Source organism: Microbacterium sp. Cr-K32, from assembly GCF_000708345.1.
GTDB lineage: Bacteria > Actinomycetota > Actinomycetes > Actinomycetales > Microbacteriaceae > Microbacterium > Microbacterium maritypicum_A.
This window is the reverse complement of record NZ_JARD01000021.1, coordinates 1-46,290: the sequence shown is the minus strand read 5'-3', so window position 1 is coordinate 46,290 and position 46,290 is coordinate 1. Positions and strand designations below refer to the sequence as shown.

Below are 46,290 nucleotides of genomic sequence, written 5' to 3'. Positions count from 1 at the left end.
CCCGACGGGCGCCGGTACCCGCGCGTCCAGCATCAGGGATCCGGCGACCTTGTCGTGCCATCCCTGGAACCGTCCGGAACCGTCGAAGAGCGGGGTGAAGTACCCCACGACGACGGAGGCGGCGAGGCCGAAGATGACGTTGCGCAGCAGCGTGCGTCCGAAGCCGAGCGGACTCCCGTCCGCGGCCGAGGCGAGCTTCAGACTCTGAGCGCGCATGCCGATCGAGCCGGCCCCCGCCTGCATCACCGTGTAGACGAAGAACCAGCCGAGCAGCACCAGGCTCACCACGGGGCCGCCGATCAGCAGGACTCCGAGGCCGGCCTCGACGCTGCCGGCGAGCGACACGGCGACGAGGAGTCCGCCGCCGAGCACGATCGCGAGGCCCCCGGCGATCAAGGCGTCGATGAGATAGGCGACGGCGCGACGGGAGACCGGCGCGATCTGGTCGGGCGCGGGCTGCGTCATGAGGTCTCGCTCTCGGGGGACGGGGGCGTCGTGCTGTTCTTGATGGTGCCAGGTTCGCGGCGGACGCGCACGGCCGCCGCGTCCTTCAGGTTCTGGAATCCGTTCGAGATGGCGGTGCCGCCGATCAGGGAGCGGACGCTCAGTCGCGCCTGGAGGCGCTTCCAGAAGCCGGCCTCCTTGCCCAGTCCGCCGACGATGTCGTCGACCTCGTGCCAGAACGACTCGACATCCTCCGGGCTCGGCTCGGCGGGGCCGAACACGTCGGCGTCGGCCCGCTCGGCGAGGGCGGTGACCTGCGGGACCGTGAGCGACGACGCCACGACCGCCGCCTCTTCGATCCGCGTGCCTCCGGGAGGGATGCGGGCGCCGTAGTCGACGGCACGGTCGGTGAGCTCGTCCCAGCCGCCGCTGATGCGGTCGGCGGTGCGCGCGGCCGCGCGGCGGGAACGACGCTTCGCCGCCTTCCACGCGCCGATCACGATGAAGGGCGATGCCAGCAGTGCGATCACTCCGAGGGAGATGCCGCCGATCACGAGGATCGCCCCGATGATGCCCGCGAGGTTCAGACTCTCGTCCTCGGCCTCGCGGTCGTCGGGCAGGGTGGGTGGCAGGTCGACGGGTTCCTGCGGCGGAGGGGGCGGCTGCAGCACCTGCGGCTTCGGGTCGACGCGCGGCTTGGTGTTCTGGTCGTTCGGCACCTGGTCTTCGGGCGGGGTGGGGTTGAACGCCATCCACCCGAGTCCCTCGAAGTTGACCTCGACCCAGGCGTGCACGTTGTCGCCGGTGGCGGCGAACGTGGCTTCGCCTGCCTTGTCCTCGTCGGGGTAATAGCCCATGACCACCCGGGCGGGGATGTCGACCTGCCCGGCGAGCAGCGCCATGGCGACGGCGTACTGCTCGTCGTCACCGATCATCTGCTCCCCGCCGACGAGCGTCGAGATGCGCTCGGCGGTGTGGCCGGCGCGGGAGATGACCTCGCCCTCGAGCCCGTGGCTGAAGAAGCCCTCCTTGGAGAGGAAGTTCTCGAGGGCCCGCACCCGTTCGATCGGCGTCTCGGCACCGGCGATGGTCTCGGCGGCGAGGGCCGTGAGCTCTTCCGGCACGTTGCTCGGCTTCGGCATCGACACCTTGCCGAACGGCACCTCGGCGAGCTGCTCGTCGTCGGGTACGTTCGGCATCACGGCATCCACCGTGTACTCGTCGCCCTTCGTCAGCTTCGTGGTGGAGACGGCGGTGCCCGTCTCGGTGTTCACGTAGGTGCCGCGGCGCAACTGCTCGGCATCGTCGCCGGAGAACCTGATCTCGGACAGCTCGCCCGCGGTGGGCATCCATACTCCGCGATACGCACCGATCTCGACGTTGAGCGTCACCGAGACACCCTCGGCATCCGGCGACATGTTCGATCGCAGGGGGCTGAAGGCGCTCGACGAGGTCGGCCCGCCGTCGGTGACGTTGTAGACCATCCCGTCGAACTGGTCCATGACCGCGGTGCGCACGCGCGCGCCCTTGGGCAGGCCCTGCACCGTGAACAGCGTCTGGTCCGCCTCGTCGCGCACGTTCTTCCGGAACGCCTGCAGGGGGCTCGGGTAATCCCGGATGTCGAACGGCGGGATGATCACGTCGCGGAACACGTGTCGTGGCTGCGCCGGGTTCGCGACGGCGCTCGTTGCCACCCCCGCGCCGCCGGCGATCGCCAACACGGCCACCCCGGCGAGCAGACGCCGGGTGCGCATGTGCGCGGCGCGGGAGGGATCGACCTCGCTGACGGAGATCGCCGTGTTCTGCGGTGCCCACAACTGGCGAAGGGCGAGCCACGACATGCTCACGACCGCGAACACGAGTCCCTGCACGAGCGGGAACGCGGGTTCGGGCGTGCCGAGCGCGATCACCAGCATGAGCAGCACGCCGGCGGGGATCAGGGCCCACGCCACCTGCGACAGCCGGAGCGCGAGGGAGGCGGTCACGGTGGTGACGACCAGCGCCAGCAGGAACGGGACGACGAGGTGTCCGTCGGCCGCCGCGACGGGGGCGACCGTGGTGAGCATCTGCTTCCACGCGGTGACCGTCCCGAGCGCGAGCTTCTGCAGCGTCTCGATGGTCGGGATGAAGCCGAGGATCGACGTCTGCGGCAGAGCGAAAGCTCCGCCGAACACGAAGTACGCGGCGATCGTGAGACCCGCGATGATCAGGATGCCCCAATGACGCCAGGTCGTGATGACCGCGATCGCCAGGCCGATCAGGATTCCACCGATGGCGGCTGGCAGGAACGACGGACCGGCGAACGTCGGCCAGAAGCCCACGAGGGCCGTGAGGACCAGGAGCGCCGTCGCTCCCAGGTCGAGGATCCAACGGCGGAGGGGGAGGTCGCCGAACGCGGCGGAGGACCCGGTCATGCGAGCACCTTCTGCAGAGCGAGCGGGACCTGTTCGAGCGCACCCACCGTGACGACGTCGGCATCGCCGATGCGGCGCAGCGCCGGGGCGGAGGCCGTGGTGTCGGCGACCACGACGAGGACACGGGCACCGAACGGCAGACGCGCGCACGCGAGGCGGAGATCGTCGGACTTCACCCGAGCGCCGCAGACCAGGACCACCACGCTCGCCAACGGCATGGTGGCGGACACGACGCCCGCGAGCTCGGCGATGCCGCCCTCCTTCGGCTTGCTGTTCTCCACGGCCGAGAGCGAGTCGAGCAGCTGCTTGCCGGTGCCCGCGGGAAGCTCCCGGCCCTGCACGCGCATGTCGACGCGCTGAGAGTCGCGCAGAGCGCGCAGGCCGATCGACCCCGCAGCCGAGACCCCGAGCTCGAAGTCGTCTTCGGTGGCGTAGTCGGCGAGCGAGCGCGAGAGCCCGATCACGAAGTGCGAGCGTCGGGTCTCCTCGTACTGCCGGACCATCATGGTGCCGGTGCGGGCCGTCGACCGCCAGTGCACGTGACGCAGGTCGTCGCCCGGCTGGTACTCCAGGAGGGCGTGGAACGAGACATCGTCGCGAGACAGATCCGCTGCGGGAAGCCCTTCGAGGTCGCGCAGGTAGCCGAGCGACTGACCGTCGAACAGCACGGTGCGCGGGTGCACGAAGAGGTCGACAGGGTCGTCACGACGGTGAGCCCGCTCGAACAGGCCGAGCGGGTCGCCGCGGACGACACTCACCGGCCCCACTTTGACCACGCCGCGCTTCTGGGTGGGGATCGCGAAGAGTTCCTCCGCCTCCTCCCCCGGCGCGAGTCGCTGGATGCCGAACTCGCCGCGTCCGGAACCGACGGGGAGCACCACACGAGACGGGAGGATGGCCCTGGTGCCGCGGTTGGCGAGGGTCAGGGCACCGACCGCGCGCTCTCCCACGACCACACGGGTGCGGGCGAGGTCGAGCGCGACGTCGTAGGCGGTGCGGCCGATGAGGAACAGCGCGCACAGGACCACGGCGATCGCGATGACGACGGCGGCGATGGTGAACTCCGCCCATCCGGCGGTCTGGCCGAGCACCCAGAAGCCGACGGCGAGGGCCATCAGCACCCAGGCGAGCGGGCGGATGGCGGAGGTGATCTTGCGGAGGCGCGTCAGGGCGCGCGCACCGAGGACGGCCGCGATGTCACGCCAACCGGCGTCGCGCTCCATCTGCGGCGTCGACGCCGGAAGGGCCTCCGCGGTCATCAGGCCGCCACTCGGGCCTGAGGCGCTGCCACCGCGTCGAGAACACGGGCGATCACGGTGTCGCTGCTGGTGCCGGCGAACTCGGCCTCGGCGTCGAGAAGCAGGCGGTGCTGCCAGACCGGGCGGGCGAGGGCCTTGATGTCGTCGGGAAGCACGAAGTGGCGCCCCTGGGCCGCTGCCCACACCTTGGCCATGCGCACCATCGCGATCGCCCCGCGCACCGAGACGCCGAGGCGGATGGCGCCGTCCTCGCGCGTGGCCTCGGCGAGCTCGGCCACGTAGCGGAGCACGGCGGGCTCGACGTGCACGGTCGCGGCGAGGTCGGCCATATCGGCCACCGCGCTCGTGGTGATGACCGCGGACAGGCCGGCCGAGGGGTTGCGGTCAGAGGCACCGGCGAGGATGCTCTCGGTCACGGCGAGGTCGGGGTAGCCGATCGACGTCTTGATCAGGAAGCGGTCGAGCTGCGCCTCGGGCAGCTTGTAGGTGCCCGCCTGCTCGATGGGGTTCTGCGTCGCGATCACGAGGAACGGGCGACCGGCCTCGTGCGTGACGCCGTCGACTGTGACGCGCGACTCCTCCATGACCTCGAGCAGCGCCGACTGGGTCTTGGGCGATGCGCGGTTGATCTCGTCGGCGAGCACGATCGACGCGAAGATCGGGCCCTTGTGGAACTCGAAGCGGTGCGACTGCTGGTCGTAGATCGTCACGCCGGTGACATCGGACGGCAGCAGGTCGGGCGTGAACTGGATGCGCGCGCTGGTGCCCTGCACGGTCGCGGCCAGCGCCTTGGCGAGGCTGGTCTTGCCCGTTCCCGGTGCATCCTCGAGGAGCACGTGGCCCTCGGCGAGCATCGAGGCCAGCACGAGGCCGACGATCTCCTGCTTGCCCTGCACGGCCTTGTCGATGTTCTCGACGAGGCGCTGGAAGGTGCCCTGGAACCAGGCGGCCTGCTCGGGGGTCATTGTCATGAGGGTGTCGTTCCTTGTTCTCGTGGAGAGGTGTCGCGCGGCATCACTGCCAGACCTTGTGTTCGTATTCCTTGCCGTCCATCACGACCCAGGCCTCGATCGTCCCGCGGCGCATGCCGAGGTAGCAGCCGAGCTGCTGATCGATGTTGCCGTTGCCGTCGGTCGTGACGGTCCGTCCGCCGAATGTGCCGCCGTAGGGAGGCGGCGCGTTGCTGGCGCACTGCACCCACATGCTGGAGTTCGCCGGGAAGCCGCGGCCGGTGAGGTAGAAGTATGCGCACGTGCCGTCGTTGCAGTTGGGCTGTCCGTTCGCGTTTCCGGTCGAGGTGACCCAGGCGCGCGGGTCGGGCTTCGGTCCGGACGTCTGCTCCGCGGATCGGGTGATCTGCTGGCCTGCCTGGTCGGTGACCTCGACGTCGATCGTGTGTCGCTGGCTGTACCCGTCGCCGACCGTACGGCTGCCGCTGGCGCCGACGTTCTGCCAGCCGCCGCCGTCGATGCGGATGCGGACGGTCTTGATGGAGCGGCCGTTCGCGGCGGGCCCCGCGTCCCAGTTGAAGGTGACGCTGGTGGGGTTCTGCGAAGCGCTGACCGCCGGCTGCTTCAGCGGACCGTACGGGTTGCCGACGATCTGTCCGGAGGGATCGCTCGCGTACGTCGACCCGTCGACCGTCGCGACCGCGCGCACCCGCACGTTGTAGTTGGTTCCGTTGGCGAGTCCGGTGACCACGTTGTTGCCCGGCATCGCCGCCCAGCTGCTACCGCCGTTGATCGAGTACTGGTACTGCACCTCGGTCGTCTTCGCGCCGTTGAGGGCGCTCCGCGACCAGGTGAGAGTGAGCGAGCGATCGCCCGGCGTGACGGCCGAGAGAACAGGAGCGTCGGGCTTGTTCACACCGCGGCGCGGTGCCGACATGGGGCTCCAGTCGCCCCAGCCCGCCTTGTTCTGGGCACGGATGCGGTAGGTGTACGGCACCTCTGATGTCGGGACCGAGACCGCTTGCGACCGTATGGACGCCCCCGGGGTGAGTGTGTTGCGGAGCGTTCCGCCCTCCCATACCTGCAGTTCGAAGGAGTCGATCGGATCACCGTTGGGATTCCCCGGCACCCAGCTCACCTGCATCTGCGCCTGGCTGCCCACGGCCTGCAGCTGCGCGACGGTGGGGGCGGCCGCGGGCATCGGAGGACCTGCCGGTACCTCCGACGCCGACCAGCCGCTCCAGCTCGACGGCTCGGGCGCGCGGTTGTGAGCCTGCACGCGCACCTGGTAGATGCCGCCGTTCTCGAGCCCCTCCCAGGTCATCGAGTTCCCGGTGGCCTGCTTCTGCGAGACCCCGGACGGCGGAGCCGGGGAGATCTCCAGCGTGTAGCTCTCGACAGGAGATCCGGGAGTTGTCGGGGTGGCCCAGGAGACCTTGAGGGACTTGTCGCCGAAGGCGAGGGTCGGCGGGTTCGGGGTGTCGGGCCGAGCGTCCGGACGGGCGACCGCCGACGAGCCTGACGGCTTCGACTCGCCGACGCGGTTCGTCGCGGTCACCTGGAAGGTGTATTCGACGTTGTTGGTCAAGCCGTCCAGCGTGCAGGTGGTGGAGCGGCACTCCTTCGAGTACGGGTTGCCGCTGACGGACTTCACCGTGTACTTCGTGATCTCGGCGCCGTTGTTCGCCGGCGCCCCATAGGAGACGACGACGGTACGGTCCTGCACGCTCGAGACGAGAGGGGTTCCCGGCGCGTCCGGAACACCCTGCACCGTGACGATGATCTGCCCGTTGGCTTCGCGCTCGGCATCCTTCGTCGCGTCCTGGATGCGATAGCGCACGACCATGGTCCCGACGAAGCTGGGGTCGGGCGTGACGACCACCTGATCGCCCTTGACGGCCGCGCCGCCGGAGCCCGACTCCGTGGCGGCCGTCATCAGCTTGAGCGGCGTCTCCGGGAACGGGTTGTAGTCGTTCGCGAGCACGGGCACCGTGATGCTCTTGCCCTGATCCGCTTCCGAGATCGTGTCGGTGTTGGCCGCGGGCAGTGGGCGGGTCGACGCGCCGACGCGCACGGTCACGGTGCCTTCGACCGCCTCGGTCGTTCCGTCGGTGATCTCGAGCTTGAGCGAGGCGACCGTGCCCTTCTCGACATCCGACGACGCTTCCACGAGCAGCTTCGAGCCATCGATCTTGGCGGTGATGCCCTTGCCGGCGCCGCTGACGTACTTGTACCTGTGCGTGCCCTCGTCCTCCGGATCAGGGTCGGTCGTGAGCGCAGCGAGGTCGAGCGTCGACGCCTTCTCCCCCGGGGCGACGATGACCTCTGCCCCCGTGAACACCGGCTGCTGGTTCTCCGGCGGCAGCACGTTGATCGGGATGCTCAGCGTCGCCGTGCGGCCCTCGGGGTCGTCGGGGCCCGTGCCGTCGGTGACCTCGAAGGTGAGCGAGTCCTGTCCGAAGTACCCGTCGGCCGAGGTGTAGACCAGCGTCGTCTCGTCCTTCACGAGGTCGTCACCGTTCGCATACACGGCGGTGACCTTGGCGTGTTCGGTGATCCGAGCCGTACCGCCGCCGGCGACGGTGACGAATTTCGAGAGCGGGATCTCCTTGGTCTCGCCGCTCATGACCTCGAGCGGCTTCGTCGAGTCGAGGATCGGCCGGAGGTCCGCTTCGGCGGGAACGAAGATGAAGGCCGATGCGGCCAGTTCGTCCTGGTCGGTGATCGTGTAGCGGATGAGCTGCAGGTTCTCCGTCACGGTGACCCGCACCTTGCCGTTCTCGAGCTGCGTGGCGCCTTCACCGAGCGCGAGCTTGAGGCGGTCGGTCGTGCCGTCCGGGTCCTCGTCGTTCTTGAGGATGTCGAGGTCGGCACTCATCGTGCCGTCGGTGAGGTCGGTCGGGCGCACGCGGTCGTCTCGCGCGACGGGCGCCTGCAACGGCACGTCCTCGTCGACCGTGATCTGCAGGGCCGCGGTGGCTTCCGCGCCCCGCGCATCGCGGATCGTGTACTGCAGCGACGTCTCGAGCTCGCGGTTCGGCGCCTGCACCAGCACGCGGTCACCCGAGACGCGGGCCGTGATCCCCGTGTCGGTCGGAACCTCGAGACCGTCCTTGACGAGACTGATCTTGTCGCCCTCGGGGTCGGAGTCGTTGAGCATCACCGGTACCGAGATCTCACGGCCGGGTCGCACGACCACGGCATCCTTCACCGCGAAGGGCCTCTGGTTGACCTGCTCGCCCGGAGCGATGCCCACGCGGATCGTGGCGATGCCCTCCTTGCCGAGGCGGTCGCGCACTCGATAGCGGAACACATCGACACCGGAGGAGTCGTCGAACGCCTCGTAGGTGAAGTAGTTCTGCGCGGTCTCGGTGATGCGGCCCTTCGTGGGGCTGGAGGCGATGTCGATCAGCTCGACCGAGTCGCCGTCGGCGTCGATGCCGTCCAGAGGCACGGCGATGTTCGCGGTGGATCCGGCGAGCACGCGCGCAACGAGATCCTGAGGGCGTGGAGCGGCGTTGGTGTCCGCGTCGACGGGGAGGATCTGAATCGTGACGTAGCCGGCGTCCTTCTGCTGGCGGGAGTCGACGGCCTCATACGTCAGATAGACCGTCTTCGCGACGGGTCCGGCTTTGAAGCGGATCGTGTCCTGCGAGACGAACGCCTCGCCGTCTTCCGGGTCGACGAGGGGCTCGACCAGCTCGGGCACGACGTGCATGACGTCGTCGTTCGGATGCGTGTCGTTGTCGAGCACCGGGATGGTGACGACGTCGCCGGCACGCACGATCGCGGTGTCGTCGTTCACGACCGGCTGGAGGAGCTGGTCGGGCGCGGGGATCGGGATCACCACGACCTCGCCCTCGGCCGACTTGGAACCGTTCGAGATCCGGTACTTGATGCGGGCCTGATCGGTGAGCGATCCCTGGTCGGTGATACGGAGGGTCTCATGGTTGATGACCGACACCGAGACGCCGGAGTCGTCCTCGATCGAGACCGACTGCACGACGAGGATGCCGCCGGCGGGGTCGACATCGTTCGCGAGCACACCGATGAGCACGTCACCACCGGTCGGCAGCAGCGCCACGTCGCGCACGGCGACAGGGGGCAGATCCGTCTCGCTCGCCTCCAGCACGTCGACGCGCACGATCCCCTCGCCGTTCTCGGGACCGGCGGTCGCGAGATACAGCACGTAGTAGGTGCCGGGGGCATCGGCGGTGAATGTGAACGTCTTGTTGGGGCCGTCGGTCACGATGGTCGCGCCGGGGACCTCGTTCACGCGCCCGAGACGCAGCAGCTCTCGGCCCGAGCTGGTGTCGTTGGCGAGCGGCGCCACCGTGACCTGCTCGCCGACGCGGGTGACGACGTGGTCGGCGTTGGTCTTCGGCTTCGTCGAGCCCTCCGGCCGCACGTCGAGGATCACCGTGGCGGTGGCCGTCTCGCCGTATCCGTCGGCGACCGTGACCTGCACCTCCTTGTGCCCCTGCTGGCTCGCCGTGGCCTTGTAGGTGATCTGACCGTCGGTGTTGAAGTCGACCTCGTCTCCGGGAGCGGCGACCACGTCCTTGAGGTAGACGTCGTCGCCCTCCGGGTCGATCCAGTCCGGGAGGATGTTGTACGAGATCGTGCCGCCGGTCTCGACCGTCAAGGTCGTCCTGCGCTTGGGGACAGGGGCGGTGTTGACGCTCTTGTCGAAGACGGTCAGCGTGACGGCCGCCGTGTCCTTGCCACCGCGGCCGTCATCGGCCTCGTAGGTGAACGTCGTCGAGCCGGACGCGCCCTCCTCGACCGCGATCTGCAGTGATCCGCCGTTCTGCACCTGCTGGATCGTGCCGATCGCGGGCTGGGCCTCGGCGAGCGTGGCGACCAGGACGTCGCCGTCGGGGTCGTTGTCGTTGTCGAGCACCGGGAGCATGGTCGTGACACCGGGGCGCACGCCGAAGGTGTCGTCCTCGGCGATCGGAGGAGTGTTCTCCTCCTTGCGCTCCGGGAGAGTCGTCTCGACGGTCTCCTCGGTCGAGTCGTCCTCGTTCTCGGTCTCGCCTTCCGGCGGGGTGAGGTCGTTCCAGTTGTCGACGCGCTGCAGACTCTCGTTGGCCAGCCAGGCCGCGCCGCCCACGGCGTCGTTGAGGATGATGACGTCGCGGTTGACACGGAACACGAGGCTCTTCGCGTCTTCGGCGCCCTCGACCTGGGCGTTGACGTCGTTGGTCGTGCCCGGGCACTCGCGGATGAAGGTCGCCGTGCCGGCCCACGCGCCGTAGGTGCATCCGCGCAGCCAGACGGGAGCGGCCGCGGTGCCGTCGCCCCCCGCGTCGACCTCGGTCGGCTCGCTGCCGTCGAGGGGGACGCTGACGAGGGCGTTCGCAGTCGAGATCGCCACCGCGTCGGTGTTCTCGGACGACTGCTGCAGGACCGCCTTGTCGGCACCGCGGATCTCGGTGCGCATGCCACCGGGCGAGGTCACGACCCCGGCGGCGCGATCGAGCACGACCGGTGTGCGTCCAACGGCTGTGATGGTCGGCTTCGCGGCCGCATCGAGCTCGCCGACCGAGGCTGCGGAGGCGTCGAGCGCCTCCCCCTCGTTGTCCACAGGGACGGTGACGACCTCGCCGCGCTCCGGCGCGAGTCCGAAGACGGTGCCGTCCTTGGCCACCGCCACGTCGGCACCGGCTCCCAGCTCCGCCACCGGCTCGTTGACCTCGGCCTCGAAGGAGGAGACACCCTGCGCCGGAACGACCCAGAGCTCGCCGGTCTTCTGGTCGAGGATCGCGGCCGTGCGGTTGCCCAGCGCGACCTTCGAGGAGGAGGGGACCTTCGCGGAGTCGTTGAGCGAGACGCGTGCCGGATCGACGGCGGTCAGGGTCGAGGCGTTCTCATCGACGACGAGGATGTTGCTCGTGTCCTGCAGGATGTCGTAGTTCTCACCCGTGGTGCGCAGGCCACCGTCGAGGACGGTCGACTCGTTGTTGAAGTGCCCGACGAGCAGGCTCGAGGTCTTGGTGATCCAGACGCCGCCGTCGTTCAGATCGACCTTGGTGGTCGGGAATCCCTCATAGGTGAAAGCCATCGTGGTGATGGCGATGACGCCGACGGTGACGCCGGCGGCCGACGCCAGCGTCTTCGGTCGTGCGCGCATCCATGACAACGCCTTCATTCCCGGTTCCCCCCCAGGGTGACACTCTTCGATTGCTCCTGTGCAGTCCCGACGGGCCCACCGAGCACCCGTTCATCCTAACTGCGTCCTGGAATACTGCTCGATGGGGATATTTGCCCATCGCCGAGGTCAGGCTCGCCAGCACCCCGAGATGTGGTCGTCGACCATCCCGCCCGACTGCATCAGCGCGTACATCGTGGTCGGCCCGACGAAGCGGAATCCGCGACGGCGCAGCTCTGTGCTCAGCGCGGTCGATTCCGGCGTGACCGCCGGGACGTCGGCGAAGGATGCCGGGCGATCGCCCGCGGCCGTCGGAGCGAACGACCACATGAGCGCGTCGAACTCGCCCTCGGCCATGCCCCGGACGATGCGGGCGTTGCCGATGGTCGCCTCGATCTTCGCGCGGTTGCGGACGATGCCGGCATCGCCCATCAGACGCTCGACGTCGGACTCGTCGAACTCCGCGACGACCCCGGGCTCGAATCCTGCGAACACCTCGCGGAACCGCGGTCGCTTGCGCAGGATCGTGATCCACGAGAGCCCCGCCTGGAAGCCCTCGAGCGCCATCTTCTCGAACAGCGCACGATCGCCGTGCAGGGGCGTGCCCCACTCCTCGTCGTGATAGCGGCGGTACTCGTCGTCGTCGCCCACCCAGGCGCAGCGGTCGCGGGCGTCGGGGCCCGTGAGAAGAGAGGTCATTCGCTCAGGCTAGCCGCGGTGACCGACACCGCCTTCAACCGAACGTGGCCGCGTCGATCACGAACCGGTACCGCACGTCCGACGCCAGCACGCGCTCATAGGCCGCGTTGATGTCGGAGGCGGGGATGGTCTCGATCTCGGCGGCGATGCCGTGCTCTGCACAGAAGTCGAGCATCTCCTGAGTCTCGCGGATGCCGCCGATGTTGCTGCCGGCGAGCGAGCGGCGTCCGCCGATCAGCGACATCACACCGACCTCGAGGGGCTCGCCGGGAGCACCGACGCACACCATGGCTCCGCCGACGTCGAGCAGGCTCAGGTACGAGCGCAGATCGATCACGGCGCTCACCGTGTTGAGGATCACGTCGAACGACGACCGCAGCTCGCGGAAGGTCTCGCGGTCGCTCGTGGCCCGGTAGTGGTCGGCGCCGAGACGCAGGCCGTCGTCCTTCTTGCTCAGCGTCTGCGAGAGCACGGTCACTTCGGCGCCGAGCGCGTGCGCGATCTGCACGCCCATGTGCCCGAGGCCGCCGAGACCGACGACCGCGACACGAGTGCCGGGTCCGACGTTCCAGTGCCGCAGCGGCGAGTAGGTCGTGATGCCGGCGCACAACAGGGGCGCGGCGACATCCAGCGCCAGAGCGTCGGGGATGCGCAGGACGAAGGCCTCGGTCACGACGACCTGCTCCGAGTAGCCGCCCTGGGTGACGGTGCCGTCGCGGTCGGTGCTGCCATAGGTGAGCACGGCCCCCTGTGTGCAGAACTGCTCCTCGTCGCGCAGGCAGTTGCGGCACTCGCCGCACGAGTTCACCAGGCATCCGACGCCGACGCGGTCGCCCACCGCGTGCCGGGTGACGTCCGCGCCGACTGCCGCCACCGTGCCGGTGATCTCATGCCCGGGAGCGAGCGGATACTGCTGCGGACCCCAGTCGCCGCGCACGGTGTGGATATCGGAGTGGCAGATCCCGGCGAAGGCGACGTCGATCAGCACGTCGAGTGGGCCGAGCTCGCGCCGTTCGATCACGGTCTTCTCGAGCGGGGCCGCTTCACGGGGTGCGGCATAGGCGTTCACGGCAGACATCTCGGACTCCTCGGATCGGGTACCTGCCGAGACTACCCAGCCCCGAATGGGAATCGGCCATCCGCGCGGATCGGCGATTGTCAAGGCCGGGGGCGCTCCGCTCGGCCGCGTCTAGGCTCGCGCCATGACCACCACCGACGACACTATCTCCGAGTACCTCACCCGCTACGCGGACAGCCTCACCGCGTTCGATGCCGAGACCGCGGCGGGGCTGTGGTCGACGCCGGGGACGATCGTGAACGACCGCTCCTCTGGTGTGCTGGAATCCCGCGACGCCATGATCGACGGTCTGCGGCAGTCCTATCCGATCTACCGGCGACTGGGGCTGGCCTCCGTCGGATTCGAGCTGCGCGAGCGCCGCGATCTCTCCGACCGTCTCGTGCTCGTCCGGGTGCGGTGGCTGTTCTTCGATGCCGGCGGCGCGCAGCTGACCGACACCGACAGCTACTACCTCCTGCGCGACGAAGACGCGGTGGGGCTGCAGGCATGCGTGTGCGTCGAGACCGATGCCGCCGAGAAGCTCCAGGCGCTGGCCGCCGCGCGCGGCGTGGACCTCACCGCGGCGCCCTGAGAACGACACCCGACACAGGAATCCCGCCTCGATCGTGAAGACGGGGCGGGATTCCTGGACCATGAACCGCGGGCGGGGTCAGCGCTGCTTCTTCTTCAGCGCCTTCTCCTGGATCGGCGCCCGACCGGTCGCCGCGAGGTCGGCGTAGTACGCACGGGCCTCATCCTGACGCTGCTTCTCCAGACCGCTCGCGATGGGGGCACGCACGTGCTCGGGCTCGTAGCCGAACGCGTTCACGAGGTCGAGCGCATACGGGCGCAGGCGGGTGCACAGGCGATCGATGTAGCTCGACACGGCCGCGGCGCGCTGCGTCGACAGGCGTCCGTTGATGAGGTGCCAGGCGAGATGCTTCTCGATGAGCTGCAGACCGAACAGGTCACGCAGCCAGGTGAGCACCTTCTTCGTGTCCTCGTCGTCGATCTGGTGCACGGCGTCGGTGAACGCCTCCCACTGCAGCAGTTCGCCGTGCGCGCGGGCCGCCTCGATGAGCTCTGCCTGGTTCTCGTTGAACAGGCGGGCACCGAGTGCCTTGTCCTTCGCGCCGGGGCGCAGACGCGAGGCGATGTCGGCCACCATCTGCTGCACACGGCCCGCGAGCAGGTCGTGCTGCTGCTCCTCGCGCAGGCCCCGTTCGACCGAGCGGCTCACCTGTCCGAAGTCGGAGACGGCCTGACCGAGCTGACGCAGGCCGGCGCCGTGGAACAGTTTGCCCGCCGTCATCCCGACAGCGAACTTCGCGAGCGCCGCCGCATCCTTGCCCTGGAACTGCTTGGCGTAGTCGGTGAGCAGACGCTTGCCGACGAGCTGCAGCAGCACGTTGTTGTCGCCCTCGAACGTCACGTAGATATCGAGGTCGGCGCGCAGACCCACCAGACGGTTCTCGAACATGAACCCGGCGCCGCCGGTGGCCTCACGAGCCTCCTGCAGCGTGTCGAGCGCATGCCACGTCGACAGCGGCTTGAGAGCCGCAGCCAGCGTCTCGAGGTCTTCGCGGTCGGCCGGGGTGTCGGTGCGACCGGAGAAGACGCCATCGAACTTCTGCAGGAACTCGTCGTGCGCGAAGATCTGCGCGTACGTCGTCGCCAGGCGCGGGAGCAGACGGCGCTGGTGCTTGCCGTAGTCCATCAGCACGACCTCCTGCCCGTCCGCGCCATCGAACTGGCGGCGCTGGGTGGCATAGGTGATCGCGATGTGCAGGCCGAGAGCCGAGGCCCAGGACGCCGCGCCGTCGAGCGACACGCGCCCCTGCACGAGGGTGCCGAGCATGGTGAAGAAGCGGCGGCCGGGGCTGTCGATCGCGCTGGAGTACGTGCCGTCGGCCGCGACATCGCCGTAGCGGTTGAGGAGGTTGGTGCGCGGGATGCGCACGTGGTCGAACGAGAGGCGCCCGTTGTCGATGCCGTTGAGTCCGCCCTTGAGGCCGTCGTCCTCGCGGCCGATGCCGGGAAGATCGACGCCGTCGTCGCCGCGCAGGGGCACGTAGAAACAGTGCACGCCGTGGTTCACGCCGTTCGTGATCAGCTGCGCGAACACGGTCGCCGCGACCCCGTGCAGGGCCGCGTTCCCGAGGTACTCCTTCGTCGCCCCGCGGAACGGGGTGTTGATGACGAACTCCTCCGTCTCGGGGTCGTAGGTCGCGGTCGTTCCGACCGCCGCGACGTCGGAACCGTGACCGATCTCGGTCATCGCGAAGGCGCCGGGGATGGAGAGGTCCATCACCCCGGGGAGCCACTTCGCGTGGTGCGACTCGGTGCCGAGCTGCAGGATCGCCGAGCCGAAGAGCCCCCACTGCACGCCCGACTTGATCTGCAGGCTGGGGTCGGCCACCACGAGCTCCTCGAAGCCGGCGATGTTGGCGCCGTTGTTCTCCTCGCCGCCGAGCGACTTGGGGAACGCGCGGTGCACGGCCTTGTTCTCGACCAGCAGGTGCAGCTGGCTGAGCACGCGCTCGCGGTGCTCGTCCTTGCCGAGCTCGTCCTTGCGCCAGAACGCCGAGTCCTTGATCATCTCGCGGGCCTGGCGGCGCACGTCACCCCACGTGCCCATCAGGGCGTCGTTGACGCGGGCGACATCCAGGCGCAGGTGCGCATCCGCGGTGTCGGTGGAGGGGCGAGTCGTCTTCGGACGGACGGCGGCGTCGACCATGAGCGTTCCTCTCAGAGGGAAGTGGGAATACTGCCATGGTAGGTCTGCCACAACCACGGGCGAAGTGCTCTGTCCACTTCCTCCAACACCCGGCGGGCACATCTCCCCGCCGCGTTGTCGTCAGACCACAGTCCGCGCCGGCGCCTCCGCGTCGGGGCTCACCGTTCGCGGCGTCGTCGGCTGCCGCTCGACCCCGGCCTCCCGCCAGCGCCGTCTCGTCCCCGCACTCAACCGCCCCCAGGTCCGGTCACGGATGAAGATCGCATCGATCGCGATCATCGTGAGCGAGAACCACGGCAGTCCCATGAGCACCGCGATGCCGATGTGGAAGGAGAGGATGCCGAGCAAGCCGATCAGCCGCGTCGGACGAGTCAACAGCATGAGGGGGAAGGCGACCTGCAGGATGATCGACCCCCAGCTCGCGATCGTGACCATCGGCCCCCAGGCGGTGACGAGGTCGCTGAGCACCGGCCAGGTACCGAACCGTGCCGTCTGCAGCGGGTTGTAGATCGCGTACCCCTCTTCCCACGGGGCACCCCCGGCCTTGTACAGCGCCCCCGAGGCGTACACGAAGCACACCTGCGCGGTGAGGGCGACGAGGGCGAGGTTGTGGAACATGGTTCCCAGCAGCGCCGGCTGGCTGTTCGGGGCGAACCACTCCCCCGACTTCGCCCGACGCCTCGCGTCCAGCGACCACCGGGCCGCGGGGTCGGCGAAGAACAGCAGCAGCAGGGCGATGCGGAACATGTTGTCGCCCTGATCGCCGACCATGTCGTTGGCCTCGATGAAGCCCACCCAGAGGCAGAAGAAGATCGGGAGCACGATCCGGAACCGCCAGCCCAGGACGAACAGCACCGCGAGCACCCCGAGGAGGAGGTAGAGCGCCGTGTACAGCGCGTCGTTGCCCATCGCGGCATGGAAGGCGCTGAACACCCAGATCTTCGGGAACTCGCTCACCGGCTCGGCGAGCTCGCCGTTCCAGGCCGATCCGGATCCGAACGTGTAGAGGCGGGTGCTGAAGTTCGAGGCCAGCAGGCCGATGGCGGTGACGCCGAAGAGGATGCGTGTGACCGCGAGCCCGTAGAGTCCCTTCTTGCCGTTGAAGAGCCAGTCGCCGACGAAAGCAGAGATGCGGTCGATCGCCGAGAGCACCATCGCCCAGAGCCCGCCGATCATCGACGAGGCGAACGTCAGCAGCCGAGTGAGGAACGACCGCGGGGGCACAGTGCTCGCAGGAGCGGGCGCGGGTTCACGAGGAGGGACGGGAGGCGTGGACACCGGCGCCGGCGCGGTCGTCGTGCTCCGGGGCAGGGCTTCCTTCTTCGTCACGTCCTGCTTCGCGCCGGGCTTCCGCGGCGCGGTCCTCGTCGGCGCGCTCACGGCTGGATCCTCTCGAACTGGGCGCGGAAGGTGTCCGCGAAGTTCTCACGGCTCTGCCCTTCCTCTTCTATGGGAAGTCTCCATCCGGTGGTCGAGAACGTCGGATCGGGCCGCTGTGCGCTCGGATCGTTGCGATCCTCGTACGGGACCACGTTCTGACGACTCACGCGGTACTGCACTTTGACCACGGCATCCGCACCCCAGATCGCATAGGCCACCTGGGTCGCGTACGCGGTGGAGAGGTGCTCTTCGACCATGTACGCCTCCGTCGACGGGTTGTCGCCCTCGAGCTTCTCGAACGAGCGCACCATCCACTCCTCCCCGTCGTCCTTCGCGAAGTCAAGACCGACCACGGCCTGCTGATCGGCGTTCAGCTTGTTGTAGGCGTTCATCTGTCCACTCGCCACCTCGCTGGACTGGATACCGGCGCGGGGCGGGAAGAGGTTGTAGCGGATCATCGACAGCTCGACGTCGGTGGCGCTGACCCAGCCGGTCTCGACCTGCTCGCCGTCCTTCTCGATGACGGCACGGACGTTGAAGTGGTAGTCGCCGTTGATCGGCTCCGGCGCGAAGACGCTCCAGGACTGTCCGAACATCGGCAGCATGTACCCGGCCAGCACCTCCTGCGTGGGGATCTCCCGCAGGGCGGAGTACGGCGCGATCCACAGGAAGGACGCCCCGATATGCCACAACGTCAGGAGGCAGGCGGCGAAGGCGATGAGCTTCACCCACCAGGTCGGACGCGGACGCACCACGGCCGTGTCACCCGACGCGGACACGTCGGTCTCCGGTGAGGACTCGAGTTTCGTGCTCATTCACTTCCCTCCGTACCGCCGAGGGTCGGGACCGCCGTGGGGAAACGGTCCCGACCACTCAGCGTTCCTGCATCGCGATCACTCCGTCTGCACCTGGGGCCGTCGGGATCTCGCGAGTCTCATCGCCCCCAGGCCGAGCATGAGGAGCAGTGCGGCCAGAGCGATCCATCCGCCCTGGACCTGTCCGCCTGTCGTGGCCAGACCCGACGCCACCACCTGGAACGAGGCCGATACGCTGCCGGACGTCGCTCCGGTCAGCGTCACGGTGTGGGTTCCGAGATCGGTGTCGGTGGGAACGGTCCAGGTGAAGGTGACCGTGCCCTGCGCGTTCGCGACCTGGGTTCCCAGCGCCACGGGGGCGGAGGTCATGACACCCGTCACCGTCTCGCCGGGCCTGAAGCCCGTGCCGACCGCGGTCTGTTGCTTGCCACGCTCCAGCACCGGGGACTTGAGCGCGATGGCGATGTTCCCGGTCGGGTCGGCCGCCGCGTCCGCCGAGGCGCTGGCGGTGGCATCGGCGGATGCCGCAGCCGTGGCTTCGGCCGAGGCGTCAGCTGCAGCCGATGCCGATGCCGTGGCCGACGACGAGGCGTTCGCCGCCGCTGCCGCCGAGGCGTTCGGATCCGCATCGGCCGAAGCCGAGGCATCCGCCGCACTGGTGGAGGTCGCGTCGTTCTGCGCTGCCGCCTGAGCCGCTGCCGCCGCAGAGGCATTCGCCGCTGTGGTGGCCGTGGTCGAGGCATCCGTGGAGGCATCGGTGGTCGCCGCCGCCTGGGCCGCGGCGTTGGCCGACACGTCCGCCGCAGCGGATGCCTGGCTGGTCGCGTCTGCGAGTGCCGCAGCCACTGCCGCTGCTTCCGCCGAGGCGTTGCTGTCGTCGTCGGCCTGCGCAGAGGCCGACGCCGACGCGGAGGCGTTGGTGTTGATCTCCGCCGATGCGTCCGCCGAGGCGACCGCATCCGAAGACGCATCGGTCGATGCGTTCGCGATGGCTGCCGCGCTCGCGTTCGACGCCGCGCTCGTACTCGCATCCGACGTGGCCGATGTGTCGGCCGCGGTGTTCGTCGTGGCGTCGGCCAGCGCTGCCGCCTGGGCGGCGATCGCCGCGCCGGCGTTCGCCTCCGAGGTGGCATCCGCCGTCGCCGCCGTGGACGAGGTCGCGGTCGCCGCTGCCTCCGATGCCGCTTCCGCCGCCGGGTCGGCCGCAGCCGATCCCTCCGCCGTGGCGTCGGCGAAGGCCGCGGCCTGCGCGGACGCTTCGGCGACCGCGGCGGTGGTGGCGTCGGCGTTCGCCGAAGCGGATGCCGAGGCTGTCGCGTTCGTGTTCGCCGAAGCCTCAGACGATGCGTCCGTGGACGAATCCGTGGTCGCTGCCGATTCCGACGAGGCCGAGGAGTTCGACTCCGCCGCCGTCGATGCCGCGGCGTTCGCGTCGTCCGACGCGTCCGCTTGCGCGGCCGCCTGCGCCGCGACGGCCGCCGAGGCGTTGGCCGCGGAGGTCACATCCGTGGTCGCGGTGGTCGAGGCATCGGTCGTCGCCGCGGCCTGAGCCGCCGACGTGGCATCAGCCGTCGCTGCCGCCGAGGCGGCCGAGGTGGCATCCGCGAGGGCAGCGGCTTCCGCAGCTGCCTGAGCCGACGGGTCGCCGTCTGCCGTCGCGTCAGCCGAGGCGGACGCCGAGGCTGCCGCGTTCGTGTTGACGTCGCCCGGATCGCCCGCAGTCACCTCGGTGGTGTCCGATCCGGTGACAGCACCCGCGGTCGCCGTGAGCGTGTAGCCCGTTCCCGGCGTGGTGCCGGCCGGAACCGGATAACTCGCCGTGAAGGCACCGGAGGCATCCGTGGTCGCGGTCACCGGACCGCCGACGTCGGCGCCGCCGCCCGGAGCCGTCAGCTGCAACGACACCGAGGAGCTCACCGGCCACCCGGAACCGGTGACGGCCAGGTTCGTGCCCGCGGGGACCTGCGCCGCCGCATCCACCACGACCGGAGCCGCTGTGACCTCTGTCGTGTCGGTCGCCGTCTGCGCGCCCACCGAAGCCGTGACCGTGTAGCCGGTCCCTGCGGGTGTGCCGGCCGGAACCGGGTAGTCGAGTGCGAAGCCGCCGAGAGCACCGGTCGTGGCGGTTCGAGGCGTGCCAATGGCCGCACCGCCGGGAGCGGTCAGCTGCACCGACACCTCGGTGTCGGCCGGCCAGTTCGTCCCGGTGACAGGCAGATCGCTGCCGGCCTGCACGGTCGCCGCCGCGTCGATCGCGGCCGCCGCCGTCACCTCGGTGGTGTCGGTCGCGGTCTGGGTGCCGACGGTCGCCGTCACGGTATAGCCCGCGCCGGGAGTCGCAGAGGCCGGCACCGGGTAGTCGAGCGTGAAGCCGCCCGTGCCGTCGGTGGTCACCGTCTCCGGACCGCCGACGTTCGCACCACCGCCGGGAGCGGTCAGCTGCACCGACACCTGCGTGTTCGCCGGCCAATTCGTCCCCGTGACCGGAAGCGACGTTCCTGCCTGAACCGTCGCCGCTGCGTCGACGGCCGCCGCGGCCGTGACCTCGGTCGTGTCGGTCGCGGTCTGGGTGCCGACGGTCGCCGTCACGGTGTAGCCCGCTCCGGGAGTCGCAGAGGCCGGCACCGGATAGTCCAGCGTGAAGCCGCCGGACACATCCGTCGTCACCGTCTCCGGACCGCCGACGTTCCCGCCGCCGGGAGCCGTCAACTGCACCGACACCTGCGTGTTCGCCGGCCAGTTCGCTCCGGTGACCGGAAGCGACGTCCCTGCCTGCACGGTCGCCGCCGCATCGACGGTCGCCGCCGCCGTCACCTCGGTGGTGTCGATCGCGGTGACCGCTCCTGCCGTCCCGGTCACGGTGTACGCCGCGCCCGGCGCCGCAGACGCGGGAACCGGGTAGTCGAGCGTGATCTCGCCGGATGCGTTGGAGGTCGCCGTGACCGGCCCGCCGACGTTCGCGCCCCCGCCGGGAGCCGTCAGCTGCACCGACACCTGCGTGTTCGCGGGCCAGTTCGTGCCGGTGATGGGAAGGCTCGTGCCCGCCTGGACGGTCGCGGCTGCGTCGATCGACGCGACCGGCGCAGCCGTCACCTCGGTGGTGTCGGTCGCCGTCTGGGTGCCGACCGATGCCGTGACCTCGTATCCGGTCGCCGCCGGCGTTCCCGCCGGGACGGGATAGGCCAGCGTGAACGTGCCGGAGCCGTCGGTGGTCACGAGTTCGGGACCACCGATGTTCGCACCGCCGCCGGGAGCCCGCAGCTGCACCGACACCTGGGTGTTCGCGGGCCAGTTGGTTCCCGAGACACCGAGATTCGTGCCCGCCTGCACCGCGGGTGCCGCGTCGATGGCTGCCGCAGCAGTGACCTCGGTGGTGTCCGTCGCCGTGCTGGTGCCGTCGGTCGCCGTCACGATGTAGCCGGTGCCCGGCGGCGTCGCCACCGGAATCCCGTACGCGAAGGTGAAGGCGCCGTTGGCATCGGTCGTGACCGGCAACGGGTCGTTGACGATGCCGCCGCCGGCGGTGGTCACCTGGATGGTGACCTGCGTGTTCGCAGGCCATCCCGAGCCCGTCACAGGGAGGTCGGTTCCCGCCTGGACCGTGGCGGCCGCGTCGATCGCGGGGACGGCCGCCGCCGCGGCCTTCACCGTCGACGATCCGAGGTCGAGCGAGACTCCACCACCGACGGCGGGGAGGAGATTCACGCCGAGCGCGCGCACGGTGAAGCTCCCTCCGGGGATGTCTCCTGTCGCCGGCTGCTCGTTGATGGTGATGGTCGCGACCTGCGACAGCACGCCCTGCAGAACGGGATCGAGCGTCGAGAGCACCGGTCCGGTGATCGCGGCGAGCGCGGGCTGCACGAGCGGGATCACGCTGTTCAGCGCGGTGTTCACGAGCGGACCCGTCGTGGTGGCGACCGCATTCGTGACGGCAGCGACCACCGGGTTCAAGAGGACGCCGATGTTGAGACCGGCGAGGCTGATGTCGGTCGCGACCACGGGAACCGGCGTCGCGGTGCCGGCGAACTGCGCCAGCGAGCCCTTGACCGTCACATCCCCCGACACCAGTGGCGTTCCGGTGAGCGGCACCGTGAGATCGACCCCGACGGTCAGCGTCACCTGGAGCGCGTCCAACGTCGACTTCAGGATGGTGGAGACCTTGCCGTTCAAGCTGTTCGGGTGGGTACCGGTGAGGGCGGAGGTGATGCCCTGCTGGATCGCGGAGATCGTCGTGGCCGACAGCAACGGGGTGTTCGCCGGCAGGGAGTTGAGGTCGGCCCCCGCCCCGGTCTCGACGAGGATCTTGGCGAGATCGACGGACACCGTCCCGGTGTTCAGATCGACCCGCACCGAGCCCGTCGTGTTCTCCACCGGTGTCTGCAGCACCTGCGTGGTCACGGTCTGTCCGACGGTGTCGAGTCCGGCGATCGCGACCGTTCCTCCGGTCGCGGTGAACGCCGCGACGAGCGGCACGTCGGGAATCGCATTGATCGTGTTGACGATGGTCGTGGTGAGTGCGGTCAGCGCTCCGCCGGGGCCGGCGAGATCGCTCACGGGGGTGACGGTGCCCTGGATCGCGGAGGCGAGTGTGCCCGAGAGCCCGGCGACCAGGTTGCTGTGCAGATCGAGGTTCAGGTCGGCGATGCGGTACTGGGAGGTGACCGTTCCGGCGTTGGATTCGGCACGCGATGCGAGTGCGCCGATGCCGACCGACGCCTGGTCGAGCACCGCGTCGGTGAGTCCGGCGACGGCGAGTTGGTCGAACAGATCGGTGAGTTCGAGGGTGCCGGGGTTCACGCTGCCGTCGATGGCACCGGTGTCGATGGCGCCACCCGAGGTGATGGTCCCGGATGAGGCGATCGACTGCGTCTGGGTCGGCGACGAGCTGAAGCTCTGCGCTGCGCCCAGATCGCCGAGTCGCAGCAGACCGGGCGTCCCGGGGGTGCCGTCGGTCAGGAGCGGCACGTTCAGCGTGCCCACGTCGATGTTCAGCGCCTCCAGCAGCCCGACGTCCAGCCCGCCGAGCTCAGAGCCGGGGGCCGCCGGGTTGCTCGTCAGCGTGTGTCCGAGCGCCGCGATGTCGAGGCCGCCGAGCAGGGCGGCGGGCAGCTGGATGATCTGCCCCTGCGCGACAGACGGATCATTCGGATTCGCCGCGTCCAGCGCATTCGCCGCCGTCGGCACCAGTGCACTCGCGAGGATCACCGCGCCGACGGTGACGCCGGCGATGCCTCCTCCTACCGCTCTGCGTCGCCGCAGAGTCCTCTCCTGCAATTCCATTCGCTACTCCCGTGTGATGCGATCTTCCGCGTCACATGGCCCCCCCACGGGTCGACTTCTGTCGGCCGAGCGATGTTGCGCTCATTCTTACGGGATCCCGAATGAGAAGTCCAGCATTCGTCCAGAAATCGTCCGGTGAACGTCTTCGCGCGAGACATTCCGAAACGCGGGGACCGTGCAGCGACGGGATGCTCCCGGCGAGAGGATGCCGGGACGCCGAACCGCCCCGCATGCCGAAGCTTGCGGGGCGGTCTTCCGGACGGTGCGACCGGACTAGAGCGAGAGCCCGTGACCGAACCGGAACAGCGGATAGGCGGTGTCGAACGGCACATCGGGACGGGAGGCTTCGACAGCGTCCATCGACCGCGGCAGGTCGAACGGCAGCCTGCCCTGGGCGGGGAACGCGGCGCTGAGCACGTCGAGGAGCGCGGCGCTCGAGGCCCCCCAGTTCACGGTCACCGCGGCCGCGGCCTCGACGATCGGGGTGAGGATCGGCGGACGATCCGCGAGCACGTCGACGACGGTCGGCACGACGGCGGCGACCGCGCGGACGTGCGCGACCACATCGTCCGAGAACGCGAGAGAGCCCGCGTGGAAGAAGTTCTCGAACATCGTCTCGCGCTCTTCGAACGGAGCCTGCAGGCGGATGACGGCCAGGTCGGCTTCCTCCGGCGTCGTGACGATCTCCCCGAACGATGCAGCGACCGTCGCGTCGACGCCCTCGACGTAGAGCTTGCGGCCGGGGGCCAACGGCAGGGCACCGTCGTTCATGAGCACCGTGATCGAGGCGCGCTGGGCGGCCTCCCCCGCGGCTCGGAAATCGGCTCGCCCGACGATCTCGTCGGCCGCGTCCTCGTCGACGTACGGGTTCTCGAACAGCCCGAGCTCGAACTTCTCGCGCAGGATGCGGCGAGCCGAGACGTCGAGTCGCTCCTCGGTCACCTCACCGTCGGCGATGAGCTCGAGCAGCAGCTCCGGGTTCGCTTCGCCGCCGAACTGGTCGGCTCCGGCCTCCAGCACCTTCTTCATGCGCTCGCGCGGCGTGAGATCCTCCACGCCCCAGGCACGTGCGGGGAAGGGCTGACCGAAGATCTCGGAGTCGCTGATCAGGCCCCAGTCGGTGCACACGAGACCGTCGAAGCCGTAGCGCTCACGCAGCAGGCCGGTGATCACGGACTTGTTGAACCCGAATCCCACCTCCTCGTACTCCGTGCCGACGGGCATCCCGTAGTACGGCATCATCTGCCGCGTCCCCGCAGCGAGCGCGTCTTCGAACGGCTTCAGGTGAAGCTCGAACTCGCCGCCAGGATAAACCTGCTCACGGCCGTAGGGGAAGTGCGGGTCCTCGCCGTCCTTCTGCGGACCGCCTCCGGGGAAGTGCTTCGTCATGGTCGACACCGATCCGGGCCCGAAGGACTCCCCCTGGAACCCGCGGATGTAGGCGGCGCCGAGCTTTCCCGACAGTTCCGCGTCTTCGCCGAAGGTCGCCGTCTGCCGCGCCCACCGCGGCTCGGTCGCGAGGTCGACCTGCGGGTGCAGCGCGACCCGCAGCCCGACCGCCGTGTACTCCTGTCGGGCGATGTCGGCGAAGCGCTCGACGAGCGCCTCGTCACGGGTGGCGGCGAGGCCGAGGGTCTCGGGCCATTGCGAGAAGGGGCCGGCGAGGATCGATGCACCAGGGTTCTCGCTGAACGAGTGCCGCGGGTCGGTGGACAGCGTCACCGGGATGCCGAGGCGCGTGGATGCCGCCAGCCGCTGCAGCGCATTCTGCCATGCGGCGATCTCGCGGCCGGTGGGCGCGGCGCCGAGCAGGTTGAAGTGCGTCATCCGCTTGGTCTCGAGGAATTCGCGGGCCGATGGGGTCGCGAAGACCGGGTTCGGTTCTTCGAGGTCGCCGATGGCGATCATGGTGTGGAAGAAGAGTCCCGCCTTCTCCTCGATCGTCATGGCGTCGAGCAGCAGCTGCACCCGCTCGTCGACGGGGAGGTCGGTGTCGAGCCACGGGCGTGCGGTGATGGTCTCGGTCATGGTCACTTGACTCCCTTGATGCGGTAGACGAGAACGGCGCCGGCCAGCGCGACGACCGCGCCGAACAGGTACCAGGTGGTGTAGCCGCCGAGCGGTGTGGCTGCGCCGATGGCGATGATGCCGGGGGCGATGGCCGGGGCGATCGACTGCGGCAGGGCGTTGGCGATGTTCAGCACACCGAGGTCCTTGGCCACGTCGTCGGGGTTGGGCAGCACCTCGGTCGCGAGGGCCAGGTCGACCGAGAGGAAGGACCCGGCGCCCAGACCGATGATCGCCTGCGCGATGATGACGGTCGTGACGTCGGGAGCGACGGCGAGGATGACGAGGCCCACCACCATGATCACGCCGGCGATCGCGACGAACGGTCGACGCTTGCCGATCTTGTCGGAGAGGAATCCGCCCAGCGGCGACGAGATCGCCATCGCCGCCATCGAGGCGAGGTTGGCGGCCAGGATGATGCCGACCGCGCCCTGCTCGTCGAGACCGAACTTGGTGACGAGGTAGAGCGGCAGGAAGGTGGCGATACCGGCGTAGCCGAACATCACGAAGAACTTGGTGAGCCAGGTCCAGCCGAAGTCGGGGTGCGTGCGGGGGTTGAACACGAACGAGCCGAAGAACATGCCGACCGTGAACTTCTCGGCCGGCTTCTCGGTGAGGCGACGGTCCTTGAGGGTCACGACGAACACGATCACGAGGATCAGGGCGATCACGCCGGGGACGACGAAGCGCTCGAAGTCGCCGGGGAGGAAGTTCACGAGGAAGCTGCCGGCGAGGATGCCGATCGGGGTCGTGATGCCGATGATGCCGGAGACCTTGCCTCGGCTGGTGACCGGCACCTGATCGGGCAGCGTGGCGTTGGCCGCGGCCAGCACGGCGTTCATCGCGGTCTGCACGAGGCACCAGGCGAGCAGGACCATCCACACGGAGGTCGCCGAGCCGATGAGGAGGAAGCCGCCGAGCCCGACGATCGCGCCGCCGAGGATCCACGGACGACGCATGCCCCAGCGCGAGGTGGTGCGGTCGGAGAGTCGACCGACGAGGGGGTTCGCGATCAAGGCGAAGATCGCGCCCACGCCCATCACGAGTCCGAGGCTGCCCTCGGTGTTCACGGGGTCGATGTGCTGGATCTTGAATGCCATCGACACCATGACCGGGGTGAGCAGGGCGAGGTAGACGCCGAAGTTCACGGCGGCGAGGCCCGGCGTGTAGCCGCGCGGGGTCTTCGGCGGCGTGGTTCCGGGGGCCTTGAACCCGGTGGTGCCGACCGCGGCCGCCGTGGCGGCGGATGACAGCTCTGTCATGACAGTCCTTTCGATTCACCGCACGTCTTCGGGCGATGCGGTCTGGGATGACGATACACCAATCTCGACCATCTGGTAACTGAAACCAGACCGATTGGTAATGAGCGAGGATAGGATGTGGAAGGAGGATGCGATGACGACGACGACCGGCTCCCGGCACGCGCGCGCTGCCGCCACGCGCCAGCGCATCCTGACCGCCGCACATGACCTGTTCGTCACCCGCGGCTACCGGTCGACGTCTCTGCGCGATATCGCGACTGCGGCCTCCGTCAGCCATCCCGGGCTCCTCGGCCATTTCGCCTCGAAGGACGACCTGCTCGGCGAAGTGGTCGCCGAGCTCGAAGCCGAGAACGAGACCGTGTTCAGCGCGATCTCGGCCGCCTCCGAGCCGGGCGAGCTGGTCTTCGCCGGCATCGCCGAGCGGAACGCGCGCACCGCGGGCTACCTCGAGCTGTTCGCCGCGCTCACGGGCGAAGCCTCTGCTCCCGGACACCCTGCGCACGAGCGGATGCGCGCCCGGTACTGCCGTCTCCGCTCTCTGAGCGTCGACGTCCTGGAAGACGCGAAGCACCACGGCGTCATCGCAGCCGATCGCGATGTCGACGGGGAGACGGTTCGACACACCGCCGGATGGGACGGGCTGCAGCTGCTGTCGCAGTATCTGCCTGATCGGGTCGACGTGGTGGAGATGCTCGAGGAGCGGGAGAACCTCTGGGCACTGCCGCTCGGGTGGCGGAACCCCGACGACGAGCCCTCGTCGGACACCTCTGACCCGGCGGGGCCCCTGCCCGCACTGCGCACGACCGCTGCAGCCGACGTCGATCCCGGCTATGCGGTCGGCCGTCGTCGTCGCGCGCAGATCCTCGCCGATGCGACCCGCCTGTTCGCCCGCGACGGCTACGGCGACACCAGCTTGCAGGACATCGCGACCGCGGTCGGGGTGTCGAAGTCGACGCTGCTGCACCACTACCCGTCGAAGGAACTGCTGCTCAGCGCCGTCCTGACCGAACGCGACAGCGCCATCAACCAGAACCAGGGGTTCGCCGGCGCCGCGTCAGCGAGCGAGCTGCTGCGCGGCATTCCCGACGGTGCCGCGCTCAGCGCGCAGGAGGAACCCGGTCTGATCGAGGTGTATGCGGTGTTGTCGTGCGAGGCCGTGCCCGCCACCCACCCCGCGCATGACTACTTCGCGATGCGGTTCGCGAACGCCCTCGACTACTTCACCGAGCTCTTCCGGCTCGCCCAGGTCGACGGCGACCTACCGGCGCACCGCGACCCGGCGCACGAGGCCACCTGGCTCATCGCGATGTGGGACGGACTGCAGTACCAGTGGCTGTACGACAGGGAGCGGCTCGACATCGCCACCCACCTGCGCGCACATCTCGACGACGTGCTGTCTCCGCGCTGAGCCCGCGCGGAGTCGGGCGGCGAGGTTCAGGCCCCGCGTCAGGCCGCGGCGATGACCGCGAGAACACCCTCGCCGTACGCCTCGCGTTTCTTCGCACCGATACCGGTGATCCCGTCGAGGTCGGCGAGGGAGGCAGGACGATGCTCCGCGAGCGCGCGCAGGGTCGCGTCCCCGAACACGATGTAGGCGGGGACGCCCTGCTCGCGGGCGGTCTCGGCCCGCCAGATGCGCAGCGCCTCGAACAGACCCCGGTCTCCGGCGTCCAGGGCATCGGCGGCACTGGCCTTGCGAGCCCGACCGGACGAGGTCGGACGCCCGATCGTGTCCTTGCGCAGCGGTACAGCCGTCTCGCCGCGCAACACTCCGGCGGCCTGCTCCCCGGGAGCGAGGGTGCCGTAGTCGCCCTGCGCGACCAGGATGCCACGAGCGAGGAGCTGCCGGACGACGCTGCGCCAGTCCTGATCGGAGAGGTCGTTGCCGATGCCGTAGGTCGCGAGCTTCTCGTGTCCCTGCTGCCGGATGCGCTCGGTCGAGGCGCCGCGGAGGATGTCGATCAGGTGGCCGGCACCGAACGCCTGATTGCGCTCACGCTTCAGCCGCACGATCGTCGAGAGCAGCTTCTGCGCGGGCACGAGCCCGTCGAACGTCTCGGTGTTCTCGAGGCACGTGTCGCAGTTGCCACAGGGCTGCGATTCCTGGCCGAAGTACCCCAGCAGGTTCTGCCTGCGGCACTCCACGGTCTCGCACAGCGCGAGCATCGCGTCGAGGTGCTGTCCCATCCGCATCTTGAACGTGCGATCGCCGGGGCTCTGGTCGATGAGCCGGCGCTGCTGCACGACGTCGCCCAGACCGTACGCCATCCACGCCACAGAGGGCTCGCCGTCGCGGCCGGCGCGACCGGTCTCCTGGTAGTAGCCCTCGACCGACTTCGGCAGATCGATGTGCGCGACGAAGCGCACGTCGGGCTTGTCGATGCCCATGCCGAACGCGATGGTCGCGACCATGACCACGCCGTCTTCACGGAGGAAGCGCGCCTGGTTGGCCGCCCGCACCTCGGCGGGCAGACCCGCGTGGTACGGCAGCGCATCGAACCCCTGAGCGGCGAGAGAGGTCGCCGTCTGCTCGACCGATTTGCGGCTGAGCGCGTAGACGATCCCTGCCGCGCCTTCCGGCTGCGAGCGGATGAACTGGACGAGCTGCTTGCGCGGATCGACCTTCGGCACGATGCGGTACTGGATGTTCGGGCGGTCGAAGCTCGCGACGAAGTGGGCGGCGCCCTCGAGGTGCAGCCGCTCGGTGATCTCCTTGTGCGTCGCCGCGGTCGCCGTCGCCGTGAGCGCCATGCGCGGCACCCCGGGGAACCGCTCCCCCAGGTCGCCGAGAGCCAGGTAGTCGGGGCGGAAGTCATGCCCCCACTGCGACACGCAGTGCGCCTCGTCGATCGCGATGACGCTGAGCGTTCCGCGCTGGAGCAGCGCCGTGGTCTGCGCGTTCGACAGACGCTCGGGGGCGACGTAGATGAGGTCGAGCTCGCCGGCGACGTAGGCCCGCTCGACCTCGCGACGCTCGTCGATCGCCTGGGTGGAGTTGAGGTAGGCCGCCTTCACACCGTTGGCCCGCAGGGCATCGACCTGGTCGTGCATGAGCGCGATGAGCGGGCTGATCACGAGGCCCGTGCCCTCACGGACGAGGGCGGGCACCTGGTAGGTGATGCTCTTTCCGCCACCGGTCGGCATCAACACGACGGCGTCTCCGCCGGCGATGACCTGCTCGACGATCGCCGCCTGGTCGCCGCGGAACTCGTCGTAGCCGAAGACGGTGTGCAGAGCCTCGCGCGCGGTCGCGTACCGGCTCGGCGTCGCGCGACGAGCGGCCGGAGCCGCGGATGCGGGGGCCACCGGCGTGACCGGACCCTGACCCCAGTCGAGCGGCGGCTCGTAGCCCGCCCCCTGCGGCTCCCAGTCCATCGGCTCGGGCGGGGCGGACGACTCCCAGCCGTCGTCGTAGGGCTCGTCGGCGTACGGCAGGTCCGCGTACGGGTCACGGGGAGTCTGCGGCATCCCTCCAGCGTAACGACCCCCGCCGACGCGGGAGGCGCTTCCTCCACACCCTCGAGCGCCCCACTGCCGAAACCCAGCCCACCCGCCTCCCCCACGGAGTGTCGCACTCCGACGCGCCGGTGCGGCAGCAGACGGTCTGGGTTTTCGCCGGGCCCGACCGCGCACGCGGGGCGTAGGTTGGAGGCATCCGTTCGAAGGAGCCTCCGATGACCGACATCACCGTGACCCGCAACGACGACGAATCGCGGTACGAGATCCGCTCGGACGACGTGCTCGCCGGCTTCGCCGCGTACGACCTGCGCCCCGGATCCATCCGCTTCATCCACACCGAGGTCGACCCGGCGTTCCAAGGCCAGGGGCTGGCCGGGAAGCTCGCTGCCGAGGCGCTGGCGGATGCGGCAGGACGCGGTGACGCGATCGTGCCGCTGTGCCCGTACATCGCCAAGTACCTCGAGACGCATGAGATCCCCGGCGCCGAGATCCGCTGGCCGCAGCGACCGGCGACCGGAGGGTCCGCGGACGAGGACCCGACGGGCCGCGCCGAATGATCGGACAGCACCGCCTCATCCTCGAGCCCCGCGAGGTGCCGCTCGGCGGGGTGCGCGGCATGAACGTGCTGCGCGCGCTGCCGCACCGGAACCTGCCCACGATCGGCGCCTGGTGCTTCCTCGACCGGTTCGGACCGGCTGACACGAAGATGCGGGTCGAGCCGCACCCCCACATCGGTCTGCAGACCGTGACCTGGCCGCTCGTCGGAGAGATCCGTCACCGCGACTCGCTCGGCAGCGACGCCGACCTGCGTCGCGGGCAGCTGAACCTGATGACCGCGGGCAATGGGATCTCGCACTCGGAGTACTCGATCGGCGAGGATCCCGTCCCCCTCGATGCGCTGCAGTTCTGGGTGGTGCTCCCGGATTCGGCCCGCCACGGCGCTGCCGGGTTCGAACGGCACACCGCACTGCCCGCACTCGCCCTCCCGGCCGACGAGGGAGCGGATGCCGAAGCCACCGTGGTTCTCGGCGAGTTCGCCGGCGTGCGCTCGCCCGCCACGGTGCACACCCCGATCGTCGGGGCCGAGATCGTGCTCGCTCCCGGCTCGCGTGTGCATCTGCCGCTGCGCTCCGACTGGGAGCACGCCCTCATGCTCGTCGAGGGAGATGCCGTGGTGGCCGCGCATCCGCTCGATCGCAACGCACTGCTCTACCTCGGCGACTCCCGCGACACCGTCGAGGTGTCGAGCACCGAGGGCGCCCTGTTGTTCCTGTTGGGTGGTGAGCCGTTCGAGGACGACATCGTGATGTGGTGGAACTTCGCCGGCCGCTCGCATGACGAGATCGTCGAGGCGCGCGAAGAGTGGGAAGCGGAGTCCGTGACGGGAGCGGCATCCCCCCGCTTCGGCGCGGTCGACGGTCACGACGTGCGCATCCCCGCTCCGCCGCTCCCTGACGTGCGGCTCATGCCGCGCAGCCGGAAACTCTGACTCAGCCGCGCTCGGGCGTGTGCACACGAGCGAGGAAGCGCTCTGTGCGCGGCGACGGTCCCCGCGGATCGAGGAGCGACACCACGACCGTCATGGCCGTGGCGAGCGGGATCGTCCAGGCGGCGGGCTGCGCGAGGTAGGGCGCGGCCACTCCGACTCCCCCGACCGCCGCGTGCACGAGCAGTGCGAGACCGGCCGCCAGCCCTCCGGACAGCATCCCGGCCACCGCCCCTCGCGCGGTGAGTCCTCGCCACCAGACTCCCAACAGCACGACCGGCGACAGCGTCGACGCCGCCACCACGAACACCACGCCGACGCTCGACCCGAGGCCGGCCGGTGCCGTGAGCAGCGCCACCACGAGCGGCACCAGCGCACAGAGCACGGCCGACAGCCGGAACGACCGCACCGAACCGGAGAACACGTCCTGACTGATCACGCCGGCGAGCGACACCACGAGGCCGGCCGATGTCGCCAGGAACGCCGCGAACGCCCCCGCGACGATCAGCGCGGTCAGCAGTTCGCCGAACGCTCCGGGGAACACGCGCGACGGCAACAGCAGCACCACCGTGTCGGCGACACCGGGAACCGCGAGGTCGGGAGCGGCGATGCGCGCCAGCAGCCCCATCGTGCTCGACACCGCATAGAACGCGCTCACCATGCCGATCACGATGACGGTGGTCCGCCGCGCCGACACCCCGGTCGGACTCGTGTAGAACCGCACCAGCACGTGCGGGAGCCCCATCGTCCCCAACAGCAGTGCGAGCAACAGGGATGCCGTCTCGTAGGCGTCGAAACCCGAGGGCCCGGCTTCGACGGGAAAGACCAGCGCGGGATCGACGTCGTGCGGACCGCCGCTGAGGGCGAACGCGATGAACACCACCGGCACCAGGAGCGCCATGAGCTTGAGCCAGTACTGGAACGCCTGCACATAGGTGATGGCCCGCATGCCGCCCGCGGCGACCGCCGCCGCCACGAGCACCGCGACGGTCACGGCCCCCACCCATTCCGGAAGGCCGGCCACGACGAGGAGCGTCAGCCCCGCTCCGTGCAGCTGCGGCACGATGTAGAGCCAGCCGATCACCAGCACCGCGATGCTGGTCACGCGCCGGGCCGACGTCGACTCCAGCCGCGCCTCGATGAAGTCCGGGATCGTGTAGGCGCCGCTGCGCCGGAGCGGCGCCGCCACGAACGCGAGCACCAGCAGGTAGCCGGCCGCATAGCCGATCGGGAACCAGAAGCCGCGGGCACCGTCGAGCAGCACGAGACCCGACAGTCCGAGGAAAGTGCCGGCCGAGAGGTACTCGCCGCTGATCGCCGACGCGTTCCACACCGGCCGCACGGTGCGCGAGGCGACGAAGAAGTCTCCCGTCGTGCGCGAGATGCGCAGTCCGTAGACCCCGATCAGCAGGGTCGCGACGATGACGAGCGCGACGCCGATGAGGTCGAGCACCGCGTTCATTCGCGATCACGGAGCGCCCGGTATCGGCGCTCGTTGCGGGCGGCCGTGCGCACGTAGAGCACCGCGAACACGAGGATGATCGGATAGAACGCGTAGGCCTGCAGCAGCCACGACAGCGGCAGGCCCCAGACCACGACCTGTCCGACCTCGGGGACGAGAGCGATCGTCAGGGTCAGCGCGATCACCACGACGACGAACCCCGCGACGGTCCCGAGCGCGAGCCGGAGCTGACTGCGCATCAGGGCGCGCGCATACACGGCATCCGCCTCGTCGACGGGCGAGCCGGGGAGCGCGATGCCGCGGGTGAAGGTGGTCGGCCTCCGATCGGGCAGGTCGGCCGTCACACGAACCCGCTTCGGCTTCTCGGTCATCCTGCCCCCTCTCCGCGCAGCAGCGCGTCGCGCACCGCGGGTACCAGTCGCCGGCTGACCGGGAGAGAGGTCGCACCGATCGACACGGTGGGCTCCGGCCCCGAAAGCCGCGCCTCGGTCACGGCGGCGATGCGCACGAGCGAAGAGCGGTGGATGCGGAGGAACCCGGCATCCGCCCATCGCGCCTCCAGCTCCGAGATCGGGATGCGCACCAGATGACCCGTCCCATCTCCGGTGTGCAGTCGGGAGTAGTCCCCCTGCGCCCGCACCCAGCGCACGTCGCTGCGTTTCACGAACCGCACGACCGAGCCGACCGTGACCGGCAGCATCTCGTCGTCGCCCGATGCCGCGGCGTCTCCGAGCTCGACCACCCGGTCGACCGCCCGCCGCAGACGCTCGAGGCGCACGGGCTTGAGCAGATAGTCGGCGGCACGCAGCTCGAAAGCCTCCACCGCCTTCGCCTCGTCGGCGGTGACGAACACGACCGCCGGAGGTTCGGCGAGGGTCAGCAGCGCCCGCGCGAGCTCCATCCCGGTCAACCCCGGCATGTGGATGTCGAGGAACGCGATCCGCACCGCGCGCTCCGACATCAGCCGCAGCGCATCCGCGCCCGACGACGAGGTGAGGATCTCGCCGATGCGGGCGTCAGTGCCGAGCAGGTGGACGAGCTCGTCGAGGGCTGGACGCTCGTCATCCGCGACGAGGACGTCGATCGAGGGGGCGCTGTTCGTCATGATCGTCAGTCGGCGTCCGGGTCGTGCTGCGGCTGAGATTTCGGGACCCGCATGCGCACCAGGGTACCGGCGCCGGTGTTCGTCTCGACCACCAGCCCTCCGTCCGCACCGTAGAGCTGGCGGAGCCGGGTGTCGACGTTGCGGAGCCCGACGTGGACACCGTCGTCCCCCGCGGTGAGAGTTGCGCGCAGCGCCTCGGGGTCCATGCCCACGCCGTCGTCCTCGACCGTGATCTCGGTGTGGGTGCCGTCGTCGCGCGAGGCGATGCGGATCTCCCCTCCTCCTTCGCCCGGTTCGAGCCCGTGGCGGACCGCGTTCTCGACCAGGGGCTGCACCGAGAGGAACGGGATGACGGTCGCCAGCGTCTCCGGGGCGATCTGCAGGGTCACGCGGAGCCGATCACCGAATCGGGCGCGCTCCAGTTCCAGATAGGAGTGGATGCTGCCGAGCTCCTCGGCGACCGTCGTGAACTCGCCCTGACGGCGGAACGAGTAGCGCGTGAAGTCGGCGAACTCGAGCACCAGCTCCCTGGCCCGCGCGGGGTCGGTGAGGATGAACGAGGCGATCGCCGTGAGGGCGTTGTAGATGAAGTGCGGGGAGATCTGCGCCCGCAGTGAGCGCAGCTCCGCCTCGGCCAGCTGCGTCCGCTGCGCATCGAGTCCGCCGAGCTCGACCTGGGCCGCACACCAGTCGGCGATCTCTTCCGCCGCCCGCACGAGCGCGGCTCTGACCGGTGCCGCGAACGCCACGACGACTCCGGCCACCCGGCCGTCGACGAGGATCGGAGCACCGACCGCCTCCAGGTCGTCCTCCCTGCCCTGCGCCGGGAACACCTGCCTCCGCCCCGAGGCCCCGACCTGGGCGGCGATGCGGCGGGCCGCGGATTCGAGTCCATCGGACGGACCGTCGAACGACACCGTGCCTTCCGCGCTCACGATCGCGACCGCCGCGCTGCCGAGCAGCACTCGCAGGTGACGCGCGGCTTTGACCACATCGGGATCCGAGAGTCCGGCGCGCAGATGCGGCGCCGCCAGGCTCGCCTGATGCAGTGCGGTGAGGGCGGCCTGTTCGGCGTCGCTTCCGAGGTCGGCGGCCCCGCGCGCGAGTCGGCGTGCGAGCAGGAGGAGCACCGAGAGGACGATGCCGCCGAGCACGCCGAGGATCGCTGCGAGAACGACGTCGGTCATGGTCCCAGCCTAGGCACCGGCGTGGCTGCGCTCAGCAGCAGCGGGCACCGGGGTTGCGATCCTGGTCGTCCATCCGCTGCCGCCAGAACTGCCGTTCGGTCAGCGGCTCCTCCTCCGGATGCTGCCGACGCTGATGGGCGACGTAGGTCGCATAGGCGGTGTCGCCCATCAGGGTCGTCATGTACCACCGGATGCCGCGACCAGCCCGCGCCACGGCACTGAGCAGCGTCCGCAGGAGGGAGGTCGCGGCATCCGTCCGCCTCATGGTGTCGGCCATCTCAGGGGGATCGACATCAGTGGGTCGACGCCTTGCGCTCGTCGGCGAGGATCGGCTCCCACTGCTTCTCGAGCTCACGCTCCTCGGCACTCGGCAGGAATCCGGCCGGGGCGAAGCGGCGCGAGGCCACGGGCGGCTCCTCGGTGTTCTCGCCGCCGCCGTTGCGGATGGCCCTGATCGTGACGATCACAGCGGTCACCATCACGATGATCGCCAGGGTCACGAAGATGATCGACAGCGTGCCCTGCACGGCGGTGTTGCGGATGACCGCGTCGAGCACCTGCGGCTCGCCGAGCGAGGTGTCTCCGCTGTCGCGGGCGGCGACGTAGCGGAAGTGGTTCGCCCAGTAGCCGATGGCCGGCACCGGAGAGGCGATCTTGTACAGCGACGCCGTGATGGTCACGACCGCGGTGAACGCCAGCGGCAGGGCGATGATCCACAACCACTTGAAGTAGCTGCGGCCGCGCTTGGCGACGATGGCCAGCACCACGGCGAGCGCGATCGCGGCGAGCAGCTGGTTGGCGATGCCGAACAGCGGGAAGAAGGTGTTGATGCCGCCGAGCGGGTCGGTGACACCGAGGATGAGGATCGCGCCCCATCCGGCCACCATGATCGCCGTGCAGATCCAGACGCCGGGGCGCCACGAGACGTCGCGGAACTTGGGGAACCAGGCGCCGATCGAGTCCTGCAGCATGAAGCGGGCGACGCGGGTGCCGGCATCCACCGCGGTGAGGATGAACAGCGCCTCGAACATGATCGCGAAGTGGTACCAGAACGCCATGAGCGCCTGACCGCCGAGGGCCTGCTGCATGATGTGCGCGAGTCCGAGGGCGAGCGTCGGGGCGCCACCGGTACGGGACACGATCGACTCCTCGCCGACCGCGGCCGCCGTGCCGGTGAGCATCTCGGGCGTGAGATTCACCCCCGTCAGCCCCAGCGAGTTCACGAAGGCGACGGCCCCTTCGACCGTGCCCCCTGTCGCCGCCGTCGGTGCATTCATCGCGAAGTAGATGCCCTGGTCGATCGAGATCGCGGCGACGAGGGCCATGATCGCGACGAACGACTCCATGAGCATGCCGCCGTAGCCGATGAAGCGCGTCTGGCGCTCCTTCTCGATGAGCTTCGGCGTGGTGCCCGAGGCGATCAGCGCATGGAACCCGGAGAGCGCTCCGCAGGCGATCGTCACGAACAGGAAGGGGAAGAGCGGACCGGCGAACACCGGGCCCATGCCGTTCTCGCCGAAGATGCTGACCGCCGGGACCGTGATCTCGGGGCGCACCAGGACGATGGCTCCGGCGAGCATGACGATCACGCCGATCTTCATGAAGGTCGACAGGTAGTCGCGCGGGGCGAGCAGCAGCCAGACCGGGAGCACGGCGGCGATGAAGCCGTAGATGATGATGCCCCAGGCGATGGTGGTGCGGTCGAGGTGGAAGATCGCCTGACCCCACTCGGTGCCGGCGACCCAGCCGCCGCCGATGATCGCGGCCATCAGCAGCACGAAGCCGATGATCGAGACCTCGGTGACCTTGCCGGGGCGGAGATAACGCAGGTAGACGCCCATGAAGAGCGCGATCGGGATGGTCATGGCGACCGAGAACACGCCCCACGGGCTCTCCCCGAGCGCATTGACGACGACGAGGGCGAGGATCGCGACGACGATCAGCATGATCAGCAGCGAGGCGATGATCGCGGCGGTGCCGCCGATCTTGCCGAGCTCCTGACGGGCCATCTGTCCGATCGTGCGGCCACCGCGGCGCATCGAGAAGAAGAGCACCGTGTAGTCCTGCACGGCACCCGCGAGCACGACACCGACGATGATCCAGATCGTGCCGGGCAGGTAGCCCATCTGCGCGGCGAGCACGGGGCCGACGAGCGGGCCGGCGCCGGCGATGGCGGCGAAGTGGTGGCCGTAGAGCACGCGCCGGTCGGTGGGGACGTAGTCCTTGCCGTCCTGCTTGACCTCGGCGGGAGTCGCCCTGCGGTCATCGGGTCGGGTGATGTACTTCTCGATCACCTTGGAGTAGAACCGGTAGCCGATCAGATACGTGCAGACCGCCGCGAACACGAACCAGATCGCGTTGACGGTCTCGCCGCGGACGATCGCGAGCATGGTCCAGGCGACGGCGCCCAGCAGGGCGATCGCGGCCCACAGGATGATCTTCGGCAGAGTCCAGCGGTTCGCCTTCTCGTGGTGCTCTTCGGTGAGGGCGACGGAGGGGAGTTTCGGATCGGTGACGATCACGGGCTCGTCATCGACGAGTCCGGCGCCGTCGCGGCGGCGCGACGAAGGTGCGGTCATGGGGGTCTCCTCGGGATACGCGACGTTGCGTTCCCCCACGTTAGGAAGACGACGCCGTCGGAGAGGGCCGAGGGAGCGGGTGCTGCGACGAGCGGCGCCGATCACGCGATGAACGGATGCGCCCACGCAGCACCGCACCCCGTGGCCGTTCGACCACGGGGTGCGGTGCTGTCGTGCTTACGCGGCTACGGCCGCTTCTCCCCTCGCGGTGCGGGGGTCGCCGGCACCGACGTCTGCGGTGCGGGAGTCGCCGGCGCGGTCGTCTCCGGAGCCGGGGTCTCCGGCGCGGGAGTCTCGGGCGCCGGAGTCTCGGGCGCCGGGGTCTCCGGGGCGGGGGTCTCCGGAGCCTTCGCCTGCGGCACGTCGACCGTCAGCACGGTGCGGACATCCGACTCGCCGTACTGCACGACCCCGAGGTAGCGGGTGCCGGCGGCCAGGCCGGTCCAGCTGAGGTCGTACGACGTCTGCGTGCCGCGGACCGCGGCGAGCGGGTTCGGCGTGGCGGTCAGGTCTCCCTCGCCGTCGGGCAGCACGTTGGCGTAGGTCATGTCCCACGTCATCGGGCCCGTCGTCGAGTAGATGTTGGCCACCACGAGGTACGTACCCGCCGTCGGCGACGGGATCGTGACCTGCTCATCCGCCGAGCCGGTCGCCGAGCGCCAGCGCTGGTAGTACTGCAGGTCGTCCGGGCTCACCACGCGGTACACGGTGAGGTCGAGATCGCTGCCCTTGTCATCGGACGAGTCGAGGTCGAACCGCGAGAGCGTCGTACCCTCCGGCACGTTCACGATCCACGACACGTCCTTGTTCGCATCACCCGACTTCTCGTCACCCGAGTGACCCTCGACCGGGTTGTCCGCATCGGCGAGCAGCTCGAACGGAGTCAGACCCGAGAGTCCGAGCGCCAGATCTCCGGTGAGACCGGGGGTGATGTCCACCGACGTACTGCCGTCGACACCACTGCCCGTGACCTCGGCCGGAGCATCGGCCGTGACCGGGAACAGCGCGATCGGAGAGCGCACCGAGTTCTTCGCACTCGTCCAGGTCAGCGAACCCGTGGCCCACTGCTCCACCGGAGCGCTCGCGTTGTCGAACGTGACCGTGAAGGTCTTCGTCTGACCGGGGCGATCGAACTTCAGCTGCTGCGGCGTGACCTTGATGTTCACTCCCGGCACGGAGGCCTTGGCGGTGAACGTGCCCTTCTCGGTCGAGGTGACCGTGCGGGTGACGGTCTGCGCGCTGGTCAGCGAGCCGATCGAGATCGACGCCTGGTTCAGATCGCTGCCGTCGATGGGATCGATGCCGGGGAAGTCCGACAATCCCTTCCCGTCGAGGAACGCCGCCCAGTCCTTCACACCGTTGAGGTAGAGCAGACCCGGGTTCAGGTACCGCTTCGGGTCGACCTGACCCGCACCCTGCTCGAACGGGTTCGTGTTCTTCGATCCGTCGGGCAGCACCGTGTCGTAGGCGGTGGTCATCATCGCCGACTTGATCTCGGCGGGCGTCGCCTTCGGGCGCTCACCGAGGTACAGGGCCGCGAGACCCGCGACGTGCGGCGAGGCCATGGACGTGCCGGAGAGGATGCCGAAGGTCGGCTTCTCGCCCGGAGCGTTCTCGGTCGCTGCGAGGATCGCGACGCCGGGAGCCGCGACGTCCGGCTTCATCACGTCGCTGCCGTCTGCCAGCATCGGTCCACGGCTGGAGAAGCCAGCGATCTGCGGCGTCGGTGTGGTGACACCCGTGGTGTTCTCACCGACGAGCGTGATCGGGCGATCCACGCCACCCTGCACGTACGCGAGCACGGCGGCGCGGTGCACCGCGTTGAGGTGCACGGTCGGCACCGCGTGGAAGTCGTTGTCGAGCGAGTCGGCACCACCGGGGACGTTCACGAGGACCATGCCCATGCCCCCGGCATCCTTCACGACCTGCGACTTCTCGGCGCGGGCGTTGCCGCCACGGTCGCAGACCACGATGTGTCCGGCGACCTTGGCCGGATCGAGGGTGCCCGGCAGGCAGAGCTGCGGATCCTTCGCTCCTGCTGCGGAGGCATCGACGGCGGCGATGGACGGGCCGGTGACCCTCTGACCGAACGGCACGCTCACCGAGGCTCCGGCCTGCGCGAACCCGTCGAACTGCACGGTGCCCTCCCAGGTCGGGATGGTCGAGGCGGCGACGGTCGTGTACCAGGGCGATGCGTGGTCGGCCGTGACCGGGGCGGGGCCGTCGTTGCCGGCGCTGGTCGCGACGAAGACGCCGGCAGCCGCGGCGTTGAAGAACGCGAGGTCCTCCGGGGCCATCACAGTGCTGGCGGCGCCGCCACCGATGGAGTAGTTGATCACGTCGACGCCGTCGGCGACAGCCTGATCGATCGCGGCGATGAGGTCGCTCTGCGCGCAGATGTCATCGTCCTTGGTCGACGTGTCGGGGCCGACGTAGCAGGCCTTGTAGGCCGAGATCTTCGCGGCCGGTGCGACTCCCGAGACCGTCCCGAAATCGACGTTCTCGATGCTGGCCTTGACCTTGAAGTTGCCCGCGGCAGTGCTCGCGGTGTGCGAGCCGTGGCCGTCGCCGTCACGCGGCGAGAGGTAGTCGTACTGGAAGTCGAACCCGGCGGCCTCGGCTCCGGCGTAGAAGTACTGTCCGCCGATGAGCTTCGAGGAGTAGTCGCTCTTGTCCCAGTCCTGGCCCTCGACCATCGCGGCCTGGAACTGGCCACCGTCGGACTTGTCGAAGTAGACGTAGGTGCCGTCGGTGTAGGGCTGACCACCCTTGTTGCGAGTGTTCTGCTGCTTCTGCTTCTTGATCTTCTTGCCCTCGAAGGAGGGGTGCTCGGGGGCGATGCCGGTGTCGATCACACCGACGACGACGCCTTCTCCGGCCTTCTCGACTCCTCCGGTCTGCTGCCACACGCCGCCGCGGCCCTTGCGGTCGTCGCCGAGACCGAGGTAGTCGGTCGAGGTCTGCGCATCGGGGTGGCGGATCTCGTCGGGGTAGACACCGAGCACGTCCTTCGAGGCACGGAGCGCATCGACCTGTTCGCCGCTGAGGTCGGCGCTGAACCCGTTCAGCACCACCTGATACGTCGTGTCGGGGGTCACGCCGATGTCGCTGACGAGGTCGGTCTGCTCGGCCTGGAGGTGCTCGACGTAGCGCTGCGAATCCTGCGACTGCGTCTCGAGCTGCTCGCCTTCAGCGGGCTTGGTGGCCTTCAGCCCCTTCACGTCGCCCTCATAGGTGGCGAGCGGATCCGACTTCATCACGACGATGTAATGTCCGGGGGTTCCTGCGACGGGGACGGGGTGCGTCACCTCCTCCGTCGCGGCGTAGCCGGTGGTTGCTGTCGATGCGATGAACAGCGTGGCCAGGGTGGCGGCCGCTGCCATCCGGAGGGGTGTTCGACCCATGTGGTGCTCCCGATGATCACGGTGCAACCGCGTTGCTGCACCGCGGCCAACATAGTCCCGCCCTCAGCGATCGACGCGAGATCTGGTCGATCGACCAGTCGGCATTCGCCGATCGACCAGGGTTATCCACGGCCGCCCTCCCGATAGGTCGACAGTAAGCTGGAGAGGTGGCCCGTACCTCCGTCCTGTCGACTCGAGTGCTGCTCGTCTGCGCGGCGATCGGCGTCGCGACGGGCATCCTCGCAGGCATCGCCGGATGGGTGACACCGGTGCTGCTGGCGAGCCCCCTGCTGTTCCTCTACGGACTGGTGCTCGGCTCGCACGTGCTGCCGGGCATCATCGCGCAGGAGGTGCTGCGCCTTCCGCTCGTCGCGCTGATCACCCATGTGTTCGCCGCGCTGATCGCGAGCGCCTTCAACCCGGCGTGGGCGCTGCGCTTCATCGGCACGGCACTGCTGTTCGGTCTGATCCAGGAGGGGGTGGCCGCCCTCACCCGCTATCGCTCCTGGGGGCCGTGGCGGTTCTTCATCTCGGCGGCGATCATCGGGATGTTCGTGGCCGTCGTGGTGTTCTTCGCCGCCCACCTCGCGGTCATGCCGCTGTGGGCGCAGATCCTCTACCTCGCGATCTCGGTGCTCGGACCGATCGCGTGGACCGCGGTCGGCCTCGCGATCGGTTCCGCGCTCAGTCGCGCGGGCGTCGCCCGCCGATAGGCGCTCGTCCCGCATGGAGAATCAGGTAAGGCTCAGCTAAGTTAGAAGCGTACGATCCGCCGACCCGGGACTTCGCCGTGCGCCCATCCGCGCCCCTGCTCCGCGTGCGTGACCTCTCCCTCACCCACGCCGATGCGGCGCACCCCTCGCCGCGCGACGTGACGTTCGACATCGACGCCGGAGAGGTCGTGCTCCTGCTCGGTCCGTCCGGTTCCGGCAAGTCGACGCTCACCCTCGCGCTCAACGGACTGATTCCCCACGCCCTCCCCGCGACGCTGGTCGGCACCGTCGAAGCCGGGGGCATCGACACCGCCAGCGCGCAGACGGCCACGCTGAGCACACACGTCGCGATGGTCTTCCAGGATCCCGATGCGCAGATCGTCACCGGCAGCGTCTACGACGAGGTCGCGTTCGGCCCCGAGAACCTGCGGCTTCCGCTCGACGTGGTCGAAAGTCGCGTCGAGGAGGCACTGCGTCGGGTCGGACTCTGGGAACGGCGCGACGAGAACCCCGACCACCTCTCCGGCGGCGGAAGGCAGCGACTCGCGATCGCCGGAGCCCTGGCGATGGGCTCTCCGCTCATCGTGCTCGACGAGCCGACGGCGAACCTCGATCCCCAGAGCATCGACGACGTGTACGCCGCCCTCTCGGAGGTCGTCGCGACCGGCGACCGCGCGATCCTGCTCGTGGAGCACAACCTCGACGCGGCGATGGCTTTCGTCACGCGCGCGATCGTGCTCGACGGCGACGGCCGGGTCGCCTTCGACGGGCCGGCGGCCGAAGTCATCCGCGACCACGCGGATGAGCTGGTCCGGATGGGAGTGTGGCTTCCCGCTGCCACCCTGGCGGCACTCCGCCTTCGGGAACGGGGATTCTCGCTCGCCCCCCTGCCGCTGTCGCCGCAGGAGCTCGCCGCAGCGCTCGATCGTGAGGACGTCTCGCCCTCCACCCCTCGGCGCGCAGCCGACGAGATCTCTCCACCCTCCGGCGAGGCGACGGCACGTGTCGAGCCGATCATCCGCGCTCGCGGGCTGACCGTGCGCCGACGCCGCACCGAGATCCTGCACGGGATCGATCTCGATCTCGAACCGGGCAGCCTCACGGCGATCGTCGGTGCGAACGGCGCGGGCAAGACGACGCTGATCCAGGCGCTCGCAGGGGTCGTGCCACCGCCTCGTGGCCAGGTGCGGGTCGACGGGATCGATCCGGGCACCGCATCGCCGCGCGACCTCGCCGCGCGCATCGGGTTCGTCTTCCAGAATCCCGAGCACCAGTTCATCGCCCCCACGGTGTTCGACGAGCTGGCCCACGGACTGCGGCTGCGGCACGTACCGGATGACGAGATCTCGACCAGGGTCGGCGAGATGCTGGCCCGCTTCGGCCTCGAGCACAAGGCGGGCGTGCATCCGTTCCTGCTCTCCGGCGGCGAGAAGCGAAGACTGTCGGTGGGGACGGCCCTGATCACCCGCCCGCGGGTGCTGGCGCTCGACGAGCCCACGTTCGGCCAGGATCGCGCCAGAGCCGCCGAGCTGCTCGACCTGCTGCAGAGCCTGCGCGCTGAGGGCACGACCATCGTGATCGTCACGCACGACCTCCAGCTCGTGGCCGAGCACACCAGCCACGTCGTGGTCCTGGCGGCCGGCCGGGTGCAGGCGGTCGGCCCCACCGCCACCCTGCTGCAGGACGAGCGGCTGTTCGCCGACGCGGGGCTGCGCCTGCCCCCGCTGCAGCGCGTGCTGGCCGCGGCCGGGCTCGGGGCGACCGCGTGACCACGACGACCTTCGATCCGTACGCACGTATCACGGCGACGTCGCGGCGGCAGTTCCTGTATGCGTTGAATCCGCTCGCGAAGGTCGCCGGGTTCGCGCCGGCGATGGTCCTGCTCGTGTTCGTGCGCGACCTGGCGACGCCCGCCGCTTTCCTGATTCTCGCCTACGCGCTGATCCTGGTCGGGGCGCGTCTCACGGTTCGGCTCCTCGCTCTCCTGCTGCTCGGGCTCCCGGCCGGCATGCTCCTGGTGGGCATCGGGTTCTCCGTATGGGTCGACACCGGACTCGTCGCGGGCAGTTCCCCCGTCTTGCGGATCGGCGACTGGACCCTCTACAGCGGAGCGCTCCTGATCGGCTTCGCGACGGCGCTGCGGCTCGGATCGATCGTCGCTCTCGCGCTCGTCGGCGGGCTCACGACCAGTGGGCCCGACCTCGTGCGCGCCAGTGTGCAGCAGCTGCGGGTGCCGTACCGGATCGGCTACACGGCACTGGCAGCGTTCCGGTTCGTGCCGCGGTTCGGGCATGAGCTCGCCGTGATCCGGGCGGCCCACCGGGTGCGCGGTTACCACGGCGGACGCGGACCGTTCGCCCGCATCGCCCGCGGGTGGGGCTACATCGTGCCGCTCCTCGCCGGCGCGATCCGTCACGCCGAGCGGGTGGCGCTGGCGATGGACTCGCGCGCGTTCGGTGCGCATCCCACCCGCACCGAGCGACACCTCATCCCGTTCCGCACACGCGACACCGTCTTCACCATCGCGACCCTGCTGGCATCCGCGGCCATCTTCGTCGCTTTCTTCCCCTGGCAGCTTCCCTGAAAGGCACCCGATGGCATTCAGCAAGATGGTCAAGCCCGAGTCGACCGAGCTCATCCACCTGGTGGTGCTGCGTACGGAACGCCTGTCGGCGCACTGGATCAGGGTGACGCTCGGCGGCGGCGAGATCGAGAAGTTCCGCCCGATGGGGTTCGACCAGTGGTTCCGGCTGTTCCTGCCCATCGGCGGCGACGCGGGCCTCGACCGGGTGCCGGCGAAGGCCAACAAGTTGTTCGGCTACCTGAAGTTCCTGCGCATCCCCGACGGCGAACGTCCGGTGATGCGCAACTACAGCGTGCGAGCATATCGATCGGCCACGGCTGACGCCGGCGCCGAGATCGACGTGGATCTCGTGCTGCACGGCTCGGCGGCCGACGGAACGGCCGGCCCGGCGTCACGGTGGGCCGAGACCTGCCGGCCGGGCGAGCATGTGCTGATCATCGACGAGGGCCTCACGTTCAATCCGCAGCGCGGAACGGATCGTGTCGTGCTGGTCGGCGATGAGACCGCCCTGCCCGCGATCTCCTCGATCTGCGCCTCGCTGCCGTTCGACGCCGTCGGCACCGCGATCGTCGAGACGCCGAGCGAAGAGGATGCGCTGGAGTTCGCCCGTCCCGCCGGCATCGAGGTGGTGTGGATCGTGCGCCCGCACGATGTCGCCCCCGGCTCCCTCGCGCTGGAGACGCTCGGCCGCACCGCGCTGCCGGAGGCCCCGTTCCATGCGTACGCGGCGGGTGAGCAGGCGCTCGCATCGGGTGCCCGCAAACACCTCGTCGGCGAGCGCGGGGTGGACAAGAACGCCGTGAGCTTCTGCGGATACTGGAAGATCGGTGCGTCCTCCCCCGCGTCGAAGGCCGCCCGCGAAGCCGCAGCGGAGCCCTTGGCATGAGCGCGGATGCCGCGGGCCGGACGCCCCGCACCGGCGGACGGTTCCGCTTCCCTACCGCCATCCTGCTGACCTGCGCGGCACTCGGCGTCGCCGGAGCGGTGCTGCTCGCACCGATGAACTGGTTCTCGACCGTGCTGACCGGGCCGCTCCCGTTCGTGGGCATGGCGCTCGCCGGTCTCTGGCTGCTGCCGTCGGTGATCGCGCTGCGGCTGCTGCGTCGCCCACTCGTCGGCCTGCTCGTTGCCCTGATCGCCGGCCTCGTCATGGTGCCGTTCTCCGGGTATGGTTTCCGCACCGTGCTGACCAATCTCTGGTGGGCGGCATTCACGGAGCTGCCGTTCCTCTTCGTGCTCTGGCGCTACTGGGGCACGTGGATGCACTATCTCGGTGCGGTCACGGTCGGCATCGTGTACCCGATCTCCGCGTGGGCATGGTTCGATCTCGGGTCGATGTCGTTCTTCGCCCAGATCGCGTTCTTTGCCGTGACCATCGCGAGCTGCGTGGGCGGCACGGCCCTCGGCATTCTGGTCGCCGACCGTCTGCGCAGAGCCGGAGTCGGTGCGACCGGTGGCGACGGGGCCGGAGTCCGCAGGGCCTGAGTCCGCAGGCATCGCTGAGCCTCGAGAGCACAGGCGCCGACGTCACGCATCGACGTCACGCATCGACGTCATCAGGCCCCGCGTCATCAGGCACCGCGTGATCAGGCCGGCGTCGTCGTCAGGCGGGCGTCGTCGTCAGGCGGCGATGTCGAAGCGTGCGCGCCCGCCGAGCCTCGGGGCCTGCTGCGGGTCGACGTATCGCGGCGGTATGAACCACACCCGCGCTCCACTCCCACTCCCACTCCCGTTCCCGGTTCCGGGAGCGTCGATGCGGATCTCCCACCCGTTGTCGTGGATGCGATGGTGAC

30 protein-coding genes are annotated in these 46,290 nt (G+C 69.5%); 9 read left to right on the top strand and 21 right to left on the bottom strand.

Going from position 1 to position 46,290, the window contains the following annotated elements; genetic code table 11:
• The 7 genes from GZ64_RS0110865 to GZ64_RS0110835 form a co-directional block, all read right to left on the bottom strand.
• Positions 1-465: RDD family protein (locus GZ64_RS0110865; protein WP_029266526.1), on the bottom strand; the 465-nt coding region annotated here is incomplete at its 3' end.
• The gene (locus GZ64_RS0110860) at positions 462-2,858 is read right to left on the bottom strand and encodes a transglutaminase family protein (protein ID WP_036331423.1); all 2,397 of its coding nucleotides are present in this window, start codon (positions 2,856-2,858) and stop codon (positions 462-464) included. The genes GZ64_RS0110860 and GZ64_RS0110865, both read right to left, overlap by 4 nt.
• Complete coding sequence (locus tag GZ64_RS0110855) at positions 2,855-4,117, bottom strand: DUF58 domain-containing protein (RefSeq protein ID WP_029266522.1); 1,263 nt, start codon at positions 4,115-4,117, stop codon at positions 2,855-2,857. Before GZ64_RS0110855 ends, GZ64_RS0110860 begins: the two co-directional genes overlap by 4 nt.
• Positions 4,117-5,088, bottom strand: coding sequence for an AAA family ATPase (locus tag GZ64_RS0110850; protein WP_029258893.1), 972 nt, complete (start codon positions 5,086-5,088; stop codon positions 4,117-4,119). The genes GZ64_RS0110855 and GZ64_RS0110850 overlap by 1 nt, the downstream gene beginning before the upstream one ends.
• A 43-nt stretch (positions 5,089-5,131) precedes the next feature.
• Positions 5,132-11,203 carry an Ig-like domain-containing protein gene (locus tag GZ64_RS0110845; protein WP_136053500.1) on the bottom strand — a complete coding sequence of 2,024 codons (6,072 nt, stop codon included), beginning with the start codon at positions 11,201-11,203 and terminating at the stop codon, positions 5,132-5,134.
• 147 nt (positions 11,204-11,350) lie between these two features.
• On the bottom strand, positions 11,351-11,920 hold the full coding sequence (locus GZ64_RS0110840) for a DNA-3-methyladenine glycosylase I (protein ID WP_029266518.1): 570 nt from the start codon (positions 11,918-11,920) through the stop codon (positions 11,351-11,353).
• A 34-nt stretch (positions 11,921-11,954) separates the two neighbouring features.
• Complete coding sequence (locus GZ64_RS0110835; protein ID WP_029266516.1) at positions 11,955-12,998, bottom strand: NAD(P)-dependent alcohol dehydrogenase; 1,044 nt, start codon at positions 12,996-12,998, stop codon at positions 11,955-11,957.
• Between the two features lie 124 nt (positions 12,999-13,122).
• Between GZ64_RS0110835 and GZ64_RS0110830 the strand changes: the two genes are divergently transcribed.
• A complete protein-coding gene (locus tag GZ64_RS0110830) occupies positions 13,123-13,569 on the top strand; it encodes a hypothetical protein (RefSeq protein ID WP_029266514.1) in 447 nt (148 codons plus the stop codon).
• Between the two features lie 78 nt (positions 13,570-13,647).
• On the opposite strand, the gene GZ64_RS0110825 is transcribed toward GZ64_RS0110830, so the two are convergent.
• The 6 genes from GZ64_RS0110825 to GZ64_RS0110795 form a co-directional block, all read right to left on the bottom strand.
• Positions 13,648-15,714, bottom strand: a complete 2,067-nt coding sequence (locus GZ64_RS0110825; RefSeq protein WP_029266513.1) for an acyl-CoA dehydrogenase family protein — start codon at positions 15,712-15,714, stop codon at positions 13,648-13,650.
• 120 nt (positions 15,715-15,834) lie between these two features.
• A complete protein-coding gene (locus GZ64_RS0110820) occupies positions 15,835-17,094 on the bottom strand; it encodes an HTTM domain-containing protein (protein WP_029266512.1) in 1,260 nt (419 codons plus the stop codon).
• Positions 17,091-17,909: a DUF5819 family protein gene (locus GZ64_RS0110815; protein WP_029266511.1), complete on the bottom strand. Its 819-nt coding sequence runs from the start codon at positions 17,907-17,909 to the stop codon at positions 17,091-17,093. The genes GZ64_RS0110820 and GZ64_RS0110815 overlap by 4 nt, the downstream gene beginning before the upstream one ends.
• A 78-nt stretch (positions 17,910-17,987) precedes the next feature.
• Positions 17,988-23,189 carry a choice-of-anchor G family protein gene (locus GZ64_RS19475; protein ID WP_051667978.1) on the bottom strand — a complete coding sequence of 1,734 codons (5,202 nt, stop codon included), beginning with the start codon at positions 23,187-23,189 and terminating at the stop codon, positions 17,988-17,990.
• Between the two features lie 273 nt (positions 23,190-23,462).
• Positions 23,463-25,217, bottom strand: coding sequence for a glycoside hydrolase family 3 protein (locus tag GZ64_RS0110800; protein WP_029266510.1), 1,755 nt, complete (start codon positions 25,215-25,217; stop codon positions 23,463-23,465).
• Positions 25,218-25,219: 2 nt separating this feature from the next.
• Positions 25,220-26,518 carry an MFS transporter gene (locus GZ64_RS0110795; RefSeq protein WP_029266509.1) on the bottom strand — a complete coding sequence of 433 codons (1,299 nt, stop codon included), beginning with the start codon at positions 26,516-26,518 and terminating at the stop codon, positions 25,220-25,222.
• Positions 26,519-26,651: 133 nt separating this feature from the next.
• Between GZ64_RS0110795 and GZ64_RS0110790 the strand changes: the two genes are divergently transcribed.
• Entirely contained in the window at positions 26,652-27,926 is a 1,275-nt protein-coding gene (locus GZ64_RS0110790) for a TetR/AcrR family transcriptional regulator (protein WP_029266508.1), read from the top strand.
• A 38-nt stretch (positions 27,927-27,964) separates the two neighbouring features.
• On the opposite strand, the gene recQ is transcribed toward GZ64_RS0110790, so the two are convergent.
• Positions 27,965-29,986: a DNA helicase RecQ gene (recQ, locus tag GZ64_RS0110785; protein ID WP_029258758.1), complete on the bottom strand. Its 2,022-nt coding sequence runs from the start codon at positions 29,984-29,986 to the stop codon at positions 27,965-27,967.
• 206 nt (positions 29,987-30,192) lie between these two features.
• Between recQ and GZ64_RS0110780 the strand changes: the two genes are divergently transcribed.
• Together GZ64_RS0110780 and GZ64_RS0110775 are read left to right on the top strand one after the other, a co-directional pair.
• Positions 30,193-30,534 carry a GNAT family N-acetyltransferase gene (locus tag GZ64_RS0110780; protein ID WP_029266507.1) on the top strand — a complete coding sequence of 114 codons (342 nt, stop codon included), beginning with the start codon at positions 30,193-30,195 and terminating at the stop codon, positions 30,532-30,534.
• Positions 30,531-31,466, top strand: coding sequence for a pirin family protein (locus GZ64_RS0110775; RefSeq protein ID WP_029266505.1), 936 nt, complete (start codon positions 30,531-30,533; stop codon positions 31,464-31,466). The genes GZ64_RS0110780 and GZ64_RS0110775 overlap by 4 nt, the downstream gene beginning before the upstream one ends.
• Before the next feature lies 1 nt (position 31,467).
• Here GZ64_RS0110775 and GZ64_RS0110770 read toward each other — a convergent pair whose 3' ends face one another.
• From GZ64_RS0110770 to GZ64_RS0110740, 7 genes are all read right to left on the bottom strand, one after another.
• Positions 31,468-32,925 (bottom strand): sodium/solute symporter, encoded by a 1,458-nt coding sequence (locus GZ64_RS0110770; RefSeq protein ID WP_029266503.1) that lies wholly within the window; start codon positions 32,923-32,925, stop codon positions 31,468-31,470.
• On the bottom strand, positions 32,922-33,296 hold the full coding sequence (locus GZ64_RS0110765; RefSeq protein ID WP_021198463.1) for a hypothetical protein: 375 nt from the start codon (positions 33,294-33,296) through the stop codon (positions 32,922-32,924). The genes GZ64_RS0110770 and GZ64_RS0110765 overlap by 4 nt, the downstream gene beginning before the upstream one ends.
• Positions 33,293-34,030 (bottom strand): LytR/AlgR family response regulator transcription factor, encoded by a 738-nt coding sequence (locus tag GZ64_RS0110760; protein WP_029266501.1) that lies wholly within the window; start codon positions 34,028-34,030, stop codon positions 33,293-33,295. The genes GZ64_RS0110765 and GZ64_RS0110760 overlap by 4 nt, the downstream gene beginning before the upstream one ends.
• 5 nt (positions 34,031-34,035) lie before the next feature.
• Positions 34,036-35,217: a sensor histidine kinase gene (locus tag GZ64_RS0110755; RefSeq protein WP_029266499.1), complete on the bottom strand. Its 1,182-nt coding sequence runs from the start codon at positions 35,215-35,217 to the stop codon at positions 34,036-34,038.
• Between the two features lie 31 nt (positions 35,218-35,248).
• On the bottom strand, positions 35,249-35,494 hold the full coding sequence (locus tag GZ64_RS0110750; protein ID WP_051667976.1) for a YbdD/YjiX family protein: 246 nt from the start codon (positions 35,492-35,494) through the stop codon (positions 35,249-35,251).
• A gap of 16 nt (positions 35,495-35,510) precedes the next feature.
• Positions 35,511-37,796: a carbon starvation CstA family protein gene (locus GZ64_RS0110745; RefSeq protein ID WP_029266497.1), complete on the bottom strand. Its 2,286-nt coding sequence runs from the start codon at positions 37,794-37,796 to the stop codon at positions 35,511-35,513.
• A gap of 185 nt (positions 37,797-37,981) precedes the next feature.
• The gene (locus GZ64_RS0110740; protein ID WP_081859736.1) at positions 37,982-41,200 is read right to left on the bottom strand and encodes a S8 family serine peptidase; all 3,219 of its coding nucleotides are present in this window, start codon (positions 41,198-41,200) and stop codon (positions 37,982-37,984) included.
• A 167-nt stretch (positions 41,201-41,367) separates the two neighbouring features.
• Here GZ64_RS0110740 and GZ64_RS0110735 point away from each other — a divergent pair, with 167 nt between their 5' ends.
• From GZ64_RS0110735 to GZ64_RS0110715, 5 genes are all read left to right on the top strand, one after another.
• Positions 41,368-41,913 carry an ECF transporter S component gene (locus GZ64_RS0110735; protein ID WP_021198457.1) on the top strand — a complete coding sequence of 182 codons (546 nt, stop codon included), beginning with the start codon at positions 41,368-41,370 and terminating at the stop codon, positions 41,911-41,913.
• A 77-nt stretch (positions 41,914-41,990) separates the two neighbouring features.
• Positions 41,991-43,682: an ABC transporter ATP-binding protein gene (locus GZ64_RS0110730; protein WP_029266493.1), complete on the top strand. Its 1,692-nt coding sequence runs from the start codon at positions 41,991-41,993 to the stop codon at positions 43,680-43,682.
• Positions 43,679-44,497 carry an energy-coupling factor transporter transmembrane component T gene (locus tag GZ64_RS0110725; RefSeq protein WP_029266491.1) on the top strand — a complete coding sequence of 273 codons (819 nt, stop codon included), beginning with the start codon at positions 43,679-43,681 and terminating at the stop codon, positions 44,495-44,497. The genes GZ64_RS0110730 and GZ64_RS0110725 overlap by 4 nt, the downstream gene beginning before the upstream one ends.
• A 10-nt stretch (positions 44,498-44,507) precedes the next feature.
• Entirely contained in the window at positions 44,508-45,383 is an 876-nt protein-coding gene (locus GZ64_RS0110720; RefSeq protein ID WP_029266489.1) for a siderophore-interacting protein, read from the top strand.
• Entirely contained in the window at positions 45,380-45,982 is a 603-nt protein-coding gene (locus GZ64_RS0110715) for an ECF transporter S component (RefSeq protein ID WP_021198453.1), read from the top strand. Before GZ64_RS0110720 ends, GZ64_RS0110715 begins: the two co-directional genes overlap by 4 nt.
• Positions 45,983-46,290: the final 308 nt, after the last annotated feature.

Excerpts from the sequence above, each read along its gene's own strand:
- GZ64_RS0110750 (WP_051667976.1), bottom strand. The coding sequence starts at position 35,494 with ATGGCCGACACCATGAGGCGGACGGATGCCGCGACCTCCCTCCTGCGG.
- GZ64_RS0110860 (WP_036331423.1), bottom strand. The coding sequence starts at position 2,858 with ATGACCGGGTCCTCCGCCGCGTTCGGCGACCTCCCCCTCCGCCGTTGG.
- GZ64_RS19475 (WP_051667978.1), bottom strand. The coding sequence starts at position 23,189 with ATGGAATTGCAGGAGAGGACTCTGCGGCGACGCAGAGCGGTAGGAGGA.
- GZ64_RS0110755 (WP_029266499.1), bottom strand. The coding sequence starts at position 35,217 with ATGACCGACGTCGTTCTCGCAGCGATCCTCGGCGTGCTCGGCGGCATC.
- GZ64_RS0110800 (WP_029266510.1), bottom strand. The coding sequence starts at position 25,217 with ATGACCGAGACCATCACCGCACGCCCGTGGCTCGACACCGACCTCCCC.
- GZ64_RS0110765 (WP_021198463.1), bottom strand. The coding sequence starts at position 33,296 with ATGACCGAGAAGCCGAAGCGGGTTCGTGTGACGGCCGACCTGCCCGAT.
- GZ64_RS0110745 (WP_029266497.1), bottom strand. The coding sequence starts at position 37,796 with ATGACCGCACCTTCGTCGCGCCGCCGCGACGGCGCCGGACTCGTCGAT.
- GZ64_RS0110825 (WP_029266513.1), bottom strand. The coding sequence starts at position 15,714 with ATGGTCGACGCCGCCGTCCGTCCGAAGACGACTCGCCCCTCCACCGAC.
- GZ64_RS0110850 (WP_029258893.1), bottom strand. The coding sequence starts at position 5,088 with ATGACAATGACCCCCGAGCAGGCCGCCTGGTTCCAGGGCACCTTCCAG.
- GZ64_RS0110840 (WP_029266518.1), bottom strand. The coding sequence starts at position 11,920 with ATGACCTCTCTTCTCACGGGCCCCGACGCCCGCGACCGCTGCGCCTGG.
- GZ64_RS0110760 (WP_029266501.1), bottom strand. The coding sequence starts at position 34,030 with ATGACGAACAGCGCCCCCTCGATCGACGTCCTCGTCGCGGATGACGAG.
- GZ64_RS0110795 (WP_029266509.1), bottom strand. The coding sequence starts at position 26,518 with ATGACAGAGCTGTCATCCGCCGCCACGGCGGCCGCGGTCGGCACCACC.
- recQ (WP_029258758.1), bottom strand. The coding sequence starts at position 29,986 with ATGCCGCAGACTCCCCGTGACCCGTACGCGGACCTGCCGTACGCCGAC.
- GZ64_RS0110740 (WP_081859736.1), bottom strand. The coding sequence starts at position 41,200 with ATGGGTCGAACACCCCTCCGGATGGCAGCGGCCGCCACCCTGGCCACG.
- GZ64_RS0110780 (WP_029266507.1), top strand. The coding sequence starts at position 30,193 with ATGACCGACATCACCGTGACCCGCAACGACGACGAATCGCGGTACGAG.
- GZ64_RS0110790 (WP_029266508.1), top strand. The coding sequence starts at position 26,652 with ATGACGACGACGACCGGCTCCCGGCACGCGCGCGCTGCCGCCACGCGC.
- GZ64_RS0110815 (WP_029266511.1), bottom strand. The coding sequence starts at position 17,909 with ATGAGCACGAAACTCGAGTCCTCACCGGAGACCGACGTGTCCGCGTCG.
- GZ64_RS0110830 (WP_029266514.1), top strand. The coding sequence starts at position 13,123 with ATGACCACCACCGACGACACTATCTCCGAGTACCTCACCCGCTACGCG.
- GZ64_RS0110715 (WP_021198453.1), top strand. The coding sequence starts at position 45,380 with ATGAGCGCGGATGCCGCGGGCCGGACGCCCCGCACCGGCGGACGGTTC.
- GZ64_RS0110855 (WP_029266522.1), bottom strand. The coding sequence starts at position 4,117 with ATGACCGCGGAGGCCCTTCCGGCGTCGACGCCGCAGATGGAGCGCGAC.
- GZ64_RS0110835 (WP_029266516.1), bottom strand. The coding sequence starts at position 12,998 with ATGTCTGCCGTGAACGCCTATGCCGCACCCCGTGAAGCGGCCCCGCTC.
- GZ64_RS0110720 (WP_029266489.1), top strand. The coding sequence starts at position 44,508 with ATGGCATTCAGCAAGATGGTCAAGCCCGAGTCGACCGAGCTCATCCAC.
- GZ64_RS0110775 (WP_029266505.1), top strand. The coding sequence starts at position 30,531 with ATGATCGGACAGCACCGCCTCATCCTCGAGCCCCGCGAGGTGCCGCTC.
- GZ64_RS0110770 (WP_029266503.1), bottom strand. The coding sequence starts at position 32,925 with ATGAACGCGGTGCTCGACCTCATCGGCGTCGCGCTCGTCATCGTCGCG.
- GZ64_RS0110845 (WP_136053500.1), bottom strand. The coding sequence starts at position 11,203 with ATGCGCGCACGACCGAAGACGCTGGCGTCGGCCGCCGGCGTCACCGTC.